The organism is Collinsella aerofaciens (genome assembly GCF_015670745.1).
Lineage (GTDB): Bacteria > Actinomycetota > Coriobacteriia > Coriobacteriales > Coriobacteriaceae > Collinsella > Collinsella aerofaciens_T.
In genome coordinates, this window is record NZ_JADPCH010000004.1 from 1 (window position 1) to 57,671 (window position 57,671).

Sequence of the window (57,671 nt, forward strand, 5' to 3'; positions counted from 1 at the left end):
CAAATGGTTCGATGTCTGCCCGGATGCGACACTCGTAAGTGCCCATCCTCGCAGTATCCGGTTCTCAAGGTGCACGCTTTGCGGCTCATCCGGTCCGACCGGGCCGCGCGGCAAGGAGATATATTGCCAGACCGGAGGGGCCCCGTGGGCGGGAATCTGGGCGTACACATTTCCTACACATTTTGTGATCCGACTAACGTTTGCCAGCCGTTACCTACCGCTCGCCGAGCATCTCTTCTATATAAGGCAGTCTCATGGTTAAAGCGGATACGTCCCCCTAGCTAAAGCACAGCCAGCATCGAGCAACTCATCACGCTCTTCCACCGAGAACCCCTCGGCGTAGACGCGCACCACTGGTTCGGTCCCGCTAGGACGGACCAGCAGCCACGTGTCATCCTCGAATGCCAAACGCAAGCCATCCATATGACTAACGTTTTGCGGCACCTTGCCACAAATCGACTTGGGGTTTACGCCCGGCAGCAGGGTTCGTAACGTTTCGGCATCTTCGGCCTCAAGGCGCAAATCCCGTCGACCGTAACTCGTCTTACCAAAACTGTCCTCGAGTTGGTCGACCAGAACGCCCAAAGGCGCGTCCGTCTTTGCCATAAGCTCACACAGAATCAGACAGGCGAGGATTCCATCGCGCTCGGGCATATGCGCGGCGATGCCGATACCACCGGCTTCTTCGCCGCCTATGAGGACGCCGCCCTTTTTCATCTCCGCCGCTATATATTTGAAACCGACTGGTTTGACGGTCACGCGGCAGCCAAGCGCCTCGGCAATGCGACGCACGAGCGTCGAGCATGAAAGATTGACGACGACGCGCCCCTCCAAATTACGAAATTGAACCAAGTCGCCCAAAACGAGCGCCATGATCTGATGCGGATGTATATATCTGCCGCGCTCGTCAACCGCACCGATACGGTCGGCGTCGCCGTCGGTCACCAGACCAGCGCAAGCTCCGTCATCGATAACCGTGCGCTCGCAAGCGTCCACCCAAGGCTCAACGGGGTCGGGGCAGATATCTTCTTGGTCAGACGCCTGCCCGGCGTGAATCTCGTGCACCTCAACGCCAAGCTCGCGCAGCAAGTCGGCTAGATAACCCTGGGCTGCGCCGCCCATGGGATCGACAACCACGCGCAGGTGCGCGTCGCGGATGGCTTCGGCATCGACAAACGATGCCACCGCCTGCATATAGTCAGGAATGATATCCGCGGTGCGATATTGCCCCTCGATCCCCATTGGCTCGGGAGCCATGGTCTCTTCGAGCTCTTCGATGACATCCTGGTTGGCGGTCGAGCCGTCACCCATGCGAATCTTGAGGCACAGATAACCCTGCGGATGATGGGACCCCGTCACCATGAGCGCGCCGCACGCCTCACCGTCATAAGCCGCCGCCCACGTAAGGGCAGGGGTCGGAACAGGTCGCGAAGCGAGCACGGCGTCCAGCCCGTGCGCTGCTAGCACGCCCGCCGCGAGCTCAGCGAACTCGCTCGCCAGGGGCCGGGTGTCGAACCCTATATATACCGTTTTGCCCGGATTGGTCTTTTGCCACAACTCGCCGACGGCATCGGCGATACGGGCAACGTTATCGGCAGTGAAGTCCTCATCGACGCGAGCGCGCCAACCGTCAGTTCCAAAATGAATTATCGCGCACACGCGCAGACACCTCACAGTGTTTGGATCATGGTACGCATGGGGTATACCCGCAACACGCACTCGGCAACCTGCCGGCACCAGCATTCACCATTTGGGCAAATGCTGCCGAGGACATGCAGGCAATAAAAAAAAACCGCCCCGTATGGAGCGGTTTTGCCCTTTATATATCGAGCGCCTCGGCCATCGCTGCCGTAGTGATTGCCGTGGTTCCGCAGCAACTGCCCACCATTGCGGCACCGGCATGTCTCCATTCGATGCATGCGCGCGCGAAAGCTTCGGGGTTCTCGTGCCATACGGGGCCATCCTGAGTCTGGACCGGATCGCCTACGTTGGGACGCACCGTGACGGGAGTAGTCGCCGATGCAACCATCCTGGGCACCGCCGCGTTCGCGGCCGCAAGCGAACAGCAATTAACACCAATCGAGTTTGCGCCGTGTTTTTCGGCGTACAAAACGGCTGCCTCGATGTTGAGGCCATCGCCCAGCAGGTCGCCTTTATCGTCAACGACAAAACTCACCAGAACAGGCATGCCGTCGGCGGCATCTCGGGCGCCGGCAAGCATGGGCTGCAGATTACGGATAGACGTCACCGTCTCGATCAGCAGACCGTCAACACCAGCATTGAGCAAGGCGTGCGCCTGTTCGCGCGCAATGCCGCGGATTTCACGATACTCGACAGAGTCCTCGGCAAACCACTCAATACCGATCGGGCCCATCGAGCCCAGCAGTAGCTGAGGGTGCGCCTGGCGGGCATCGTCGACGGCCCCGCGATTGACCTCCGCCACGGACGGCGCAATCTGGTCGTGCTTGAGGGCATAGCTCGATGCCTGAAAGGTATTGGTAATGAGCACCTGCGCGCCGGCGGCGACATACAAGCGATGGATACGAGAAACGGTCTGCGGCTCTGCCAGATTCCAAAACGCCGGTGGAATGTCGGCGGCATCGTACTCACTCAACAAAACACTGCCCATGGGGCCCTGCGCCAACAAGGTCTCGCTCGACAAGCGGCGCGTAAGTTCCTCGGCACCAAAGCGGTTGTAATAACTCGTATCCATATATATCCCGCTATTCCTCGACGCTGATTCCCTGCTTTTCGAGATAGGCGAGCCAGCGGCTCATCGTGTCCTCGGATAGCGCATGCTCCATCATGCAGGCCTCGGAATCGGCTCGCTCAAATTCGACACCGAGCTCCTGAACCAAAAACGTGCGGATGAGGCGATGACGGTACCAGATAGCCGTGCCAACCTCGCGGCCGCGATCGGTCAGGATCACCTTGCCGTAGTGCGATTGCTCGACAAGCTCGGATGCCTTGAGAGCCGAAACCGCTTTATTGACCGATGCCTTGGAGACGCCAAGGCGCTGCGCGATGTCGACCGATCGAACGCCGTTGGTTTCCCCCTCTTCGCTTTCAATGCGAACCATGCACTCCAAGTAGTCTTCGTTCGCCACCGTCAGATGTAGTTCGCGCGAGCTATTTGTCGTATCCATGATCTTCCGTCCCTTCTGCATTCAATGGCTGATTCTACCCCATCCAAGCGTCGCGGTATGCCGTGGCATACCGTGCTAGAGTTCTTGTTGCACACGACGACCAAGATTGGAGCGGTCTTTATGGAAAACACCACCACGAACCCCGATGTCCTCGAGCGCTTTTTGCGCTACGTCCAGATCAACACGCAGTCCGAGGATGCAAACTGCGACCAGGTACCCTCGAGCGCCGTTCAGTTTGACCTTGCCAACGTGCTGGCTGAAGAGCTGCGCGAGCTTGGTGCGGAAGATGCCCACGTGACCGAGCACGCCTATGTCTGCGCGCATATCCCCGCAAGTGCGGGCGCTGAGGACAAGCCCGCCCTGGGCCTGATCGCCCATCTCGACACCACCGAAGTTGCACCGGGTGCCGGCGTGAAACCGCACATCGTACACTACGAAGGCGGCGACCTGGTCTGCGGCACGGTTGACGGTAAGCCCGTTGCCATGAGTACCGCCAAGCTTCCCGCCCTGAACGACCTCGCAGGTGAGGACCTGGTCTGCAGCGATGGCACCACGCTGCTGGGCGCGGACGACAAGGCAGGCGTCGCCGAGATCATGTCGCTTGTCGCGCGTATCGCTCAGGACCCTTCTCTGCCCCATCCCGCACTCGGCATTTGCTTCTGCCCTGACGAGGAGATCGGCCACGGAGCCGAGCTGTTGGATATCGATACCTTTGGCTGCAAGTACGCCTACACGGTCGACGGCGGCCCCATCGGCGAGCTGGAGTGGGAGTGCTTTAACGCCGCCGAGGCGACCGTCCGCTTTGAGGGCCAGTCCATCCACCCAGGCGACGCCAAGGGCCGCATGGTCAACGCGGGCAATCTGTTCTGCGATTTCAATGCCCTGCTCCCCTACGAGCAGCGTCCGGAATACACCGAGGGCTACGAGGGCTTCTATCACCTTGAGGGCGTCTCGGCAACGGTCGACCATGCCACGGCGCGCTATATCGTTCGCGACCACGACGCGGCAAAGTTCCAGCAGAAGCTCGAGCTGATGGATGCCGCCGCAGCACTGCTCAACCAGCGCCTGGGTGAGGAACTCGTAACAGTCGAGATTAAGCACCAGTACCGCAACATGGCCGAGATCGTGCGTGACTACCCGGAGCTTATCGATATCGCCAAGGAAGCCTACCTTACCTGCGGCATTGAGCCCCAGGTGCTGCCGATTCGCGGTGGTACTGACGGTGCGCAGCTGTCGTTCCGCGGTCTGCCCTGCCCCAACCTTTCCACCGGCGGCTATTGCTACCACGGCGTCAACGAGTTCGTCCCGGTCAGTTCGCTCGTCAAGATGACCGACGTCCTGCAGGAGCTCGTCGCCCGCTTTGCATAAGCCTGGCTGCATAAGCCCAAAAGACGAATCGCCCCGTCCTCAACCGAAAACGGGGCGATTTTTTTTGCTGCAACGAGAACAGGTTGACGCACGCCAGCCTCTTAACGCAAGGAGTGTCCCAAACTGCCGGCACATAAGGAACGTCCCCAAGTGCCAAGTGGACTACCCAACTGCAAGTGACGACATCGCTGGTTGAATCAACGTCAGCGAGCGACGTCCAGAGCGAACAAGTTGGCATGAAAAAGGCAGGGCATTGACCTTCTGGTCATGCCCTGCCTTTTGAATGACAAATTGTCGCTCTGGGCGGCGCGCAGCGTCGAGCCGTTACGCGGGCTAGTAAGCCCGCGTAACTCTAATAGTTGGCCTCGTAGCCGTTACCGTCGCCGGTGGGCTCTTCGTAGTAGTCCGAATCGCTCGAATCGCCTGAGTCATCGGAATCGTCAGAGCTGACCGATGAAGTTGCGGTACCGTTTGCGTAGTCGTCAGACGTGTTGTTGTTCAGGTCGCCGATCGTAGAGCTGGAACCGTCGGAAAGACCCATGGTGTTGGGACCCTTGGGGTCCTTGCCGGCATCGACGCGCTCCATCATTTCCTTGAGCTCGTCCTCGTAGACAAAGACGTAGCTCACACCGTCGATCATGGTGCTGTCGTCGGCGTACGAGGGCAGGTTGGCCGAGTAGATACCGTCGACATCCATACCGCGCATGGCGTTGACCGTAGCCACGATATCCTGAACGCTCATATCGGTTACGAGCATATCGGACAGCGAATTAACCAGGCCAAAGATCTTCGTGGCATCGAAGTTATTGAGAATCTGGTTGGCAAGGGCGCCAAGCACCTGACGCTGGTGGCGCATGCGCGTGTAATCGCCGTCGGCATAGGTGTAGCGGCAGCGGGCATAGGTAAGGGCGGTGGCACCGTCCATATGCTGCTGGCCAGCGGTAATCTTAATATCCAGGTGCTCGGGGTCGTCAACATCATCGGTTGCGTTAATGTCGATACCGCCAACCGAATCAATCAGCGCCTGCATACCGTCGAAGCTGACCTCGGCATAGTGGGAAATCTGAACACCGCACAGCTCGTTGACCGCCTCGACCATGGCCTCGGCGCCGCCAACGGTATGGCAGGCGTTGATCTTCATGGTCTCGCCCTTGTACTCGACCTTGGTGTCGCGCGGAACGGAAATGAGCGTCGCCTGCTTTTGCGTGGGGTCGATGCGTGCCAGGATAATCGAGTCGGCACGATACGTATCCTCGCCCGAACGGCCGTCGGTGCCAAGAAGCAGCACGTAGAACGGATCCTTTGCCTCATCGGTGTCAACCAGAACCCGACGCAGATTGTCGGTAATGACATTAGAATCGCCGAGCTTGCCCATAATGGTGGCAAACCACAGGCCGGCAGCGGTAGTGGCACTCAGCAGCACGCCAAGCACGACAATGAGCGCGACGTGACGAATCGTGTGGCTACGACGACGTTGGCGAGCGCGCTCGGAATAGCGAGCCACGTTATCGCGACTGTAGATCTTGGCCTGCGCACCAGTTGAGGGTCTTCGGGCGGTGGTATCCGCGAGGGGCTTTTTATTAAACATAGGCAACCTGTATTAGTAGATGACGGGATCGGGAACGGTAGCACGCTCGACATGCGCGCCGAGCGCCTGCAGCTTTTCGACAAACTGCTCGTAGCCGCGCTTGATGTGATGAATAGCCGAAACCTCGGTCGTCCCGTCGGCGATCAAGCCCGCTACGACGAGGGCCGCTCCGCCACGCAGATCGGGCGAGGTAACCTGTGCACCCGAGAAGCCCTTGACGCCATGAATCATGGCATGATGGCTCTCGATACGAATGTCGGCACCCATGCGCACCAGCTCAGAGGCAAACATAAAGCGATTCTCGAAGATGTTCTCGGTGATAACGGAGCTACCATCGGCAAGGGCGGAGAGTACCATAATCTGCGCCTGCATGTCCGTCGGGAAGCCGGGGAACGGAAGCGTCTGGATGTCGACCGGCTTGATACGCTCGGCACGGTTTACATGGACGCCGTCGTCGGTACGCTCGCAATCGATGCCCATAAGCTCCATCTTCTTGAGCACCATGCCCAAGTGAATGGGGCAAAAGCCCGTGACATCGACACCGCGATCGTCGGCCATCAGCGCACCGGCAACGATAAAGGTACCGGCCTCGATGCGGTCGCCCACCACGCGATGGGTAACGGGATGGAGCTCTTCCACACCTTCGATAGTCACGACGGGCGTACCGGCGCCAACAATCTTGGCGCCCATCTCGTTGAGCATGTTGGCGAGATCGACGATCTCGGGCTCGCGGGCGGCATTGTCGATAACCGTGGTGCCCTTCGCGCGCACGGATGCCATAATGAGGTTCTCGGTCGCACCGACACTGGCGAACTCGAGCGTGACGGTGGTACCGCGCAGACCTTGGGGCGCATTAGCGTTGATGTAGCCGTGGGCGGTATCGAACTCAACGCCCAGGGCCTCAAGACCAAGAATGTGCATATCGATCTTGCGAGCACCCAGGTTGCAGCCGCCCGGCATGGCGATCTTGGCGCGATGGAAGCGACCCAGCAGGGGTCCCATCACGGCGGTGGAAGCACGCATCTTGGCAACGAGCTCGTAGGGGGCCTCCCAAGAATCGACCTGAGAGGTATCAATCTCGAGCGTGTGCTCGTCGAGAACATCGATCGTAGCGCCCATGCCCTTGAGCACCTTGCCCATCACGTGGACATCGGAAATATCGGGCACGTTCTGCAGCGTCGTCTTGCCCGGCGCCAGAAGCGTTGCCGCCATGAGTTTGAGTGCGGAGTTCTTGGCGCCCGAAACGGGCACGGAGCCTCCGATGGCGTGGCCACCCTCAACGCGGATAATATCCAAGGTCTACCCTTTCAAAAAGCATGCCCGGGATGGCTGAGCCATCCCGGGCATGATGTGTTCGCAAATGGTCGAACGCTAAATCGTTTGACTATTGGGCAAGCTTGAGCTTACACCATGCGATTTCATTATAGAGGTAGGCGCGGCGTGCATCATCCTCCGACAAATTACCCAGCTTCTCTTCAAAACCTTGAATATCAGCTTTAAGCTTGTCGGCATCGACGGTCGCCAAATCGCAAGCGCGCTCGGCGAGAACGGTCACGACATCGTCCGCAACCTGGGCATAGCCGCCGGCCACGGCAAACGTGTGGTCAACAGTGCCCATGGCCTTATCGGAAACGCGAACGTAACCGCGGTCGATCGTGCAGATCTCGCTGGAGTGAGCAGGCAGGACGCCAAACTCGCCATCCGTGGACGGAATCGACACAAACGCAGCGTCGCCCTCATAGGCGCAGCTCACGGGGCACACGATGCGGATACGCATAACCTACTTCTCCCCCATCTTGCGGGCGCGCTCGCGCACGTCCTCAATCGTGGAAGCATAGCGGAAAGCCTGCTCGGGCAGGTCATCGGCCTTGCCATCGACAATCTCGGCGAAAGAGCGGACGGTATCCTCGACGCGGACGTAGACACCGGGGTTGCCGGTGAACTTCTCGGCGACGTGGAAGGACTGCGAGAGGAACTGCTGAATCTTACGGGCACGGTTGACCGTAAGGCGCTGCTCCTCGGACAGCTCGTCCATACCCAGAATTGCAATGATGTCCTGAAGGTCGGAGTACTCCTGCAGGAGCTCCTGGACCTTGACGGCGACACGGTAGTGCTCCTCGCCGACGATCGAGGGATCGAGAGCGTCGGAGGAAGACGCGAGCGGGTCGATAGCCGGGAACAGGCCGAGCGACGAAATGCTACGCGAAAGAACCGTGGTGGCATCGAGGTGCGTAAACGTCGTGGCAGGCGCCGGGTCGGTCAGGTCGTCTGCGGGGACGTAGACAGCCTGGACGGAAGTAATGGAGCCCGTCTTGGTCGAGGTAATGCGCTCCTGGAGGTCGCCCATCTCGGTTGCCAGCGTGGGCTGGTAACCAACGGCGGACGGCATACGGCCCAGCAGTGCGGAAACCTCGGAACCTGCCTGGGAGAAGCGGAAGATGTTGTCGATGAACAGCAGAACGTCCTGGCCGCGATCGCGGAAGTACTCAGCGGTGGTAAGGCCGGCCAGACCGATGCGCAGACGCGCTCCGGGCGGCTCGTTCATCTGACCATAGACCAAGCAGGTCTTGTCGATAACGCCAGACTCGCTCATCTCGAGGAACAGGTCGGTGCCCTCGCGGGTACGCTCGCCGACGCCGGTGAACACCGAGGTGCCGCCGTGCTCCTGGGCGAGGTTGTTGATGAGCTCCTGAATCAGAACGGTCTTGCCGACGCCGGCGCCGCCGAACAGGCCTGTCTTGCCGCCACGGATGTAGGGCTCGAGCAGGTCGACGGCCTTGATGCCGGTCTCGAAGATCTCGGTCTTGGTGGTGAGCTCGTCGAAACGGGGCGCTGCATGGTGGATGGGGTAGAACTCCTCCACCTCGGGCATGGGCTTGCCGTCGACGGGCTTGCCCATGACGTTCCAAATACGGCCGAGCGTCTTGGGGCCAACGGGCATCTTCATGGGCTCACCGGTATCGGTGGCGATGAGGCCGCGCTGCAGGCCGTCGGTCGAGGACATGGCGACCGTGCGGACGACGCCGCCCGGAAGCTGGCTCTCGACCTCGAGGATCGTGCTCAGATGACCGATCGGGGTCTCGGCCTCGACCGTGAGCGCGTTGTAGATCGGGGGCACCGCACCGTCAAACTTGACGTCGACGACAGGACCGATGATTCGCACGATGCGACCATCACCGGCAGTCGTCTTCTTGGTGGCTTCCTCGACCGCAAGCTTTACGGTGTTATTAGCCATTACTGTTCCTCCAATGCTGAGGCTCCGCCGACGATCTCGTTAATCTCGGTCGTGATCGAAGCCTGGCGCACGCGACTATACGTGCGGGTAAGGGTCGAGATGATCGCGGTGGCGTTTTCCGTCGCGGAGTGCATGGCCTTGCGGCGTGCACCCTGCTCGGCAGCCGCCGAATCGATCAGGGCCTGGTAGATGACCGTCAGGATATAAGACGGCACAAGCTTGCCGAGAACATGCTCGGGAGAGGGCACGAACTCGAACGTGGACGAGATGCGCTTAGGGGCGTCGGTCTCGTTCTTACGCGGACCGTGGGCCATAGCGATCATCTCGGGGTCGAGCGGCAACAGATGCTCGACGCGAAGCTCCTGATCCACGCGGTTCTTGGCGTGGTGGTAGACAAGCTCGACACGGTCAAGCTCACCGGCACGATACGCATCGCAGATATGAGAGGAGATCATGCGGGCCTGATTGAAATCGGGCTCAGAGGAGTTGCCCTCAAAGTGCATGACGACGTTTTCGCGGTCACGGAAATACGTGGCCGGTTTGCGCCCACACGCGATGATCTCGCACTCGATGCCGTCGTTCGCCCAAGAAGCGGCGAGCTTTTCGGCCGTGCGCTCCACCGTCGTATTGAAACCGCCGGCAAGGCCGCGGTCCGAGGCAATAACGACAATCAGGCCATGCTTGACGCTCTCATGCTTCTGCAGCATGGGATCGGTGCCCGAACAGGAGGCGTCGCCGGCGACCGTCAACATGACGTCAGTCAGCGCCTCCTTATAGGGCTCGGCCTGCTTGGAGCGATCGAGAGCACGACGGATCTTGGCCGTAGAGACCATCTCCATCGTGCGCGTGATCTGCTTGGTCGTGGTAACCGAGGAGATTCGCTTCTTAATGTCGCGAAGGTTGGCCATGGGGCTTAGTTCTCCTCTGATCCAGAAACATCCGAATGGTGCTTGGCCATGAACTGCTGCTTGAAGTCGCCGATGACGCGCAAGAGCTCAGCCTTGGTGTCATCATCGATCTTCTTGGCGCGAACCTTGTCGAGCAGCGAGCCAAAGCCATTGTCCATGTACTCGATGAGCTCGGCACGGAAAGGCAGCACGTCGGCAATCTCCAGGTCATCCAGGAAGCCCTCGTTGCCAGCGAACAGCGTAACGATCTGCTCGCCAACCTCAAACGGCTTGTAGCGCGGCTGCTTAAGGAGCTCGGTCATGCGGGCACCATGGGTCAGCTGCTTCTGAGTAGCCTCGTCAAGGTCGGAGCCAAACTGCGTAAAGCCAGCGAGCTCCTGATAGGAAGCGAGGTCCAGACGGAGGTTGCCGGCGACCTGCTTCATGGCCTTGGTCTGCGCATCGCCACCGACGCGGGACACGGAAATGCCCACGTCGACTGCCGGGCGCTGGCCCTGGAAGAAGAGCTCGGACTGCAGGTAGATCTGACCATCGGTAATGGAAATGACGTTGGTCGGAATGTAGGCCGAGACGTCGCCGTCCTGGGTCTCGATGATCGGCAGAGCTGTCATGGAGCCGTAACCGTTCTTCTTGGACATCTTGACAGCACGCTCGAGCAGACGAGAGTGCAGGTAGAAGATGTCGCCAGGATAGGCCTCGCGTCCGGGCGGACGATGCAGCGTCAGCGACATCTGACGGTAGGCCACAGCCTGCTTGGACAGGTCATCGTAGATGACGAGCACGTGGCCGCCGGGGTTGGTCTCGCTGGCGGGCTTGCCGTCCTCGCCGTTGTACATGAAGAACTCGCCGATAGCGGCACCGGCCATAGGCGCGATGTACTGCATAGGGGCGGAATCGGCAGCGGTGGCCGAAACGATGATGGTGTAGTCGAGCGCACCGTGCTGAGCGAGGGTCTCGCGGATGTTGGCAACCGTGGAGGCCTTCTGGCCGATGGCGACATAGATGCAGACCATGCCCTTGCCGCGCTGGTTGAGGATAGCGTCGATGGCAATGGCGGTCTTACCGGTCTTACGGTCGCCGATGATGAGCTCTCGCTGACCGCGACCAATAGGCACCATGGAGTCGATGGCCAACAGGCCGGTCTGAACCGGCTCGCACACCGGGGTACGGTCGATGACGCCGGGGGCCTTGAACTCAATGGGACGACGGTGCGTGGCGACGATGTCGCCCAGGCCGTCGATGGGCTGGCCGAGCGGATTGACGACGCGGCCGAGCATGGCGCGGCTCACGGGGATATCCATAATGCGACCAGTGGTGCGGCACTCGTCGCCTTCCTTGATGGAGTCGACGGCACCAAACAGAACGGCGCCGACCTCGTCACGGTCAAGGTTCTGGGCAAGGCCGAAGACGGTCTCACCGGTATCGGAGCTCTTGAACTCCAGAAGCTCGCCTGCCATGGCGCTCTTGAGGCCGGAGACGCGCGCGATGCCGTCGCCTACCTCATCGACCGTTGAAACCTCATGCGTATCGACCGTCGCGGAGAGGCTCGTGAGCTGCTCCTGCAGTTTCTTGGCGATATCCTGGGCATTGAGGGTTTCGGACATTAGGCTTCACCTCCGTACGAATTAGCAGAGTTTGCGAGGGTCTCCTGCGCGATGCGCAGCTGCGTCTTGACGGAAATGTCACGACGCTCGCCGCGGGCCTCGAGCACCAAGCCGCCCACAATAGACGGGTCGACCTGCTCGATAAGGAATACTTTGCGGCCGAAGTCCTGCTCGCATTTCTTAGTGATGGTTTGACGCAGCTCGTCGTCGAGCGGGATCGCCGTGGTGACGGTCACGCCCACTACATCCTCGTCTTCCTCGGCAACATACTTAAAGGCAGCTGCCACCTTGGGAAGAAGGTCGAGCTGGTCGCGCTTGGACATGGTGTCGAGCACGGCGATGATCTCGGGGCTGGCAGAAGCCAGGCGCTCGATCATCTCGAGGTCCTCGAACACATGGTTCTCGGCCTTAGCGGCTTCCAGAAGGGAGCGCGCGTAGGTCTCGAGCACCTTGTCCTGATAGCGGCTAGTCGGCATTCAGGCTACCTGCTTCCTGGATGTAACGCTCGATGAGCTTCTTCTGCTCGGTCTCGTCCTCGAGTGCCTCGCCCACGATCTTGGTGGCGACGGCAACGGACAGGTCGGCGATGGAGCTCGCGGCACCGGCGTAGATGGACTTGCGCTCGTCCTCGACGGTCGTATGGGCCTTGGCGATGATCTCCTCGGCCTCCTTGTGAGCAGCCTCGATGATACGGGCGCGCTCGGACTCGGCGTCCTTACGGGCCTCGAGAACGATGTCGGCAGCCTGACGACGGGCGTCGGTGACGATCGAGTCGGACTCAGCGCGCTTGGCGATGGCCTCCTGCTTGGTCTTCTCGGCCTCGTCGAGGCTCTCCTCGATCTTCTTGCCGCGCTCCTCCATGGTTTTCATGATGCCCGGCAGGGCGACCTTGGCCAGCACGATCCAGATAATCAGGAAGGCGATAAGCGCCGGGATGAACTCCGCCATCTTAGGGATGAGGATGTCCGCACCGGCAGCGCCGTCCTCGGCGAACGCGGAAACCGGCATGAGCAGCGCGGCCGCGGACGCGGAGAGTGCGATCGCGCTCTTCTGGGATGAAAGATTCATACTTGACGCTCCGTGCTATTTAACGATCAGCGCGACAACGAAGCCGATCAGAGCCAGAGCCTCGCCGAAGGCGGAGCCCATGATGAAGACGGTGAACACGCGGCCCTGGACCTCAGGCTGACGGGCCATAGCACCCGTAGCACCCAGAGCAGACAGGCCGATAGCAAGACCAGCGCCGATAACACCGAGACCGTAACCGATAACTCCCACGATTCCTCCTTTGTCGTGCGTGTCTTATTTCACGCAGGATAACCTTTTTATAACTGCCGGGCTCCATGGGTACGGGCACCGGCGGTTTAACGAATTGCCTTACCTTTAAGGCGCGAACGGAAGACTACTCCTCCTCCGCGACCTCCTCTGCCTCGGAGACATACACGGCGGTAAGGACCGTGAAGACGTAAGCCTGGATGGCGCCGACCACAAGCTCGATCGCATAGATCAGGATGAGGATGGCAAGCCAGGCCAGCGAAGGCAGGGCGCCGACGGCATGCGCCGCGGAAACCTGCTGAAGCAACGGCTGCATGAACATGCTCGCCATGATGGCGAACGAGCCCATGACCACGTGTCCTGCGAACATGTTGCAGAACAGACGGACGGCGAGCGTGATGAGGCGCAGGAAGGTCGAGAAAAGCTCGACGACCCACACGAGCACGTTCATCGGGAAGCTCACGCCCTGCGGGGCGAGGCTCTTGATGTAGCCGATCACGCCGTGAGCCTTGCATCCGTAGTAGATGAAGTACACGAAGGCGAAGATGGCGAGCGCGGCAGTGGAGCCGATTGCGCCGGTGCCGGGCTTCATTCCCGGGATCAGGCCGATCATGTTATTGATCAGGATGAACAGGAAAAGCGAGCACAGGAACGGGAAGTGCTTCTTCCAGTTCTCACCCACGACGCCCTTGCCGATATCGTTCTCGACGTACTCGATGATGTACTCGAAACCGTTGACGAAGAAGCCCTTGGGAACCAGGGTCTGCTTCTTCTTGAACACGGCCAGGACGATCAGGAGCACGATCGTGGAGACGATCAGCCAAAACGAGTACTGCGTGATGCCGCAGCTTAGATCGCCCACGACAGGGGTGGAGCTGAACTCGCTGACCAGATGATTAATCTCATCAGGCAGCTTTTCAAAAATTTCCACGACTTACCTTTCGACCTCATGAGGATCTCGCAGCGCCTTGGCGACACGAACCGTGCAGGCGGCCATAAAGGCCACGAAGCCGATCGCCTCGCCCAGGAGGAACATGCGAAATGCCTCTCCGAACAACACAAACACAACCAAGGTAAAGACGAGCAGGGCGATCGCCGAGACCGCCAGACTCACCATACCCTTGAGCATGTCCGCATTCTGCTTATCGTCAAGAACCGGCTTGAGCGTAAAGACAAAGGGAAGGAAGGCAATTGCGCCCGCGATGGCGCCTGCAACGATAGCGAGCAGATCGGCTATCTGAAACACTGGCGTCCTCACTTTCCTTTTTAACGCTTCACAGAACAGTTCCCGCCAAACATTGGTGACTATTGTACGAGCCAATCGCTAAAGTACAACCGAAAAAGCATCGGTTAATACGCACCTGTTCGTTTTCTTAAGACCTTCTTTATGCCGCAGGTACGGTAATACGTTTTTCTCGAACCCTGCAGGGCAAAACGTCCGTTAACAGGAGTGCGCGCGGTCGCCTTTTGTTCGTCCGCGCGCACCGTTTCTTCGTATTTGCAGCCGCGGCCGTCTTAGCCCAGCGACTAGAGCGTGCCGTAGATGCGGTCACCGGCGTCGCCCAGGCCGGGAACGATGTAGGCCGCCTCGTTGAGATGGTCGTCGATGGCGCAGGTATAGATATGCACATCAGGGTCCTTCTCAGTCAGCGACTTGAGGCCCTCGGGGGCCGCGACGATGCACAGCATGCGGATGTCCTTGACACCGCGCTCGCGCAGGTAGCTAATGGCCATCTCGGCCGAACCGCCCGTGGCGAGCATGGGGTCGACGACCAGGCAGATGCGCTGGTCGATATCCTTGGGCATCTTGCAGTAATACTCGTGCGGCTCGTGGGTAACCTCGTCGCGCTCCATGCCGATGTGGCCCACGCGAGCGGAGGGCACCAGGTCGAGGATGCCGTCGACCATGCCAAGGCCCGCACGCAGGATGGGCACGATGGCGAGTTTCTTGCCAGCAAGCTGTTTGAACGTGGCAGTAGTGATGGGGGTCTCGACCTCGATGTCTTCCATAGGCAGGTCGCGCATGGCCTCGTAGCCGTCAAAAAGCGCGAGTTCGCGCACGAGCTGACGGAACTGGTTGGTGCCGGTGTTTTTGTCGCGCAGGATCGACAGCTTGTGCTGGACGAGCGGGTGATCGACAAGCGTCACACGGGACGCATCGTAGGTGACGGTCATGGATTGATTGCCCCTTTCGTTGCGGCCGCAAAACGGCCTTGCTGACAAGGCGTGCAGCAATGTTGCCGCCGCACGCCATGCATTAGTTTAGCGGTTTGTTGTATCGAGCAGCCCATCGCAGCCCTACTGTGAGGTGCTGAGCGAGCGCCTGACTGCATCACGCCAGCCCGCAAGGTTTTGCTCGCGGCGCCCGGCGGACATGTGGGGAAGGAAGGTCCTAACGATCTGGGCATTTTGCTCCAGCTCCTCCAGGTCTTCCCAATAGCCGACGGCAAGACCCGCCAAGTACGCGGCACCGATTGCCGTGGTCTCCACCGTCTCGCATTGCAGCACGGGGATATCCAGCAGGTCGGCCTGGAATTGCATGATGAACTCGTTGCGCGAGGCACCGCCATCGACAGACAGGCGCTCGATCGAAAGCCCCACGTCCTGCTCCATGGCGCGCAGCACGTCGTAGCTCTGATATGCCATGGATTCGCAGGCGGCACGTACGATGGTCGCACGGCTCGAGGCGCCGGTCAGACCGCACACGATACCGCGGGCATGCGGGTCCCACCAGGGAGCGCCCAAACCCGCAAAGGCGGGAACGAAGTAGCAGCCCTCGTTGTCGCTAATCGAAGCGGCGAGTTGTGCCGACTCGCTCACGCTCGAGATGATGCCCATGTTGTTGCGAAGCCAGTTCATCGTTGAGCCGGCGGCAAAAATAGAGCCCTCGAGCGCATAGCTGACTTTGCCGTCCGCAGCGATACCGATGGTGGAGACCAGGCCATTCTTGGATTCGACGATCTCGTCGCCGGTGTTCATGAGCATAAAGCAGCCCGTGCCATAGGTGTTTTTGGTCTGGCCGGGATAGAAGCAGCAGTGGCCGAACAGCGATGCCTGCTGGTCGCCCGCCACGCCCATGATGGGCGGCATGTTGGTCATGATGTCGCTCGCGACGCGGCCGTAGTCGCCCGAGCTCCAGCGAACCTCGGGCATCATGGAACGTGGAACGTCAAAGAGCGCCAGCAGGTCGTCGTCCCAATCGAGCGTATGGATATTAAAGAGTGCCGTGCGGCTGGCATTGGTGTAGTCGGTGGCAAAGACCTGGCCGCCGGTGAGGTTGTAGATGAGCCAGGTGTCGATGGTGCCAAACATGAGGTCGCCCGCCGCCGCGCTCTCGCGTGCGCCGTCGACGTTGTCGAGAATCCACTGCACCTTGGAGGCCGAGAAATACGGGTCAAGCGTAAGTCCCGTGCGGGAGCGCACCAGCTCCTCGCAACCCTGTTCAACCAACGCGTCGATCGCCGGCGCGGTACGACGGCACTGCCATACGATGGCGTTATAGATGGGCTGGCCGCTCACGCGGTCCCAGACCACCGTGGTCTCGCGCTGGTTGGAGATGCCGATGGCGGCGATGCGATCGGAATGGATGCCGCTCTTAAACTGAACCTCCATCATGACGGCAATCTGGCTGGCAAGGACCGTCATGGGGTCTTGCTCTACCCAACCGGGACGCGGAAAACTCGTTTTGACGCTGCGACGTGCCTGCGCGACGATGCATCCGTACTCGTCGACGATGGTCGCAAGTACCGAGGTGGTGCCGCAGTCGAGCGCCATGATGTAGGAACCGACAAAGTTAAACGAGGCATCTTCCATGCCCAGGCTGCCCAGATTCAACGACATCGCTTACAACTTTCTATTGCATCGGGTCGGACAGGACCCGCTCGATCTCTGATGCGGGAAGTGCGCCTTGGCGCAGGATCTTGAGCCCGCCGTGCTGGAACGACACGATGGTCGAGGCGTCGCGACACGGGGTCTCACCGGCGTCGACGGCAACATCGACCCCCTCCAGAATGCGACCCTCGACGGCGGCAAAGCTTGCCGGCGAGGGCGCGCCGTGCGTGTTGGCGCTCGTGCAGGCAAGGGGACTGCCGCAGGCGCGGATGAGCGCTTGGACCACGGGAGAGGCCGAAGCGCGCAGGGCCACCGTATCGTCGGCGGCACGCATAAAGGTCGGCACGCAGGGGGCTGCCTTGACCACGATAGTCAGGGCTCCCGGCCAGCATCGTCGCGCGAGCACGCGGGCATCTTCCGGGATGTCCACGCCATAGCGGTCGAGTGCTTCAACGCCATCGACCAGCCAAGCAACGGTTTGCGTGAGTTCACGTTGCTTGAGAGTGAAGATACGTCGATAGCCGGTGCCAAGCGCAGGGACTGCGGCACCGTTGACGGCAGCCTGCGGATCGCGCGGCCACGATGGGAATTCGCTTGTATCTTGGGGCACGGCGTCCGAGAAGGCGTTGACTGCCACGGCGACACCGTAGACGGTCTCGGTCGGGATCAAAGCCAGGCCGCCGCGGCCGAGCACCTCGGCCGTGCGCTCGACGGCAAGCCGATGCGGATCGCGCGTTCCCTCGTATACCCGATAGACCGTCTGCATGTGTATGCCAGCCCCTTACGCTCCGGTGCAAGTTTGTTTACTGTGGGGCATTCTCGCACGAAACATTCAACCTATTTGCCCAGAGCGCATGTTGGTTTGGTGAGCGGCTATAGTAGTCGGTGAAAGTGAGGGGTTATTGAAGGCATTTAGCGAGCAAGCGTAACGGTACGATCGGGAAACTCAATGCTCGCAACCAGTTTTCCGCCGAGACTCTCTGCGTACCTGCTCAGCGTGTCGAGCCTCATCGAGCCCAACTCCCCGCGCTCGAGCTCAGATACGCGTTTTTGAGAAACGCCCATCGACTGGGCAATCGACGCCTGCGTTAGATCCTTTAGCTTGCGAATCTGAGCAAGCTTATAGGCTTCGACGCGCTCGCGAGTCTTCTCCTGCTCGGCGGCAATAGAGTCGCGTGTTATCCCGCGGGATTCCATATACTCATGCAGTTCCACCTCGATCGAGCCCCCTTACGTGGCGACGGTATATTTGCTCGGCCCTTGGAATGTTGATCGCATACCAACCGTTCCATTTTGCCCTTGACGATCCCGCTCGCGACTTATCACCCGCCAATAGCAATACCGCCTGGCGCTTGGGGTCAAAGGCGAAGAGGATGCGAATCACCCGCCCACCACACGACGTCACTCTCAGCTCCTTTAAATGATGAAGCTTCGAGCCCTTTACGCGGTCAACCAGCGGACGACCAAGGCCGGGACCTTCCTTCTCGAGCACCAAAAGGTCTGCATAAATCTGCTTCAGCGTAGCTTCATCCTGCTCATCAAGCCAAGGTTCAATGTAATCAAGCACGATACGGTACCGATGCAGCTGATTTGACATACCTTTCTCCTTCTATAGTAGAAGTTTTACGGTATATTGCAAGGACAAACTTGCGCAAATGTCTATTTATTCAGCTTAAATACGCTGTTTGGGCTCGGTGACGATGGCTCGAACGATGCGGGGACGATCGGTGAGGTCGTGGACGATACGCACGTCCGAAAGGCCTGCTTGACGACAGAGCTCGGCCGCGGCGTCGAGCGCGCCCTCGTAGAGCTCGCAGGCAAACAGGCCGCCGGCACGCAGCATGTAGGGCGCCGCGTTGAGCAGGCGGCGGAAGATATCGAGACCGTCGGCACCGCCCTCGAGCGCCAGATCGGGCTCAAAGTCCTTGACCTCATGCGGCAGCGAGCGCATGACATCGGTGGGGATGTAGGGCGGGTTGGAGACGAGTACGTCAAAGGTGCCCCACTCTTCGCGGGGAATGGAACTCACCAGGTTGGTGAGGCTGAAGGCGACCTCGTCGGACGTGAGGCCAAGCGCATCGCGGTTTTTGGTAGCAAGGTCGATGGCGCGCGGCTCGATATCGGTAGCAGTGCAGGTAACGTGCCCGCGGCGCTCCCAGGCAAGGGAGAGCGAAATGCAGCCCGTGCCGCAGCCGACCTCGAGAACGCGGGCAGTGCGGGGCTCGGCTGGGGCAGATACGTTAGCCTCGGCGGCATCTTGCGCGGGAGTCGCCTGTTGGTCGTTGTCCTCAATGGCGATGCCGTATTCGTCGAGCTCGGGCTCGGGGGTTTCCATGGCCTCTGCTTCTGCCGCTTCGGCTTCTGCTGCCTGCGCGGCGGCTTCCTCGGCCTCGCGGTCGGCCAGTTCCTCGGCATAGGCGCGGCTACCCAGTACGTCGCCGCCTAGCACCGCCTCATCGGCAGCCGTCAGGTTAGCGGCGCGGCGCTCGGCGGTCGCCCGTTCGTCTGCCAGCGCGGCCTCGGCCTTGCGTGCCTCCTCGACCTCATCGTTCCAAGGCAGCTCAACACGCTGACGGGCGACAGCCTCGGGGCTCAGCACCTCGGCATCCAGATAATTGAGGACATCCTCGACGAGCATCTCGGTCTCGGGACGCGGAATGAGCACGCCGGGGGCGCACGCGACGTCAATCATGCGAAACTGCGTGCTGCCGGTGATGTACTGCAGCGGTTCACCTTTAGCGCGACGAACAACGGCCGCGTGCATGGTCTCGAGCTGAGCCGCGTTAAGCGTCTCGTCCATGCGCATATATAAGTCGATGCGTGCCAAACCCGTGGCAGCGCAGAGCAGCCACTCGGCAGAAAGACGGGGGTGTTCCTCGCCGCGCTCGGCCAGGTACTCCTTGGTCCACTCGAGACAACGCTTGATGGTCCAAATCTCGTTTGCCATGGGGCCCTCCCCTCTTAAGCGCCGGACGGCGCGCGAATGTCGGAGCAGATTGTACGCGAGGCCAGCGCTTGGCAAGGGACGATTGAAGGCGATTATCGAGAATCAGCCCAGATTTTTGCTTGGAACCTGCCTGAAGTGCTCATTCGTCGACGTCAAAATCTGCATTCGTCAAGCTTTTGGCAAGGTTGACCCAAAACTGACCAATATCTAACCAAGAACTTGCCAAATCACTTGACGTGCGACGCATCAAAAAATGCACTGCGACTTCTTGAACGATTTTTTGAGCATTATTTTCAATAGCAGATAAATGCCGCTAATTTCTTTGAGCAGGTAGCCGGCTTCATGGCCATCAAAGCCGATTGAATAACATCTCAAAGCAATGTGCCCAACCTAGTCATTTAAGAACGTCCCCAATGACTACCTCTAAGGCGCCGCAGGTTGAGCATACCGCATCCGGAGCAAGGCAGCGCCGCAGGTAGAGGACGGACAGCGAGCGGGTCGCATTTGAGACAAGGTGACGTGAAACGAAAGGGCGCTGACCTTCTGGTCGCGCCCTTGAAGTTGAACGTCAGATTGTCCAAATGCGGCCCGCGCAGCGTCGGCTGGTCCGCCGTTCGGTAGAACGGCGGAACCTACACAGCCTGTGCCAGCTTCTCGGCACGCTCGGCGGCGGCGAGTGCCTCGATGACGGTGCCGAGCTGATCGCCCAGGAGGACGCCGTTGTAGGTGGAGTTGAAGCCGATACGGTGATCGGTCACGCGGTCCTGGGGCTGGTTGTAAGTACGGATCTTCTCGGAACGGTTGCCGTGGCCGATCTGGCTCTGGCGCTCGGCACCGAGCTCGGCCTGCTGCTTCTCGAGCTCCATCTCGTACAGACGGGCGCGCAGCATCTGCATGCAGACCTCGCGGTTCTGGATCTGGGAACGCTGCTCCTGCGACTGCACCACGGTGTTGGTGGGCAGGTGGGTAATGCGCACGGCGGAGTAGGTGGTGTTAACGCACTGACCGCCAGGGCCGGAGGCGCAGTAGGTGTCGATGCGCAGGTCGGACTGGTTGATCTGAACGTCGATCTCCTCGGCCTCGGGAAGCACGGCGACGGTCGCCGTGGAGGTCTGAATGCGGCCCTGGGACTCGGTCTTGGGAACGCGCTGGACGCGGTGCACGCCGGACTCGAACTTCATGACGGAGTAGACGCGGTCGCCCTCGACCTTGAACTCGATGGACTTAAAGCCGCCTGCCTCGCTGGGGCTGGAATCGAGCACGGTGGTCTTCCAGCCGCGCGATTCGCAGAAGCGCTGGTACATCTTGTACAAGTCGCCGGCGAAGATGGCTGCCTCGTCGCCACCGGCGGCGGAGCGAATCTCGACGATGGTGTTCTTGTCGTCGTTGGGGTCACTCGGGATGAGCATGTACTTGATGTCTTCCTCGAGCTGGGGAAGCTTTTCCTCGTTCTCGGAGATGTCCATCTGGAGCATCTCCTTCTCGTCCGCATCGCTGGTGTCGCGGAGCATCTCCTTGGCGGCCTCGATGTCATCGAGCGCGCCGATGTACTCGCGCGAGGCGGCGATGAGGTCGGACTGGTGCGCGTACTCCTTGTTGAGACGCGTGAACTCCTTGATATCGGAGGCGACGGCCGGGTCAGAAAGCTTCTTCTCGAGCTCCTCGTAGGCCTTGATGATCTTTTCGAGCTTGTCGCGCATGGCGGGACTCCTTTATGTGCGTGAAGGCGAAAATCGGCAGAGTTGATGGGGCGCGCGGCGCCACTGCGGGGGTAAGCCCAGCTAGAACATGTCGATCTTCAGATACATGCGCATCCCTTCACGTATGGGGTACATAGTTGCGGTCTAACCCATATATGATAGCGTGCGCAGGCAAACCTGCATATAACCCGCACGGAATGCGACAAAGGGTCAGTCTCTTTCCTTGAATACAACTTCATCCGAACGCCTCCCGCATTCATCCGCACATATACGGATAAATTTGGGAATCCGATACCCTGAGGGCCGGATCGGCCGGCCCCGGGAGATCGGAGGACGCCATGTCCGGAAAGGGCGGGAAGGGCGCCGCGAGGGCGGTCCCGAGGACCCACGGCAGGCTCACCGGGTACGAGCGGAACACGGTCCAGAGGATGCTGAAGCGCAGGGTTCGCTCGGCCACTTCCTCGAGAGGTTCAAGGGCGTATCGACCCGCAGGCTCCACAGCTGCCTGATGTGGTTCAGATGGCTGCGCGAGGCCGCACGCGTCGGGAACAGGACGTCGCTCATGCGCGAGCAGCTCGACGACGGGCGCTACGAAAAGATCCGGAAGAAGATGATGGAGCCGGAGTACGAGTTCCATCTGGAGCCGGACGTGCAAACGGCGGGTTAACATAGCCTTTCACCAAAAAGGGCGAGCGGCCGCGCCCTGCGACCACCCGCCCTCAATCAAAGCCCTTCTCGGCCGCCGTAGCTACCGGTTCCGGCGCCGCAGGATAACGCCTGCGGCGATCAGCACCACCGCGCCGCCCGCGATGCCACCCAGGGCCATCGGCGACAAGCTGGTATCGCCCGTATACGGCAGACCCGGCTTCTCCTCCTTCGGCACCGGTGACTTGCTCGGCGGATTGGTGGGCGGCTCCGTCGGCGGGGTGGTCGGCGGCGTGTACGTGTTCTTGAACACCGGCGCCACGTCGCCATCATAGGTTACCGTCGCCACCAGATGGCCCGCACCGTCGTCCGTCACCGTCACCGTTACCCGGTGCTCGGCCGCGTCGTACGTCACGTTCTTCTGACCGTCGTCCACCTCGGAGATGCTGTAGGCGTACGTTCCGGGCTTGTCGTACGAGATCGCCTCGAAGCCCACCGTGCCGTCCGCCGCGTTCTTTGCAGTCTGCAGCACCTTGCCGTCGGCATCCTTCAGCTGGAAGGAGAACTGCCCTTCCTTAAGGTCTTCGCCGCTCAGCACCTTGGAGGCCCCCAGCTTCACCTCAGTCGCGGCCGGCGCGTAGCTGTTGCTGAATGCCACCGCATCCGCAGCCTTGCCGCCCTTGCTGTAGGCAACCTGCGTCTCCAGCGCGTGCGTCTCCGCATTCTCCGTCACCGTCACCGTCGCGGTAAAGACCGTCGTGTCGTAGGTGACGCCGTTCGCCGTCGCCCCTGCCCGCTCGGACACGGTGTAGACGTACGTCCCCACCTTGTCCAGCTGCAGCGGCGCGAAGCCGAACGTGCCGTCGGCACCGTTCTGCACCGTCTGCACCACGTTACCGTCGGCGTCCTTCAGGTCGAAGGAGAACTCACCCTCGGCCAGGTCGCGGCCAGTCAGGGCCTTCGTTCCGGTAATCGTCGCCGTCGTTGCCGTCGGCGTGTAGGTGTTGGTGAAGGTCAGATCCGCAGCCGTCTTGTTCGCCGTCGCGATCAGCTGGCCGCTGCCGTCGTCGGTCACGCTCACCGTCACATCCAACACCGCATCGCTGTAAGTGATGGTGGCATCTTGGCCCGCAACCTCCTTCACCTGGTACTCATGTGAACCAGTCGCAGTGTACGAGATGGCCTTGAAGGTAAACGCCTTACCCACGTTCGTGGTCCGGTCGATCACCTGCCCCGTGGCCACGTCAATCAGCGCGAACGTGAACTCGCCATCGGCGGGCGTCCGCGTGGTGGCCGGGTCGGCATTCTTAAGCACCTTGGTGCCAGAGATCTGGTAGGAGGTCTGGCCCGGCTGGTAGCTGTTCGCAAACGTCATGGTTCCGGGCGAGACGCCGTTCTCGGTACCCTCGCTCGGCTTCACCGTGGAGCTCTCTACCACCAGCTTGCCGTCGTTGTTGTCCTTCACCACGTAAGTCAGGGTGTACGTCTTGCCGGTGTAAGTCACGCCCGGCACGCCCGGCGCGTCGACCGTCGGCTGCACCTCGCGGACCGTGTAGGTAAAGGTGCCCGCATGGTCGAAGGTCAGCTTGTCGAAGGCAACCTTGCCGTCGGCATCGTTCTTCTGGGTCTGGATCACCGAGCCGTCAGACCCCATCAGCTCGAAGGCGAAGTCTCCCTCCTTTAGCTGATAGCTGCCGTCGTGCACGTTAACGCTCTTGGTGAGGGCGATCGCACCGGAGTCCGTCGCCTTTGCCTCGTAGGTGTTGGTGAAGGTAGGCTTCGTGACATTCGCGCCGTCGTAGGCGACGCTCGCCTGCAGCGTGCCGGCATTGTCCGCAACCGTCACCACGGCATGGTGCACCGCGGCGTCGTAGGTCACGCAGGCCAGATCGCCCTTCCGCTCAACTATGGTGTACTCGTGCGTACCCGGCTTCGCGTAGGAGAAGGCATCGAAGTTAACGCTTCCGTCCGCGCCGTTGGTCGCGGTCCGGACGGGCTCGGCCCCGGCAAGCTGCTCAGCCGTCAGGTTGCCCTCGTACACATCGAAGGTGAACTCGCCGCCCTTGAGTACGATCGGCGTGTTGTCGTCCTTCTTCACGTAGCTCTTCTGCGCACCGAGGGCCAGGCCGGTCGCGGCCGGCTGGTAGATGTTGGTGAAGGTCTCCGGGCCTGATGTGCTCGTCACGATCGCCTTCGCATTCAGTGCTCCGTTCCCGCCGTCTGTGACCGTCACCGTATAGGTGAGGGCATGATTGTCGTAAACCATGCCGGCCTCCGCGCCCGGCTGCTCCGCGATGGTGTAGGTAAAGTCCTTGCTCGCGGCGCCGTCCAGGTCGGAGAGCTCGAAGTCGCGCGTGAACTTCACCGTGCCATCGGCCTTGTTCGTCGCAGTGTCGAGCACGTTGCCGGCGGCATCCTTCAGGTCGAAGGTGTACTCGCCGCCCTTCAGCTTGGTGTCGTGCGTGAAGCCCGGCGCGACCGCAACGACCTTGGTCGCCGTCAGCTCCGCGGAGCCCTTTGCGGTATAGGTGTTCTTGAAGGTGGGGGCATCCGTCTTGCCGTCGTCGTAGGTGACGCTCGCCTCCAGCTTGCCGGCGTTGTCCACGACCGTCACCACGGCATGGTGCACCGTAGCGTCGTAGGTCACGTGGGACAGGTCGCCCTTCTGCTCCGCGACGGTGTATTTGTGCTCGCCGGCCTTGGTGTAGTCGATGGCCGGGAAGGTAACGGTGCCGTCCTCGCCGTTCTCAGCGGTCCGGATGGGTTGCTTGCCCTTCAGCTGCTCAGCCGTCAAATCGCCCTTGTACAGGTTGAAGGTGAACTCGCCGCCCTTGAGCGCAGCCGGCGTGCTGTCGGACTTCACATAGGTCTTCTTCGCCGCGAGCGCCACCGAGGTCTCGGCGGGCTGATACGTGTTCTCGAAGGTCGGGGCATCGTTCTTGCCGTCGTAAGTGACGGTCGCCTTCGCCTTGCCACCCTCCGCCTTCACCGAGACGTGAACCTTCACCGCCTTGGTGTCGTAGGTGATAGTCGGATCGGCACCGACGTTCTCCTCCTTGAGTATGTAGTCGTACTCGCCGATGGTCAGACCGGTGAGAGCAAAATTGATCTTGCCATCCTTGTCGTTCTGGGCGAGCTGGACGGGATTACCCGTGGACGCGTCGCCTTGGTACAGGCCGAAGTTGAACGCGCCTTCCGTCAGGTCCTTGCCCGTGAGGGTCTTCTTTGCCTCGATGGTTGCATCGGCCGTCGGCTTCGCGTTGGTGAAGGTCGGCACAGCCTCATCGCCGTCGTAGGTAGCGGTTGCGTCCAGCGTGCCGTTCTTGTTATCGGTGACGCTGACCTTGACCTTCACTTTCTGACCGTCGTAGACGATGGTCTGGTCGTTACCGGTAACTTCCTTGATGGTGTACTCGTAGTCACCGGACTCGGTGTAGTTGATGGGCTGGAAGGTAATGTTGCCGTTTTTGTCGTTTGTGCCGGTCTCAATGGGCGTGCCTTCCGTCTTGTCACCCTTGTACAGAGCGAACGAGAAGTCGTTCCCCGCGAGCGCACCGCCCGTAAAGCGTTTCTTCGCCGCCAGGGTCACGGAACCCTTCGCGGCATAGCTGTTGGTAAAGGTGACGAGGTTCACCTTGCCGTTCTTGACCTCAAGCGTCTCGCTCTTGTCATCGCCGTCCTTTTCCACCGCCACGCCTGTGACAGTCAGCTTGGCATTCTTGTCCTCAACCTTCACCGTGACGGTGTAGGTGGAATCGTCCATCGTCCAACCGGCGTTCTGCACACCAGTCGTATTAGGATCGTCATCTTCCCCGTGGGCCTCGGTGAGCGTAAACGTGTAGTCGCCTGCCTTGTTGAATTGCATGCCGGAGAAGCTGAGGGGCTGACCGTCCTTGCTGGTGATCTTCCCCTCCGTGGTCTTGGACTCCGAGGATGTGTCGCCCTTCAGGCCGTCAGCCTTCAGATCGCCGGCGGCAATCTTATCCTTCGTCTCCGACGTGGCAGTCAGCGTGAACGAGAACTTCTTGTCCGTGCTCTCGGTGCCGGAAATCTTCTTCGTTACCTGCGGGGTCAGCTCGTCGCTGGCGACCGTCTTGTAGCTGTTCTCGAACGGAATAGTCGCCGTGTTGTCCTCGAGCGAGGCGCCGGGGGCAAACTTACGGTAATCGACCCTCTTGCCATCACTGTTCAGAACCGTCGTCTCGACTTTCAGTGTGCCGTCGCCGTTGTCGGACACTGCGATCTTGACGGTATAGACCGTCTTGTCGTAGGTGTAGCCGGCGGGGACGGGCTTCGGCACGTTCTCTTCCACCCTGTATTGGTAGACGTTGGCGCGGCATTCATTGCTCACGTCGTCGTGTGTGAACTGCAAGCCCTTCGGCAGCAAGCTCACGGTCTTGGTGTCCCCGAGCTTCATCTCGGGAATCTTGAAGGTCTCCGCCCCGCCCGTGATGTCGAGCTTCTTCGCCGCGGCGTCGGCGGAGGTCAGGATGAACTTCGTGCCATCCTGACCCTCGGCCTGATAGTCCTCGGGCGTCACCGTAAAGCTGAATGTTCTGCTCGCATCACCGGTGCCGGTGAATTTCTTCTCAATCTGTAGACCGGCCTTCGCACCGTACTCAACCGTCTCGACCTTGTACTCGTTCTTGAACGGGACGATAGGCGTAGCGGGCTTCGCACCGCGACTCGAGACCGTCTGCACGTAGTTGGTCGTGGTATTAAGGCCCTTAATCGCCTCGGCCGTCAGCGCATCAACGTTGTCGCCCACGCCAACGAGCGCCGTCACGTCCGGGCCCTTCACGATGGTCGTCTTGGTGTAGAGCTGGCCTTTGTTGTCCGGATTCGGCTTCACCGCGATGAGCACGAAGGCATCACCGGGGTACTCGGTGTCATACGTGTATCCAGCAGCGTTGGCGTCATGTACCTCAGACACCTTGTACACGTACATCTTGTTGTAGCTCAGCTGCGTGAAGTTCATCTTCAGCTTACCGGACATCGTGGCGGTCTGCGTATCGTCACCGTCATCCTTGCCCACGGTGTTCGTGAACGACTTATCGGAATCAACCGGCTCCGGGGCCTTCGTGCCGTTATACGTCATCGCCTCGATGGTGAACGGGAACCTGCCATTCTCCAGCGGGGTACCAACCAGAGTCTTGGTCACATCGATGCCCGCGTAGGTACCGGAGGCCGCATAGGTGTTGGTAAACGCGGCAGCACCCGTCACCTGCCGGTCGGCATCCGTCGTCGCCTGCTTGTTGTCGTACGCAACCGACGCGGTCAGCTTACCGGTATGCGTGCCGTTCTCGATATCGGTCACTGTGTACGTCACTGTGGACGTATGGTCGTCATAGCTGATGCCGGTCTTGTCCGCGTCGGTCGGCCTCGTCTCGTTCACTTTGAACGTATACACGCCCGGCCTGGTAAACACAAGGTCGCCCGTGCCGAACGGGGTGGTGCGCATCGCGTCGCCGGGACCTGCGATCTCGACCTTAGTCGTCAAATCGCCAGTCTCATCGGAGTCGGCAGCCTTCTTCTGAGTAACGACCTTGTTTTTAACCGCTTTCATCGTGGCGTCATCCGCTGGCGTCAGCGTGAAATCGAACTTGTCATCCTGCTCCCACGCACGCCCAGCCAGCGTCTTCTGCACAGTAACCGGTGCCAACATCGTCTGGGCCACCGTGTAGGTGTTCTTGAACGGGATATATCCACCCGTGTCCGTCAGCTGCGTGCCGTCGGCCTTCCAATACGTGGCCGTGGAGGACAATTGGCCCTTGTCGTCGAGCGTGTTTTGCACCATCGCGTAGTACACGGTGGTGTCGTACGTCATGCCGCCCGTTGTCGAAGCATCGGAACCAGCTTGCTCCGTCACCTGGTACACGTAGGTGGTGTTCTGGTCGGCAGCGGTGAACGTGATCTGCGGGAAAGCCGCAATGCCGCCGCCATCGTTCTCCGCGGTCGTCACGCCGTCGGCGGGCATCGGCGCGTCGTTCGCACTGACCGTGTAGCTCAGGTCATTGAACTTGATGGGGGCAGCCCCCACCGCGCTGTTGGCCAGGCCGCCCAGCGCCTTCAGCTCGAAGGTGAACTTGCCCGCGGCAAGCGGGTTGTCGCCCGACTCGTCGGTATACGACTTCTGCGCGTTAAATGAGATTGTCTTGGTGTCGGTGCTGAACTTGTTGGTGAACACCGCGACCTTGTTATCGACTGGCACGGCCGGGTCGTGGTGGGCGCCATCATCGTCGCCGTTGCGAGCCATAGTGACAACCGGCTCGGACAGCGTACCCCTGCCCGTGTCGTCCACCTGCACCGTCACCGTGTACCCGGCGCTCGAGTAGCCGAAGCCGGGCAGCCAGGACGAGTCATGCTCGTCGGGCGTCCGCTCGGCCACCGTATAGGTGTACGTGCCGGGCTTCTTGTACGTAATCTGGCCGAAGTCGAACTCATCACCATTGTTGACGGTCTTGACCACCTGGACGTATCCGGGCACGCCGGATACGCCCTTGTAGCCCCCGGGCATGGGCGTGCCCTTGGCAGCGCGCAGATAGATGTCGAAGCTGTCGGCCTTAGTCCACTTGCGGCCTTGAAGCACCTTCTGCGCCCGAATGCCGGTGAGCGTCACCGAAGACTTCACGCTGTAGCTGTTGGTGAACACCAGCTTGTTGTCTTCGGCCAGCGTGCCGTCGGTATTTTGCTTCGCGATCTTACCGGTGATGATACCATCGCCTACGCCGGTCAGATTCTTGTCACCCTGCTTGCGGCCGGTCAGCTTATAGCCCGCGGGCATCTCGTCTGCGCCGGTCAGCTCCTGCACCGTGTACTCGTCGCCCTCGCCAAGTCCGTACACGCGAATCGTCTCGTCGGCCTTGATGGTTTGCGAATAGCCATTTGTCAGGTCGAACACGTTGCCGACCTGCTTCTCATCGACGGTACCCGCCTTCTCGAACACCGCAGCCTTGTACGTCTTCCCCTTTGGCACGGTGAACTTAAAGGTAAATCCCGCGTCCTTATTGCCCGTCAGGCCATCGGGCACCACGACCTTCTTCGTCACCTCGAGGCTCGCCTCGCGTTCGTTCGCCACGCGCACGCAGGTGGCGCCCGTGAACAGGGCGTTCAGGTTCATGGCGCCCAAGTCGGCGCGGGCGCCCTTCGCCGTGATTCCCTTGGGCTGCTCGTCCTGGGTGATACCCATACGTATCCAGCCCGTCTCGGTCTCCAGGCGGTAGGGTTTGCCCTCCTCGGTGGGCCCATACTGGTACATGCGTCCGTTAGCGCCGTACTTGAGGTGCACTGTGTCGTCTGCACCCACGGGTTCGACATCGGTCCACGTCAGGTTGCCTTTAACATTGGTCTCGCCATTCGAGGTCTGCCGCGTACCCTTGATCCACGTGAGCGTGTTGTCGATGTCGCCCTCTGCGCCAAACTGGTCCAGACTCTTCATGAGCGCGCCCGGGCCCACGAACGTCGAAACGCCGTCATCGTCCGTACCAGCATCGGCATGGACGCCGTCATCGTCCACAATCACCTTGGTGAGCGTGTCGTTAAGCAGGAAGCCCTTGGGCGCCGAGACCTCCTTTAGGAAGTAGGTGCCATTCTTGAGCGGCTTGTTGCCGTCGCTCGTACACGGGAATATGCCCGCCCCTTCGAGCCGGACCGGGTTGTCGACCGACCCCGTCGTCAGGGTGTCATAGGGGCCCTGATCGTCCTTGGGCACAACCTTGCCGTTCGCGTCCGTTGTCGCCTTGTACAAGCCGAACGTTGCGCCGTCTACGGGGTTGCCCTCGGTATCGGTTTTCTGCACGAACAGGCGATTCTGGATGTTCGTGACGAGCAGGCGCGTGGCGAACTGCCGCTTGAAGTTCGTGCCGTCTGCGATGTCGTCGCTGTACACGTGGACGGTGTTCTTAGGCGTCGCGTCGCCGATCGATCTCGCCGTTGTGTGGTAGATGGCCACCGTGTACTCGGCATCCTTGCGGGCCTCACCGCTCAGCAAGTAGTAGTACTTGGAGATGTCACCGGGCAGATTTTGAATCTCTACCTGGTACTGGCCGCTCGTGTTGAGCGTGAAGGCGTGCAGGTCCTTCTTCGCCGCCTCGATAGCGCCGGCCGTGCCCGGCTCCTTGGCGAGGGTGTATCCCGCTCCCGTCGATGGGTCGCCCGACACGGCGTACCAACTGCTCGGATCTTTGATGCTTGCGCTTTTATCGCGCTTGAGCACCACAGCGAACAGTATGCCGGAGTCCAGGCTGACAGCGTCGTTGGACTTCGTCAGGTCATCATTCGCCTTGTACACGATCGACGGCGCGGTGATGGTCTCCTTCGCGCCGGCGAACGCACCCGTCCGCCACACGGCGCTGCCCGCGTCCATACCGCCGCGGTTGATGATGACGCCGCCCGCGCCGTTCTTGTCGCTCGTGGGCTCGTACTCGAGGCGCATGCTGCCATCCGTCGTCGTGAGATTCGAGCGGTATCCCTTGGGCACGCTCGTCTCCTTCAGGAGGTAGTACTTATTGCTGTGATCCTTGTTGTAGAGATCGTCGAAGTTGATGACGCCGCTGCCATCGTCGTTCGTGAGCGTTAGGCAGCCGGCCTCGTCCGTGGTGCCGGAGCCGAGAAGCGCGCCCTCGGTTTTGAAGTCCTTATCGGTCTTATAGAGCTGGAACTCGGCACCCTGTACGAACTTGCCGTCCTGGTCGAACTTTATGATGTCGGACTCGGGCACCGTCACGAGGTTGAACTTGAGCTCCATGTTGGAGTAGAGGGCGCCGCGCTCCAGGTAGAAGAACTTGAGGGTGTGGTTGGTGCCGTCGGCGAAGGTGCTGCCGTACCACCTCGTGTCGCCGTCCTTGCCCGCATTCTGGTACTTGCTCAGCAGCGTGCCGTCGCTCTTGCCGTTCACCTTAATGTCGCCCGTTTTAAAGTTTATGTTCAGACTCGCGCGGTCGTGAATACCGCCGATATCACCCACGAGGACATCGTCGATGAACACCCAGACATCATCATCGCCGGCGAACTCGAAGGTCATGTCCTCATCTTTGTTCGTCTTGCCGCCGTCGGACTGCACGAATCGCGTGGACATTGAGAGACCGAAGTGATGGTTGACGGGCTTGCCACCGTTGTAGCTCGCGGTGTTGTCTGCCGTGATGCCATTTTGGACGAGCCGGTCGTTTTCCTCATTGAACACCTTGTCTGCCGCGTCGAACGGGAAGAACTGACCCTGGTGGGACGAATTGCCAACGCCCCCGGTGTCATAGATGTCGAAGGCATTCTTGTTAGCGTTGTAGGCTGCGTAGTTGTGGGTGCTGTCATAGACGTAGTAGCCGCCCTGAGCCTGGAGGAGGCCCGTCACGCCAAAATGGGACGTCTTGCCGGTCTGGGCAGAGGAATCGAACAGATAGCGGAGGGACTTGCCGCCCCAGGTATCGGAAAGCCGCGGGTAGCCGTCGAAAAGCGTGTTGCTGACGATGCCGGACTGCGGGTTCTCGCCGCCCGTCCAACGGTTGAGCGACTCACCACCCTGGCCGTCGTTAAACTGGAACCGGTGGTTTGCGTTGATGCCGCCGTTGCCGGAAACCGACAGGTGATCATCGGGATTCACCCAGTAATCAAACAGGTTGATTGTTGTCCCCGAAGGCGAAATCGTCGTAACCGTGTGGTCCGAAAACGCCGCTTCCGCACGGGTCGGCAGGAAGAAACTCGCCGTCAGCGCGACGGCGAGGGCCAAAACAATCACATATGGCGAGACCGGGCGCAGCCCACGACGACGGCCATAAGACATGACGGACCACCGCTCGCGCGGCCGGTGTTCACCAGGAAGTTCCCTGCTTAGACACCCCCCCCCGGTAGCATTATTCACGAGTCGAGACGTCGTCTCTCTGAGCTCCTGCATAATTTCCTCCCCAGTCACACGGCGACCTGCCCGGGTGCTCCCCGGGGGCCGAGGCAGTCTGGCACATGCCCGCAGTCGTTCAAGGAATACCAACCCCAGCATATGTCTCTTAAGATATCTTAGTCTTATTCTATGACAGTTTTTGTCTCATTACCGATGAAATCGGCTCAGTCCCTTTGTCGCATGCTAGAGTGTGTGGAGCAGGGCGATGAGGAAGCGGATGCCTTGGAGGTAGGCGCGACGGGTGATGCGCTCGTTGGTGCCGTGGACGCCGCGGTCGCATTCGTCATCGTCGACCACAAAGGCGGAGAAGCGGATGCACTCGTGGCAAATGCGCTGGTAGTTGGCGGCATCGGTTGCACCAATCACGGTCGAGGGCACGATGCTCATCGGCTCTTGGCCCACCGCAGACGATCCGTTTTCCTCCGTCGGCTTGGGATCACGGAAATAGCGGGCGGCGATGGCGCGGACGGCCTCGAGCCCCGGACCGCCCACGCGCGGGGACGGCGAGGGCTCGGAGCTGCCGGGGCCCAGCTCGACCTCGACTCGGCCGGCGAGCCCAGCGGTGGCAACGGCCTCGCGGCAGCAGGCCACGACATCGGCCACGCTCGTACCCTCGAGCATGCGGAAGTTGATATTGACCCACATATCTTGCGGCATTACGTTGGCACCGGTACTGCCGCCCTCGATTTGCGTGGGCGCACAGGTGGTGGTCACAAGCGGGTACAGCTTTTTGCTGGCAAGGCAGTCGCGCACGATGGCATCCTTGCTGGCAGCAATCTCGTCTGCGGTATAAAGCCCCAGCTCGACGAGCTGCGCGGCAAGCAGATCGGTCACACGCGCCGGCCACTCGATATCGCAAATCGCGGCAATAGCGCGGCTGAGCACTTCGAGCGACGTGCCACCGTAAGGGTTGGAAGAATGCCCGCCCTCGCTCTTCGTCCTGAGCACGATATCGGCATAGCCCTTCTCGGCAAGATCGGCATGCATAAGCCAACCCTCGCCTGCGCCGTACTCGGCAGCCTCAACGATACGATAGTCGCCCTCGTCAATCAGGTACTCAAGCTCAACGCCGCGCTCCTCGAGCGCTCGGCCGATGGCGCCTGCGCCGTACTGCGTAGTCTCCTCGTCCTGGCCAAAGGCCAGGAGCAGCGTGCGCTCGTGCTGCCAACCGTGTGCCAGCGCATACTCGACGGCCTCGAGAATGCCTGCGACCTGGTCCTTCATGTCGATCGCGCCGCGGCCCCAGATGTAGGTGTCGTCCACGTACCCGCTAAAGGGGGCGTGCGTCCAGTCGGCCTCGGTACCCGGCACCACGGGGACCACATCCATGTGGCCCATGAGCATAACGGGCTTAAGAGCTGGATCGCTGCCGGCAAGCGCCACCAGCAGCGAATGGTCAATAAGCTCGACCTCGCCCGCCGCAAATACGTGCGGCCAGGCCTGCTGCATATAGGCGCGCAGGTCGTCGAAGGGCCGCCAGTCCACCGTCTGGGCATCCATGCTCGAAATCGTCGGAAACGACAGCACGCGGCCCAGGCGCTCGCACGCGCCGACCTCGTCGATATCGGCAAAATCATCCTCGTGCGCAAAGAAGCGCCAAACCTCGGCCATGCCTTCCTCCAAAAACAACGTGGCAAAGAGGCGGTCCCTTTGCCACGTTCGCTTGCATTATTTGTCGTTGAGATAACGCGAGAGGAACTCGCGGGTGCGCTGGTGCTTAGGATTGCCAAAGAGCTCGGCCGGCGCGGCGTCCTCGAGCACCACGCCCTTGTCCATAAAGACCACGCGGTCGGACACGGTTCGGGCAAAGGCCATCTCGTGCGTGACGACGACCATGGTCATGCCGTCGGCCGCAAGCTTGCGCATGACCTCGAGCACCTCGCCCACGATCTCGGGGTCGAGTGCGGAAGTCGGCTCGTCGAACAGCATGATCTGCGGATTCATGCACAGGGCGCGGGCGATGGCCACGCGCTGCTTTTGGCCACCGGACAGGCGACCCACGGCGGCGTGCGCGAACTTTTCGAGCCCCACGCTCGTCAGATGCTCCATCGCGACCTTCTCGGCCTCGGCCTTGCTCATCTTTTTGAGCGTGACGGGCGCGAGCGTGCAGTTGTCGAGCACATCCATGTTGTTGAACAGGTTAAAGCCCTGGAACACCATGCCGATGTCCTCGCGCAGCTTGTTGATGTTGCAGCGCTCGGCCGTAAGGTCCTGGCCGTGGAACCAGATGTGGCCCGCGTCCGGGGTCTCGAGCAGGTTGAGGCAGCGCAGGAAGGTCGACTTGCCCGAGCCCGAGGCGCCGATAATGGTGACGACCTCGCCGGTGTTAACGGACAGGTCGATGCCCTTGAGCACCTCGAGCGAGCCGAAGCTCTTGCGCAGGCCCTCGACGCGGATGAGCGGCCCATTGGTCTGTGCGGCGGCCGCGGTGCCGGTAGTGGCGGTATCTGCCATGATGATTCTCCTCGTCTTGAGCCTAGTTGGAGCTGGGCAGCGTTGCCGGGGCATCGGCGCCAAGCTTTTTGCCAAAGGCTTCGAGCAGGCGGCTCGCCACGAGCGTCAGGATCAGGTAGACCACGAGCGCCACGCAGTAGACCTCCATCTGGCGGTAGTACACGCCGGCGACGGTGGTGGTGGCGTACATAAGGTCGAACACGCCGATGACCGAAAGCACCGACGAGTCCTTGATGTTGATGATATGCTCGTTGGTGAGCGCCGGAATCGCGTTTTTAATGCCCTGGGGGAACACGACCTTGCGCATAGCCTGCCACTGCGAAAGGCCCAGCGAGCGCGCCGCCTCGGCCTGGCCGGGATCGATGGACTCGATGCCGCCGCGCAGGACCTCCATCATGTAGGCGGTGGAGTTGAGCGAGATGGTAACGAGGCCGGCGGTGAAGGTGCTCCAAATCTGGTTGGCCTGAGCGGTCTCGAAGCCCATGCCGCGCAAAACGGTGAAGCCCGCGTAATAGATGAGCAGGCCCTGGACCATCATGGGCGTGCCGCGCACGATGGTGGAGTAGATGGTCGCAAAGCCGCGGCCGATACTCTTAAAGAAGCGCACCAGGTCGTTGTCCACGCGATCGAAGGTCTGAATGCGTAGGAACACGAAGAGCAGCGCCAGGAAGAATGCGATGACGGTGCCAAAGGTGGCAAGCGCGATGGTGATCTCGATACCGCGAATGAAGAAGTCCCCGCTCTTGTAGGTCATGTAGACCAGGCTCGACAAAAAGTCGCTGGGGTTGGAATCCGAGACAATGCTCACCTGCACCAGGTCGATAAACGACATGACGCAGCGGTCCACGAAAAAGATCGCCGCGATGGCGACCACGACATAGCTGCCCAGGCGCGCGCCGCGACGGAAGCGCTCGGAAGCAAACGGCGACGTTTCGCGATAGTCGTTCCAGTGCATGAGCTTGGTGACCAGCGCCGCCGCCGACACGACGAGCCAGGCCCAAAGAATCGCCCAAAGGCAATCTTGGAACACGCCCGTGGGGGCCAAGAAGCTCAGCGGCGTGGGGTTGCGCTGGCTAAACGCCAAGCCGAGCGCCGCAATAACGCTCGTGCCCAGGTAGACATAACGATGGTCGGCCTTGATAAAGGAGGCCAGACGATTGACGGTTTTCATACTGCCTCCCTATGCCGGCTGACGGTCGAGGCACGCGTCCCACATCTGGTCGCGCTCCTCCTGGCTGATGCCCTTGAGCGTCTTATCGATAAGCTTGAGCAGTTTGTCCGAGCCCTTGCGGCAGCCGACGTTTGCCGTGACCTCCTGTTTAAAGCCCTCGCCCTCGGCAAAATGGATGGGAACGATGCCCGGGTTCTGGGCCATATAGCCCTTCTCGTTCTCGGTGTTGTAGGTCACGGCGTCGCAGGTGCCCTGCAGCAGATTCGAGAATACCGTGGGCACCGAATCGACCGGGTTTTTGTGGACAACGCCCGGAATCTCGTCGATAACGGTGTCGAGCATGGTGTCCTTTTGGCCGAGCACCGTGGCACCGCTAAAGTCGCTGAGCTTGGTGGCGTTTTGGTAGGGCGAGCCCTCTTTTACGAACAGGCCAAAGTAGCCAATAAAGTACGGGTCGGAAAAGCCGACGGACTCCTCGCGCTCGGGCGTGGCGCTCATGCCGGCAATGATGAGGTCGATTTGGCCGTTGTTGAGCGAATCGATAAGGCCCGAAAAACCCTGCTTGACGGCGACGGGCTCGCCGCCGAGGGCCTTGCAGACGATCTTGGCGATTTGCACGTCGTAGCCATCGGCATAGGCGCCCTGCACGTTGTCGATGGGAATGGTGTACTCGCTGGCCTCGGAGACCTGCCAGTTGTACGGAGCGTAGGCCGCCTCCATGCCAATGCGGATCTTGTCCTTGCCGATCACGGAATCGGACAGGTCGTCGCGACCGCCGCCCGTCGTGGGCTGAACCACCTTGAGCGCGGACGGGCGCTGACAGCCGGCGAGCGCGCCGGCGACGACGGAAGCACTCGCAGCGAGAGCGCTACCCAAAAAGATGCGACGGCTGCACACCGGCTGGGTCTGCATGCCGCGCTGTTGGGGAGAATGCATAATCTGCCTTCCCTGTTGAATCGTATGCTGACGACTTAACAGGATACCGCTCAGCGCTACCTCCAGCAAATGCATATATAAATGCATATATGCAAGTTTACGAACTGAAAACGATTGGTAGTCGTAATGGACGTTCTTAAACGACTAGTCAAACAAGAACGTCCCCAACGACTAGGCATGAAAAAGGCAAGGCATAGACCTTCTGGTCATGCCTTGCCTTTTGAATGACAAATTGTCGCTCTGGGCGGCGCGCAGCGTCGACCGGCCCGCCGTTCGTCAGAACGGCGGAACCTCTAGAGCAAAGTGACGCTAAAGCTGCGGACGTCCGTCTCGCCCGGCGCCAGCGTAATGGTGTTGACCTTGTGCTCAAAGACGTCGTCCTCGGTGTCCATGGTGGTGTGGCCGGTCCAGGGCTCGAGCGCCACAAACGGGGCGTCGTTGGCGGCAGACCACACGCCGATGTACTTAAAGCCCTCAAAGTCGATCTTGACGCCGTGACCCGACTTGCGTCCGCGCAGGGTGAGCGTGGAGCCGGGGACGTCGGTGAACATGATGGCGTCGTTATCGAAGCTGCGGTGCGTGATGGGCAGCACGTCCGAGTTGTCGGGAGCCTTGTAGCTGCCCTCGAACGTCATGAGGCCATCGGGCGTGATGATGGGCGCCTCGTTGGTCCATGCCTCGGTAAATGCCAACTCGTAATCCTCGAACGCCTCGTCAACGGCGGCGGGGGCCGGCACGTTAAAGGCAGGGTGACCGCCCATCGAGAACGGCAGATCCACGTCGCCGGTGTTGGTGACGGCAAAGGTCTGGGTGAGCGTAGCGTCGCCGGTGAGTGCATAGGTCATGTTGAGCTTAAAGTGGAAGGGAAAGGCCTTGAGCGACTCGGGCGTATCGGTAATCTCGTACGTTACCGAGGAGCCGTCCTCCGAAACCTCGACCAGCTTGTGCTCGACAATGCGCGCGAGTCCGTGGCGCGGCATCTCGCAGGTACCGGCCGCAGACGTTGCCGTGTTGTTGCGCAGCGAGCCCACAATGGGGAACAGGATGGGCGCGTGCTTGCCCCAAAAGGCGGGGTCGCCCTGCCACAGATACTCGTTGCCGTTGAGAGCAAGGCTCGTGAGCTGGGCGCCCATGGAATCGATGGCCGCGGTGAGGCCGCCGCGCTTGATGGTAGTGACGGTAGACATGCTACTTCCTCCAAAAGTAAACAATAGTGTCGAGGGCTATTGTCCCACTCTTGGCGGCGGGACGGGACGGCAGGCGATTATTGAGTAGCCATAGCGGAATGAGCGGCGAGCGCCTACTGGGTATCCACGTAAAGGTCGAACCCGCCCTGCGGTGTAGTGTCGACCGTGTCGGGCGCCTGTGAGTTAAAGTTCACGGGGACCATGCGCTTTGAGGCGCGGAAGCGCGTGCCGTCGGTGGCGACGGGCGGTTCATCGACGGTGAGCTCGTAGTCTCCGGGCTTGAGCTCGATGCCGTCACCAGCGGAATTGACGTATTGATACTCGTCAATTGTCTGCCCTTTGAGCGTGCGCCCCACGATGTGGATGAGCATTTGGCTGTCGCCGCGCGCGGTGTCCCACGTCGCGCCGTCCTTGACCTCGACCGACACATGTACCGAGCGCGTGCGGCCGAGCGATTGCTCGACAGACATCTCGACCTTGGCGGCGTCTTTTCGCTGTTGTTCGACATGGCTCCAGACGTTTCCAATTACCGAGCAGGCGATAACACCGGCCATAAAGGCGATAAGGATGGGGCCGAGCGGCGAGCGGCGTCCTGCATCTTCCTCGCGAGACAGATTGGGGCGACGTGTGGGTGCGGGCGCCTGAGCGCCCTGCGAGGGCACGTCGAGAATGCTGAAGGATGCCGTGCTGTCGGGATCGATAGTGTGGCGCGGCTGCGGGGTCTTTGCCGGCGAGATCGACATGTCGGCTGGCTCGCCGAGCGTGGCCGTAGCGTCGGCCTTGGCCTCGTCTGCCTCGGCCTGGGCCCAAGCTTGTTCGAAGGTCAGGGGCTCGACGGGGTCGAGGGCGGCGTCCGAGTCGGCGGCGGCGTTGCCGGTCTCGTCCTCGTCGCTCGACACGTCACGCGGCGCGGGCTCGTCCCACCCCTCGTCCGGAGCCTCACCCTCGCTATACCACCATTCAAAGTTATCGATATCCATACGGGGCGCCCCTTAGGCCTCGCAAATAAACACTTGTTAGTTTTATACCCCCAGACGACACCGAAGCTCACCCGCGCCGGACACAAAAACCGTCACAACATTCGACGCTTTTCCTCGATTTCGAGATTTTCGCCGAATGTTGTGACGGTTTGGGTGACTGGCCGGCAGCGCAATGCGACAAAGGGACTGTCTCTTTGTCACATTCTGTTAGAGTTGCAGGGATTGAATCCCGCTTATTAATGCGACATTGGAGTGACAGCCTTGACCGCCGCAACCACGCCTAAAAGCAAGTCAACCGCCGCCGCGCTTTCACCTGCGCGCACCAATCTTTGCCTGGCGCTGCTCGTGTTGTTAGGTTTTTCGCTCGGCTGCTCGGAGTTCGTGGTCATCGGCATCGAGAGCGACCTGGCGACGGAGCTCGGCATATCGCTTGCCACCGCAGGCCAGCTCATCAGCGTGTTTGCGCTTGTCTACGCCATCGCCACGCCGGTGCTTGCGCTCAGCACGGGACGTTTTCGCCGCTACCAGCTGCTCGTGTGCTACAGCATCGTCTTTGTGCTCGGCAACCTGGTCATGGCGTTGGCGCCCAACTTCCAGGTGCTGTTTATCTCGCGCATCATCCTGGGCTCCGTCTCTGGCGCACTGCTCGCTGTGGGTGTGACGTACATCCCCGAGCTGCTGTCCCCGCAGCAAACTTCGTTTGCCATCTCGGTGGTATATGGTGCGTTTTCCGTGGCAATGGTCTTTGTCACTTCGATCGGCAAGTTTGTGGCCGACACACTCGATTGGCACGTGGCCATGTACGGCACGCTGGCCTTTGCCGTTCTGATCTGCGGAGCGCTCGTGATGTTTATGCCGCGCGCTGGGCAAACCGACGAACCTGCCACCTTTCGCGAGCAGGCGGGGCTGCTGCGCGAACCGAGCATCATCACCGGCATGCTCATCTTTTTGTTTGGCGTGGGCTCGGTCTATGTGTTCTACGGCTACGTGACGCCTTATCTTGAGCAGGTGCTGGGCATGGGCACGGTCGAAGCCAGTACCACGCTCATGGCCTACGGCGTGTTCTGCCTGATCTCGAACATCCTGGGCGGATGGATCGATGCTCGCTTTGGCATGAAGGCGCTACTCGTGACGTTTGTGCTGCAGGCTGCAGCGTTACTCGGACTGTTTGCTGTGGGCGGCACCATGCCGCTCGCGCTGGTCTTTGTCTTTAGCCTGGCGCTGCTCATGTACCTGTTCTCGGTGTCGTGCATCACGCACTTTATGGACGTGGCACGCAGCCGCCATCCCAAGTCGATGGTACTCGCAAGTTCGGTTGAGCCCATGGCGTTTAACGTCGGCATCTCGTTTGGCACCGCAGTGGGCGGCGCCGTGGTAAGCAGCGTTGGCATTGCATATGTAGGCGCAGTGGGTGCCGCGTTCTCGCTTGTGGCCTGGGTGCTTACGCTGGTGACGATTAAGTTGGCTCGCTGGGAACGCAAGAGGGCGATGGCGCAGGCGTAGATGCGATACTCGAGCTCGATGATGGCGATCGAAAGGAAACCGCATATGCAACGTGTACTGTTTATCTGCTATGGAAACATCTGCCGCTCGACGATGGCCGAGTCGGTGTTTACCGAGCTCGTGCGCCGCGCTGGGCGCGAGGCGGAGTTTGCCATCGATTCCGCGGCGACCTCGACCGAGGAGATCGGCAACCCGCCACACCACGGTACCGTTGCCAAGCTACGCGAGGTCGGGATTCCCGTCGTCGCACATCGCGCACGTCAGGTACGTCGCGCGGAGTATGGCGACTGGGACCACATTGTCTATATGGACGACGAGAACGCCCGCGCCCTGTACCGAATTTTTGGGAAGGACCCCGATGGCAAGATCTCGCGCCTGCTCGATTGGACCGATCGCCCCGGCGACGTGGCCGACCCCTGGTACACCGGCAATTTCGACGCCACCTACCGCGATGTACTCGCCGGTTGCACCGCCATGCTCGAGCAGCTGTAGGCGCTCGGGCGGCGCGGGCACACGGGCCACGCCATCGGCATAAAACGAGCGTGGATTTTCTCCCACTTTGAGCGTTCGAGTGCGCTCTAAACGGGAGAAAATCCACGCTCGTTATCTCGGTGGGAGAAAATCCACACTCATGAATGTGACAAAGGGACTGTCCCTTTGTCACATCCGGGACTGGCCCTAGACCGGCTTGACCTCCAGCTTTATCCCCTCGGCGCAGGAGTCGCCCAAAACATCCGAAAGGGCCCAGGTCGCATATAGCGGCAAATAGAGAACCGCTCCGTTGCGCTCAACGTTGCCTCTCGAGAAAACAATCCCGAGCCTTACGCCATATTCAGCCGTATCAAGCACATGACCGAGCGCAGCGTGCGCGTGGTAATAGGAGCCCGATTTAACCTCGATCGGAACAGCCGTCCCATCCGGTCCGTCGACCACAAAGTCCACTTCACCGCGCTTTTTTGTCTGATAGTAGTAAAGCTGGCGATTTTGGGCAGCCAGCTGCTGGGCCACCACGTTTTCGTAAATGCCGCCCAGATTGGGCTCCTTGCTATCAAGATACGCCGCTTGGGCGACTCCAACGGGGTAGCGCGCCATCAACATGCCCGTATCCGATTGGTATAGCTTGAACTGCGATGGCCGTGCCGTCTTGAGCAGGGGCGACTTTGGCTCGGTTACGATATCGGCTTTGAGAGCAACGCCGGCATCGACAAGCCAGACAAAATCTCGCTGGTACTTCTCATAATGCGCCTTGGGGTCAATGGAATTGAGCACGAAACGCTTGTGTTCGCCCTCGAGCATAATAGGGAGCTGATCGTAGATGCTCTGCACCTGCAGGGCTCGCCCGCTTGCATACTTGGAGATATCCCGCCGGTACTGTTCGTTGAGCTCTGACTGTAGCTGACGAACAGAGGCAAGGTCGCCCTGCGTGTCAAGGAAACGCTGCACGACCTCCGGCATTCCGCCGACAACGGTATAGGTCCTGAAGTTTGCCATCATCGCGTCATGAATGTAATCAGGAATGGGCCTCTCGCTGATACACGCGTCACGTATCGTTTGGCGAGCCCCCTCGCTCACCCCGGTTGCCCAGCAAAACTCCTCAAAATCGAGCGGGAACATCCTAAGCTCGTGGACATACCCCACGGGATAGGACCTGACGCCCTTGAACTGGGTCCCGAGCATTGACCCCGAAAACGCCCAGCGGCACCTCCCGTCCTCAACAAGGAACTTTGCCATCGTCATGATGTCGGGGGCCTCTTGGACCTCATCGATAAACACGAGCGTTTTGCCTGGTGCAATCGACTTTCCCGAAAGAAGCGTCACCCTGCTGATGAAATCATCGGCATCCCGCGCCTCGAGAAGAGCATCTTTTGCCTGGCGATTTTCCATGAGGTTAAGCTCGATGTAGGTTGCATGGCTGGCTTTGCCAAATGCGCGAATCGAATAGCTTTTGCCGATCTGGCGAGAACCCGTGATGAATAAGGCCTTTTGCTCGGCAGACTTCAGCCAACGCTCCAGCTCTGCCGCTATTTTCCTGCGCAGCATAGGCTCTCCCCTCAGTGTCATCAAATGAAATGCAAAGTTTTATGCGCTTAATTATCGATGAAATGTAGGATTTTTAGAACCTAAAATCGGATGAAATGCAGAGATTTAGGATTATAAGCAAAAAGAAGGGGCAGCCCCGGCGAATGTGACAAAGGGGCTGTCCCTTTGCCACATTGCGCTCGACTACTCGTCAACGATCTCGGCAAGCCAGACGTTCAGCGTATCGACCTCGGGGCAGCAGAACTTTGCCGTACCAGGCTCGTTGCCAGGCACGGTTCCGCCATAGCGCAGGATATCGATATAGGGAAAGCCCACATGGCAGGCCATGGCACACATCTTGCCGCGGTCGCGGTCAAAGTCGAAGACGTCGCCCGGTTTGTGACCATGGTGGCAGCGGCACGCACCCAGCTGGTCCACGCAGCTCACGCGGATACGCGGACGCTTGCCACGCGGCGCGCCGAGCGGCTTGCCCCCGCCCGCAGGCTTGGCGCCGCCCTCGCCAGCATTACTCATGGTCAATCACGTCCAGGCAGGCCTCGATGGGAAGGCCAGCCGACTTATCCTCTTGGTCGGCATTGCGCTCGATAAGCTCAGCCACCACGCGCATGGCATCGGACGTCGCGCGCTGCAGACTCCAACCTGCCATAACGCGGCCGACGAGCACCGCCGAGAACGTGTCGCCCGTGCCCGGGAAATAGACCGGGATCAGGTCGAAGGGAATCGTGAAGTACTCCCCCGCCACATGGTCGTAACCGATGACGACATTCGCACCGTCGACCACAGCGCTCGTAATGACCACCGACTTGGCGCCCAGGGCACGCACGGCATCCACAAGAGTGCGGCCCTCATCGGGCGTGATTTGCTCGGCAATGGGCGTATCGGTGAGCAGGCACGCCTCGGTGTAGTTTGGCACCGCATAGTCGGCGCACTCGAGCAGGCTGCGCATGAGACCGATCGTGGACTCGGGCACGCCGGCGTAGAGCTTGCCGTTGTCGCCCATGATGGGGTCGACGAACACCTTGGTACCCTTTTGCGCGCGACGGTGGCAGAAGTCCGAAATGATGCGCGTCTCTTCCTCGGTCACGATAAAGCCGGTAGAGATGGCGTCGAACTCAAAGCCGAGCTCCTCCCAGATGGCGAGGCTCTGGCGCACGTACTCGGTGGTGTCGTGGATGTAGAACTTGGGATAGTTGAGCGTATCGGACACAAGTGCCGTCGGCAGGTTGTGGATGCGGTAGCCCATGTGCGACAGCACCGGCAGCATGGCGGAAAGCGCGACCTTGCCGTAGCCGCACATATCGTTGATCAGCAGCAGCTGAGTGTTCTTCATGAGGGTCTCCCTTGGTTCGGGCACGGCGCAGCAGCGCCACAGTGCGACTAAGTGTAGCGCAGGGGACGTTGTGAGCGGAGTCGAGCAGCGCGAAGGGTAAATTGTTGCGGAAAGGTTACGGAAAATGATCCCTTTTCCTCCGTCCCCAAGGGATTGCATGCACCGAAACGGACCGTGGCGGAATCACAGGTTGAGGACGGACAGCGAAAACGTTCCTAAGCGAGCAAGGTGGCGTGAAAGAGGAGGGCATAGGCCTTGTGGCCATGCCCGACGATTGAACGCCAGATTGCCGCTTAGGAGCGTTTGCAGCGTCGAGCGGTTACGGCGTTTGGCAAAACGCCGTAACTTAATAAGTTTGGTACCTTGACATTCATTTCTCATGCTCCTAGATTGGTTAGGCACAAAACAATTCCACTACCTAACTAAAGAAAGGAGCAACACTAATTCATGTGCGATGAACCTCTTAACCTTTGTTCGCACGAGCCCGGCGGCGAACCGTCACAGCCGGCGGATGCACCCGAAGCGGTTAGCTCAGAAGACAAGCTTGCCAAGCGCATCCTCAATGGCCTGGGCTTTTGCGGCCATTACATGCATTTTCATGGCGGAGGCGTGTCCGGCAAGGCGCCCATCATCTGCCTGCTGGCCAAGCAACCCGGCGGCGAGATGTCGCAGCAGGAACTCGGCATGCACTTTGACCTCAAGCCGGGGTCGCTTTCCGAGATCCTGTCCAAACTCGAGCTCAACGGCCTCATCGAGCGCAGCCGTAACCCCAAGGATCGACGGCAGCTCACCATTCGCCTGACCGAAACCGGCCGGGAAAACGCCCGCATCGACCAGGCAGCCCGCATTCGCTTTAGAGAGCAGGCCTTTGGTGCCCTCACCCACGACGAGCGCGAACAACTCGCCGAGATGCTCGAAAAAATCCGCGTAACCTGGGAGGAACTGGATGATTAAAACCCTCATGGGAAGCATCCGCGATTACAAGAAGGTCACGATCGCCACGCCGCTGCTGGTGCTTGGCGAGGTGCTCTGCGAAATGATGATCCCGTTTATCACCGCCGACATGATCGACGCCATCAAAGACGGTGCCACCGTCGCCCAGATGCTTCCCACCGCAGGCTTTTTGGTGCTCATCGCACTGACGTCGCTCGCTTTTGGTGCCGCTGCCGGCGTCACCTGCAGTCATGCGAGCTGCGGCTTCGCCAAGAACCTGCGTCACGACCTGTTCTACAAGATCCAGACGTTCAGCTTTGCCAACATCGATGAGTTCTCGAGCTCCTCGCTCGTCACCCGCCTCACCACCGACATCAACAACGTGCAGCAGGCCTTTATGATGCTCATCCGCATCGCCGTGCGCGCGCCGCTGGTGTTGGTCTTTGCCTTTGCCATGGCCTACGCCATGGGCGGCAGCGTCGCCATGGTCTACCTGGTCATCATTCCGCTGCTGGGCTTTGGCCTGTTCTTTATCATCTATAAGGTGCGCCCGATCTTTGCCCGCGTGTTCCGCAAGTACGACGCGCTCAACGAGTCCGTCGAGGAAAACGTCACCGGCATGCGCGTGGTCAAGAGTTACGTGCGCCAGGACTACGAGAAAGAGAAGTTCGCCACCGCCGCGCGCGACGTCCAGATGGACTTCACCCGCGCCGAAAAGCTGCTCGCCTTCAATAACCCCATGATGAACATCTGCGTCAACGGCGCGTTCGTCGTCATCATCTACCTGGGCTCCGAGCTCATCATCACGAGCCAGGGCACCTTGTTCGACGTGGGCCAGCTCTCCTCCATCTTTACCTATGGCTTCCAGATCCTTATGAGCCTGATGCAGCTGTCGATGATCTTTGTCATGGTGACCATGGCCGACGAATCGGCGCACCGCATTACCGAGGTGCTGGCCGCCGAGCCCACGATCGCCGATCCCGCCGAGCCCGTGCTCGAGGTTGCCGACGGTTCCATCGACTTTGACCACGTGAGCTTTAAGTATTCCGCGCATGCGAAGCGCCAGGCGCTCGACGATATCGACCTGCACATTAAGAGCGGCGAGACCATCGGTATCATCGGCGGTACCGGCTCGGCCAAGTCCACGCTTGTAAACCTCATCGCCCGTCTGTACGACGCCACCGAAGGCACCGTGCGCGTGGGCGGCATGGACGTACGCGACTACGACCTGGACGCGCTGCGCCACCAAGTGGCCATGGTGCTACAGAAAAACGTGCTGTTTAGCGGCACCATTGCCGAGAACCTGCGCTGGGGCGACCCGAACGCCACCGACGAGGAAGTCCGCGAGGCGGCACATCTGGCCTGCGCCGATGAGTTTGTCGACGGCTTCCCCAAGGGCTATGACACCTGGATCGAACAGGGCGGCTCCAATGTCTCGGGCGGTCAGAAGCAGCGCCTGTGCATTGCGCGCGCCCTGCTGCGTCGCCCCAAGATCTTGATCCTGGACGACTCCACCAGCGCCGTCGACACCAAGACCGACGCCAAGATTCGCGCAGGGCTGGCAAGCTATCTGCCCAACACGACCAAGCTCATCATCGCCCAGCGCATTAGCTCCGTGCAGGACGCAGACCGCATCATCGTCATGGAGGGCGGCCGTATCGCGCAGATCGGTAACCACGACGAGCTGCTCAAGACGAGCGAGATCTACCGCGAGACCTTCACCTCGCAGAACAAGATGTCTGCCGAGGGCGAAGAGGCCGTCGAAGCCGACACCGAGGCATCCGCAACACAAGCTCAGACCCAGGAAGGAGGCGAGGCACATGAGTAAGGCAACGACCGCCGAGCGCGCGCTCAACCGCAAGGGTGGCACCATGTCGCGCCTCATCAAGACGCTCTTTGGCTTCTACCCCGTGCTTTTGCCCCTCGTCGTCGTCGGCGTGGTGCTCTGCGCCATCATCAACTCCATCGGCGCGACCTTCCTTCAGAGCGCCCTGCAGATTATTAGCGAATCGTGGCAGTCGGGCGATTGGGAAGCTGCACAGCCCAAGATCGCACAGCTCGTGACCACCCTCGCCTGCATCTACGGCGTCGGCATCCTGTCCTCGCTGTTCTGGAACCGCGCCATGGCCATCGTCACGCAGGGCTCGCTCGAGAAGCTGCGCGAGAAGATGTTCAACCGCATGCAGGACCTGCCGATCCGCTACTTCGACACGCACCAGCGCGGCGACATCATGAGCCACTACACCAACGACATCGACACGCTGCGCCAGATGATCAGCCAGTCGCTGCCCAACCTGCTCATGACGACCATCGTCATCGTCACGGTGTTCTTTATCATGCTGTACTACAGCGTTTGGATGTGCCTGGTCATTGTGGCAGGCGTCGCCTTTATGACCTTTATGACCAAGCTGCTCGGCTCCAACTCCGCGCGCTTCTTTATTGCGCAGCAGACCGAGCTCGGCGTTGTCGAGGGCCATATCGAGGAAGTCATGAACGGCCAGAAGGTCGTCAAGGCATTCTGCCACGAGTCTGCCGCCGAGGCCGATTTTGACGAGCGCAACGAAAAGCTCTTCGAGGTCTCGCAGAAGGCCAACATGTACGCCAACATCCTCATGCCTATCCTTATGAACCTGGGAAACCTGCTCTACGTGCTGGTTGCACTGGCAGGCGGCATTTTCCTGGCGCTGGGCGTGCCCAACCTGAGCATCTCGGGCATGGCACTGTCCATCGCCGTCGTGGTGCCGTTCCTCAACATGACCAAGCAGTTCTGCGGACAGATCGGCCAGATCTCGCAGCAGATCAACGCCGTGGTCATGGGCCTCGCCGGCGCCGACCGTATCTTTGAGCTCATCGACGAGGAGCCCGAGGCCGACGAGGGCTACGTGACGCTTGTCAACGCGCAGGTCAACCCCGACACTTGGCAGCTCGAGGAGGCCGACCACCACACCGGCATGTGGGCGTGGAAGCATCCGCACCGCGCGACCGGCGAAATTGAGTACGTGCCGCTGCGTGGCGATCTGGTCATGGACAACGTCGACTTTGGCTACACGCCCGACCACGAGGTGTTGCACGGCGTGTCCGTGTTTGCCAAGCCGGGCCAGAAGGTCGCGTTTGTCGGCGCCACCGGTGCCGGCAAGACGACCATCACCAACCTCATCAACCGCTTCTACGACATCGCCGACGGCAAGATCCGCTACGACGGCATCAACGTCAACAAGATCCGCAAGGCCGACCTGCGCCGCTCGCTGGGCGTCGTGCTACAGGACGTGAACCTGTTCACCGGCACTGTGATGGATAACATCCGCTACGGCAACCTGGACGCTACCGACGAGGAGTGCATCGCGGCGGCCAAGCTCGCGGGCGCGGATGACTTTATCACCCGCCTGCCCGACGGCTACGACACCATGCTCACCGGCAACGGCGCGCAGCTGTCGCAGGGCCAGCGTCAGCTGATTTCGATCGCACGCGCCGCCGTCGCCGATCCGCCGGCAATGATTCTGGACGAGGCCACGTCGAGCATCGATACCCGCACCGAGGCTATCGTGCAGGCCGGCATGGACAAGCTCATGGAAGGCCGCACGACGTTTGTCATCGCGCACCGCCTCTCCACCGTACGCAACTCCGACGCAATCATCTGTCTGGACCACGGCCGCATCATCGAGCGCGGCAACCACGACGAGCTGATCGCCAAGCGCGGGTATTACTACCAGCTCTATACCGGAGCGTTTGAGCTGGAGTAGTTCGGCTCGCCGAGATGGCCGATTTGTCGCTCATTCGTCGGGCATGACCCTAAGGTCAATGCCCTCCTCTTTCGGGGCAAATCGACTCATCTCAACGACCCAAATACAATGCACCGCAACGAATAAAGCCTCCGCAGCCACACGAGCTGCGGAGGCTTTTTCATGCCGGCCGGAAACCGTATCCCACTTTTCGGGCCCAAAATGGGATGCCGTTTCCCGCTGGACCCCCTCCGGGAAACGGCATCCCATTTCAAGGGGGTAAACCGGGATGTGATTTCCCCTAACGGCACCTTTGGGAAGCCGCATCCCACTCTAGACGCACAAAACGGGATGAGCTTTCCCATGGTGATCCAAGACCAGAAGCATGTCCGATAGCGCGGCCAGGTCAAGAACAACAAGGCAAGCGTCACGCCAATTTGGACGAGCGTCTGCTGCAGTTTGAGGCTGCTGGCCCATATGGTAGAGTTAACCACCCATGAATTTCAGCACACTGCGTGCTACCTGTTCTTTTGTCATTTAGGGGAGTGAACTTGTGAACACTTCTGTCGCCAAGAAGGCCGGCCAGGCGGTGCGCCTGCTCATGATGGTGCTCACGGCAGTTCTCATCTTCTTCTTCATCAATGTTATGCTGCTCGTCTCCGATATCCAGGGCACGGCGCGTGTGGTCAACTACGCCGGTCTGGTGCGCGGTACCACGCAGCGAATCGTTAAGCTCGAGGATGCGGGCCAGCCTCAAGATGACCTGCTCAAAGCCGTGGATTCATACATCAACGGTTTGCGTTACGGAAGTGACGACCTCAACCTCGTCCGTCTCGACGACGATGAGTATCAGGCAAAAATGACCGAGCTTGCAAATTATTTTGATGAGCTTTGCACCGAGATCATCCGCGTGCGCGAAGTCGGCTATGAGAACACCGACATCATCTCCATGAGCGAGGAGTTCTTTGGCATTTGCGACGATGCTACGCGACTCGCAGAGGACTACTCTCAGGAGAAGGCGTCGGCGCTCAACTATCTCGAGGGCCTGGTGATCATCGACATCATGGGCTTGGTGGCGACCTTTGCGGTCGAACTTGTTCGCGCGGTGCGAACTGCCGCGCTCAATCGCGAACTGCAGAACAAAGTCTATCTCGACGAAGCCACGGGGCTGCCCAACAAGAACAAGTGCGAGGAGATCTTGGGGCAGGAGCAGCCTGTCTCCGCGGAGGAGCCCGTTGCGGTGTGCGTCTTCGACCTTAACAATCTGCATATGGTCAATAACAACTTCGGCCATGAGAAGGGCGATGAATACATTCGCTCTTTTGCCCAACAACTGGGAAGTGTGGCGTCGGAGACGTGCTTTGTGGGTCGCGACGGCGGCGATGAGTTTATCGCGGTGCTGCGGGATGCCGACCGAGCCGCTGTGGAATCTTGTCTCGCTCGGATTCGCGCGAACGTGAACGAGTATTCCGAAGTCCACCCCGATATGCCCATCAGCTACGCGGTGGGCTATGCGCTTTCCAGCGATTTTGACGAGCCGCCTACCATGCGCGAACTCTTTTCCCAGGCCGACAAGAACATGTACGTCGATAAGAACCGCGTAAAGACAGCCGAGGCAGCCGGGCCGCAACGCGAGGACCGCTAAACCCGTAGCAAAGGGTAGCTAATTTGGGACGGGACTCTTTTGGCTACTTGAGGAGTTGGGCCATGACGTTGACGAATTTTTGTACTTGGAGGGTGGGCTCGAGCGGATAGTGCAAAAAGACCGGCACCTCTCGCCCGCACAGGAACGGCACGCCCACAAAGGCCGGGTGCACCCCCGACCATGCGCCGCAGGTGAGCACCGCGTCGCCCTTTTCCTCTGCCTCGTTAAAGAGCGCAAAGTCAAAGCTGTCCACGTCGATCACGTCTACGCCGCCGTCGGCCAACAGATCGATACGCAGGCTGTCCATAGCGTCGTTGCCGTGGCGGAGCACGCGCAGACGCATACCCTCCAAGTCGGCGACCGTAATGCGATTCTTGCGCGCCAGCGGGCTCGTGCGCGGCAGGTCGATATAAAACGGCACGTTGACAATGCGGAGCTTTTGGCAGGCGTCACCCCAGCGCGGGGTCGAAAAACTCGACTGCACCACATCGACCTCACGACCGAGGCTGCGCATGACGGTCTCGCGCTCGTCATAGAGGTCGCTTACCGGCACGATCTCAAATCGCAGCGACGGTTCCAGCTCGTGTACGCCCGACCACATCGACAGCGTTTGGCGCCCCGGGCACATCATCGACACACCCAGACGCACGGCACCGCCATCGCCCGCCGCGCGTCGGGCGCGGCGCAGCGCGTCCTCGGACTGCCGCATGATCGAGCGCGCGTCGTCCACCAGCAGAGCGCCCGCCGGCGTCACCTTAACACCCGAATGCGAGCGCTCGAACAACGTGATGCCAAACTCGGCCTCGAAACCCGACACCTGTTTGACGAGCGCCGGGGTCGACACGCGCAATTTTGCCGCCGCACGTGAGAAGCTTCCCAGCTCCGCGGCGGCCGATATGGCCTCGAGTCGTCGATCGTACACGTCAATCTCCCGTTTTCGCGCCTGTGAACGCATGGCGCCACAGGGGGTCGTTTTGGCAGGTCACGCGCTCGATTGAGATAAACTGCATCGCACAGTATAAACCTACGGTTAACGCCATTCTAACAAATATGCAATTCACCTGCGCAAATGCAAAGCATACGATAGCCAGCGAAAACCACGTGGGTCGGTTAATGGGAGCGACCCACCGGGAGGCACAAGAAGGGAAGTTCCTATGAGCAATTGGCTTAAGCTCGAGGGCGATGTCTGCGCCGTGACCGGCGCGCTCGGCGGTATGGGCGTCGAGATTTGCCGCGAGTTCGCCCGCAACGGCGCCAACGTCGTCCTGCTCGACCTGGACGAGGAGAAGGTCAAGGCCGCAGCCGCCGACCTCGCCGCCGAGTTTGGCATCCACGCCGAGGGCTACAAGATGAACGCCACCGACGAGGCCGAGGTTCAGGCCGCCGTCGATGCCACCATCGCCGACTTCGGCCGCGTCGACGTCCTTGTCAACACCGCCGGCATCCTGCGCTTCGCCGCCATGGAGGACCTGCCGCTGAGCGACTGGGAGCAGGTGCTCAACGTCAACCTCACCGGTTACTTCATCACCTCGCAGCGCTTTGGTCGCGAGATGATCAAGGCCGGCCAGGGTCGCCTGGTGCACATCTCGACCGTTGCCAGCCACTCCCCCGAGACGTTCTCGGGCGTGTACAGCTCCACCAAGGCGGGCGTCAACATGATGTCCAAGATGCTGGCTGCCGAATGGGGCCCCTACGGCGTCCGCTCCAACTGCGTCGAGCCTTGCTTCGTTAAGACCCCGATGTCGGCCAACTTCTACGCCGACCCCGAGGTCGAAAAGAGCCGCAGCCGCCTGATCGCCACGCGCCGCATCGGCGAGGTCAGCGATATCGCCAACGCCGTCATGTTCCTGGCGTCCAAGCGCTCGGACTTTACCACCGGCGACGCCATCAAGGTCGACGGCGGCTTCTCCAACATGATGGGCGACCTCACCGCCAAGCCCGGCGGCCGTCGCGCCTATGCCGACAACTACCTTAAGAACAAGGGTGTCGAGCTCTGGTCCGATGAGTCCGGCGTCGCCAAGCCGACTGACCAGTAAACCAACCCGACAGGGAGGACCCGCAGACATGCCTGTTCCTCCCCCGTATCGATTAGAAAGAGTCCAATGGCTTCCACCAACTCCAACAAGGGTCGCGCCGTCGTGCTTTCCGCCGCGTGCGTCACCATGTTCTTCATCAGCTCCATCGCGCTGTATTCCGTCGTGAGCAAGAACCTGCTCGCCGTCTACCCCGAGTGGTCCAGCGCTCTTACCTGGGCCTTCCCGGTCTTTCAGACCATCATGGCCGTGACGGGCATCTTCGCCGGCCGCATCTCCGATAAGATCGGCCCGCGCAACGTCGTGATCGCCGCCGCCGTGTGCTACGGCCTGGGCTGGTTCATGTCCGGTACCGTCACCGAGCCGTGGCAGTTCTACCTGTGGTTCTCGCTCGTCGCCGCCATCGGCAACGGCCTGGGCTACAACCCGGCGCTCACCACCGGCCAAAAGTGGTTCATCGACAAGAAGGGTCTCGCCTCCGGCATCACCCTGGCCGCTTCGACCGCCGGCCCCGCCGTGCTGTCCCCGGTGCTCGCCTCGCTGCTCATCCCGAGCCTGGGCATCTTTGGCGCCCTTAAGGCGCTCGGCGTCATTTTCTTTGTGACAATCGCCGCCTCCGCCCTGTTCCTGAAGGCCCCCGAGGCCGGCTGGCTGCCCGAGGGCTTCGAGGCCCCCAAGGGTGGCGCACATGCCGGCACCTTCGGCGACCTCACCCCGGGCGAGATGGTCAAGACCCCGCGCTTCTGGGTCCTCATCGTCACCTTCGCCTTTGCCGCCACCGCGGGCACCCTGCTCGTGGGCAAGGTTGCCTCCATCGCCGCCGTCCAGCTCTTCGCCGACCCCACGAGCGCCGCGGCCGTCGCCCTCGGCGGCGTGGTCGTCTCCGTCAACACCTGCGCCAACCTGGTCGGCCGTCTGTCCTTTGGCCAGATCATCGACAAGCTCGGCGCCTATAAGTCGCTGCTCATCAGCCTTGTCGTCACCATCGTCGCACTCGTCATCATGTCGATGAGCTTTACGCAGAGCATGTTCTTTGTGGCGCTCGCCCTGCTCGGCTTTAGCTTTGGCGCTCTGCTCGTCATCTACCCGCCGCTCACCGGTGGCGCCTTTGGCACCAGCAACATCGGCGTCAACTACGGCATCATGTTTTTGGGTTATGCCGCTTCCACCTGGATCAGCCAGCCCATCACCGCCGTGTTGTATCACGCCGAGGCCGGCAGCGCCGCCTACCAGCAGTCCTTCTACGGCGCCATTGTGATCGCCGCCATCGCCGTCGTGCTCACCGTCTACATGATGGTCTCCGACAGCAAGAAGAAGTCCGCCTAGTTTTACCGATGCGACAAAGGGACAGCCCCTTTGTCGCATCCCACCGGTCACCAGTATTAAGGAGTCGAAATGTCTGAGCTCAACCCCGTCCGCATTGCCGTTATCGGCGCCGGCGCCATGGGCCGCAACCACATCCGCTTTGTCACCGAGGAACCCGAGGCCGAACTCGTCGCCATCGCCGACGCCTTTGAGGGCGCTCGCGCCACGGCCGAGGCCGCCGGCGTGCCGTTTTACACCGATCCCGCCCAGATGATGGACGAGGTCAAACCCGAGGCCGTCATTATCGCCACCCCCAACGACTTGCACCTGGGCGTTGCCCGCGAGGCTGTGAAGCGCAATATCGTGCCGTTGATCGAAAAGCCGATCTCCAACGATCTCGAGGATGCCCAGGCCTTCGCCGCCGAGGCCGAGACCGCCGGCGTGCCCGTGCTCGTAGGTCAGCACCGTCGCCACAACCCCTTCGTCAACAAGGCCAAGGAGATCATCGAGTCCGGCGAGCTGGGCAAGCTCACCGTGTCGAGCTTCCACTACATGATCTATAAGAATGACGAGTATTTCGATGTCGAGTGGCGCCGCAAGAAGGGTGCCGGCCCGATCCTGGTCAACCTGGTTCACGACGTCGACCTGCTCCGCTATCTGCTGGGCGAGCCTGTTGCCGTCCAGGGTATGCAGTCCAGCGCCGCCCGCGGTTTTGAGACCGAGGACTCCGCCGTGGTCAACGTCCGTTTTGCCGATGGCGCGCTCGCAAGCATGACCATCTCCGACGCCACCGCCAGCCCCTGGAACTGGGAGGCAACCGCTCGCGAGGATCCGCAGTACCGCCCCTTCGACGCCGACGCCTACTTTATCGGCGGCACCAAGGGCGCCTTGTCGCTGCCCCGCCTGCACCAGTTCTCCTACGACGGCGCCTCCAACTGGCACAAGCCGCTGCAGATGGAGATTCCGGCCGTGGACCCGGCGCTGCCGCACAAGATGCAGCTCAAGCACTTTGTGAAGGTCGTCCGCCGCGAGGTCGAGCCCGTCGTGACCCCCGCCGATAACGTCAAGACGCTCACGCTGCTTAACGCTATCAAGGAGGCCGCCGAGACCGGCCAGCTCGTCGAGCTGTAATGCCTTAAGAGCGACCGCGGCAGAAACCCCATGCCGAACCCTTCGGTCCGTCACCAACAAGCCCCTCTTCTTTGCCCCGCGAGCAGCCTCCTGCCCGCGGGGCATTTTGCTACCTTGCCGACGATTTTTCTGGGGCGGGGGCTATTTTGCACCTCGGCTTGATTCGTTCGCCACGAAATGGGCCTATCTACTACGTTTAACCGACCGCCCTCAACCATGCCGAATTTCCTAAAATCAAAAGCGCAGGTAGACGGCTTGCGCATTCTCGGAAAACCGGGGGATGGTCGACCCATACGGTTCAAACGTAGTAGATAGGTCGTTTTCGTGGCGCGGGCCCAAAACAGTCTTTTGAAACGGGTGGTATCCTTGGTAGCCCTGTGCTGCAAACGCACCTTAAACGCAAGGAGTCCCATGGATCTTATCGCCCAGCTCGCCCACGAGCTCAACCTTAAGGCCGCCAACATCGAGGCAGCCGTCAAGCTCATCGACGAGGGCAACACCATCCCCTTTATCTCGCGCTACCGCAAGGAAGCCACAGGCGGAATGGACGACGTCGCCCTGCGCGCACTCGACGAGCGCCTGTCCTACCTGCGCAATCTTGAACAGCGCAAAGAGGACGTCATTCTGCTCATCGACGCCCAGGGCAAACTTACGCCCGAGCTCGAACAGCAAATTCGCGAGGCCACGCAGCTCCAGCGTGTCGAGGACCTCTACAAGCCCTACCGCAAAAAGCGCATGACCCGCGCACAGAAGGCCCGCGAGGCAGGCCTGGAGCCACTTGCCAACATGGTCATCATGCAGGCCTCGGCCAAGGGCAGCGCGCTCGACGCCGCCGCGGCATACGTCAACGAGGAAGCCGGCTTCGACACGCCCGAGAAGGCGCTCGCCGGCGCGGCGGACATCGTGGCCGAGACGGTGGCCGAGGACCCCGAGAACGTCGCCGACCTGCGTGCCTTTACGCAAAACACCGCAGACATCGTCGTCGAGGCCACCGACCCCACCGAGAAGACCCCCTACGAGCCGTACTACAGCTATGATGAGCCGCTGCGCCGTATACCCAACCACCGCGTGCTGGCTATCGACCGCGGTGAGCGCGAGGGCAAGCTCCGCGTGCGCGTGAACGTCGACGGCGCCGCCGCCACGGCACGCCTCGGCAGCCGTTGGCCCCGACGCCAGGGCGTCTTCGCGCCCGTCTTTGACGCCGCCATCGCCGACGGCTACAAGCGCCTCATGGCCCCCTCGCTGGAGCGCGAGGCCCGCGCCAAACTCACCGTCCGTGCGCAGACCGAGGCCATCAATGTCTTTGCCAAGAATCTCGAGGGCCTGCTCTCGGCACGCCCCGTGCGCGGCGCCCGCGTGCTCGCGCTCGATCCGGGCTACCGCACCGGCTGCAAGGTCGCCGTCATGGACGAGACCGGCAAGCTGCTCGACCACGGCGTGGTCTATCCCACCAAGCCGCGCCACGACGTCGCCGGCACCAAGCGCGAGCTCGCCCGCCTCGTCAAAAAGGACAGCGTCAACACCATCGTCATCGGCAACGGCACCGCCAGCCGCGAGACCGAGGAAGTCGTCTCGGAGTTCATCGCCGAGCAGGCGCCTGAGCTGCGATACACCATCGTCAACGAGGCCGGCGCATCGGTGTACTCCGCCTCCGAGCTCGCCAGCCAGGAGTATCCCGATCTGGACGTCACCGTGCGTGGCGCCATGAGCCTGGGCCGCCGTCTACAGGACCCGCTGGCAGAGCTCGTCAAGATCCCGCCCCAGTCCATCGGCGTTGGCCAGTACCAGCACGACCTTGACCAGGTCGAGCTTTCGCACACCCTGGGCCATGTGGTGGAGGACGTCGTCAACCGCGTGGGCGTCGACGTGAATACCGCGAGCGCGAGCCTGCTGGGATACGTATCGGGCATCACGCCGAGCGTGGCCAAAAACATCGTGGCCTACCGCGAGGAAAACGGCGCCTTTACCGATCGCCGCCAGCTTAAGAAGGTCCCCAAGCTGGGACCCAAGGCATATCTCAACGCCGCGGGCTTTTTGCGCATTAGCGGCGGCAAGAACCCACTCGACGCGACAAGCGTCCACCCCGAGAGCTACGAGGTGGCCACGTCCGTCCTGAAGCGCGCCGGCGTTGGGGCCAGCGAGCTCAGCCGCGGCGGCGTGCCCGACATCGAGCGCCGCCTGGGCAGCATCTCGGCGCTGGCAAGCGACCTGGACTGCGGCACCCTCACGCTCATCGACATTGTCAACGAGCTCAAGAAGCCCGGTCGCGACCCGCGCGACGATGCGCCCGAGGTGGTCTTTAGCCGCTCAGCGCTTTCCATCGACGACCTGGAACCCGGCATGGAACTCAAGGGCACGGTGCGCAACGTTGTGGACTTTGGCGCCTTCGTCGACGTGGGAGTGCACCAGGACGGCCTCGTACATATCTCTAAGCTGGCCAACCGCTTTGTCAAGCACCCCAGCGACGTCGTGCGCGTCGGTGACACGGTCAAGGTGTGGGTCGAAAAGGTCGATCGCGACCGCAAGAAGATCTCGCTCGCCATGGTGCAGGGCAAGTAAACCGCCAAAGCAAAGGTACCCCCTGTAGCGATGTGCAAAATCGCGAGTATTCTGCAAATTCCACCGTTCCGGATGCCCCTCAGAGACGAAAAAGCAAAAAACAGCCCCCGTTTTAGCGTCGTCAGAGCCAAAACGGGGGCCGTTCCATGCTTCGGTTAACTGATAAAGACCTTTACCTTGCTGAATACTCTCAATTTTGCACGGCGCAGGCGGGGGTACCTTTGCCCACGGCAGGATATGGAAGCCAATCGCCAACTTGCTGGCAAGCTCGTGCCGGCAGCCCCGGCCTTTCCTTTGCCTAGCGCGACCCTCGCGGAGCGCGTGAGCGATAGGGAAAGGAAAGGCCGGGGCGAACAGCCCACGGTACAGTCGGTGTTCGCGCTACGGCAGGATATGGAAACCGAGCGCCGCGATATCCTTGGCAAAACCGCGCACGGTATCGAGCGAGACCTCGTACGGGTCGCGACCAATGTTCTTGCGCTTGGCCAGGATGCTGTTGGGCACCGTAATGATCTGGCAACCGCAGGCCTCGGCCTGGTAAATGTTGATGAGCTCGCGCGTGGACGCCCACAGGACCTCGCAGTTGGGCTTTGCGGCGGCCTTCTTGAC

The 57,671-nt window shown here is 60.8% G+C and carries 44 protein-coding genes (1 of these 44 running past the window's edge); 11 read left to right on the forward strand and 33 right to left on the reverse strand.

Annotated features, from left to right (window positions below; all coding sequences use genetic code 11):
• Window positions 1-258: 258 nt before the first annotated feature.
• The 3 genes from I4W07_RS02325 to I4W07_RS02335 form a co-directional block, all read right to left on the reverse strand.
• Entirely contained in the window at window positions 259-1,659 is a 1,401-nt protein-coding gene (locus I4W07_RS02325) for a phosphoglucomutase/phosphomannomutase family protein (RefSeq protein WP_271739737.1), read from the reverse strand.
• Window positions 1,660-1,819: 160 nt separating this feature from the next.
• The gene (locus I4W07_RS02330) at window positions 1,820-2,713 is read right to left on the reverse strand and encodes a homocysteine S-methyltransferase family protein (RefSeq protein WP_196025492.1); all 894 of its coding nucleotides are present in this window, start codon (window positions 2,711-2,713) and stop codon (window positions 1,820-1,822) included.
• 10 nt (window positions 2,714-2,723) lie between these two features.
• Window positions 2,724-3,146 carry a metal-dependent transcriptional regulator gene (locus I4W07_RS02335; RefSeq protein ID WP_040359600.1) on the reverse strand — a complete coding sequence of 141 codons (423 nt, stop codon included), beginning with the start codon at window positions 3,144-3,146 and terminating at the stop codon, window positions 2,724-2,726.
• A gap of 120 nt (window positions 3,147-3,266) precedes the next feature.
• Here I4W07_RS02335 and pepT point away from each other — a divergent pair, with 120 nt between their 5' ends.
• Window positions 3,267-4,514 (forward strand): peptidase T, encoded by a 1,248-nt coding sequence (gene pepT, locus I4W07_RS02340; RefSeq protein ID WP_196025493.1) that lies wholly within the window; start codon window positions 3,267-3,269, stop codon window positions 4,512-4,514.
• Between the two features lie 352 nt (window positions 4,515-4,866).
• Here the strand turns inward: pepT and I4W07_RS02345 are convergent, their stop codons facing one another.
• From I4W07_RS02345 to I4W07_RS02465, 25 genes are all read right to left on the reverse strand, one after another.
• Complete coding sequence (locus tag I4W07_RS02345) at window positions 4,867-6,102, reverse strand: LCP family protein (RefSeq protein WP_196025494.1); 1,236 nt, start codon at window positions 6,100-6,102, stop codon at window positions 4,867-4,869.
• A gap of 12 nt (window positions 6,103-6,114) precedes the next feature.
• Window positions 6,115-7,398 (reverse strand): UDP-N-acetylglucosamine 1-carboxyvinyltransferase, encoded by a 1,284-nt coding sequence (gene murA, locus I4W07_RS02350; RefSeq protein ID WP_196025495.1) that lies wholly within the window; start codon window positions 7,396-7,398, stop codon window positions 6,115-6,117.
• Between the two features lie 88 nt (window positions 7,399-7,486).
• Window positions 7,487-7,879 carry an ATP synthase F1 subunit epsilon gene (gene atpC / locus I4W07_RS02355; RefSeq protein ID WP_006235718.1) on the reverse strand — a complete coding sequence of 131 codons (393 nt, stop codon included), beginning with the start codon at window positions 7,877-7,879 and terminating at the stop codon, window positions 7,487-7,489.
• A 3-nt stretch (window positions 7,880-7,882) separates the two neighbouring features.
• Window positions 7,883-9,337, reverse strand: coding sequence for a F0F1 ATP synthase subunit beta (gene atpD / locus I4W07_RS02360; RefSeq protein ID WP_006235717.1), 1,455 nt, complete (start codon window positions 9,335-9,337; stop codon window positions 7,883-7,885).
• Window positions 9,337-10,245, reverse strand: coding sequence for an ATP synthase F1 subunit gamma (gene atpG, locus I4W07_RS02365; RefSeq protein ID WP_055310126.1), 909 nt, complete (start codon window positions 10,243-10,245; stop codon window positions 9,337-9,339). Before atpG ends, atpD begins: the two co-directional genes overlap by 1 nt.
• 5 nt (window positions 10,246-10,250) lie before the next feature.
• Window positions 10,251-11,849 (reverse strand): F0F1 ATP synthase subunit alpha, encoded by a 1,599-nt coding sequence (gene atpA, locus I4W07_RS02370; protein WP_035138794.1) that lies wholly within the window; start codon window positions 11,847-11,849, stop codon window positions 10,251-10,253.
• A complete protein-coding gene (locus I4W07_RS02375) occupies window positions 11,849-12,325 on the reverse strand; it encodes a F0F1 ATP synthase subunit delta (RefSeq protein ID WP_006235713.1) in 477 nt (158 codons plus the stop codon). Before I4W07_RS02375 ends, atpA begins: the two co-directional genes overlap by 1 nt.
• Window positions 12,315-12,917: a F0F1 ATP synthase subunit B gene (atpF, locus tag I4W07_RS02380; RefSeq protein WP_117716380.1), complete on the reverse strand. Its 603-nt coding sequence runs from the start codon at window positions 12,915-12,917 to the stop codon at window positions 12,315-12,317. The genes I4W07_RS02375 and atpF overlap by 11 nt, the downstream gene beginning before the upstream one ends.
• A gap of 15 nt (window positions 12,918-12,932) precedes the next feature.
• On the reverse strand, window positions 12,933-13,127 hold the full coding sequence (locus I4W07_RS02385; RefSeq protein WP_022094262.1) for an ATP synthase subunit c family protein: 195 nt from the start codon (window positions 13,125-13,127) through the stop codon (window positions 12,933-12,935).
• A 124-nt stretch (window positions 13,128-13,251) separates the two neighbouring features.
• On the reverse strand, window positions 13,252-14,055 hold the full coding sequence (gene atpB / locus I4W07_RS02390) for a F0F1 ATP synthase subunit A (RefSeq protein ID WP_022094263.1): 804 nt from the start codon (window positions 14,053-14,055) through the stop codon (window positions 13,252-13,254).
• A 3-nt stretch (window positions 14,056-14,058) separates the two neighbouring features.
• On the reverse strand, window positions 14,059-14,370 hold the full coding sequence (locus I4W07_RS02395; protein WP_022094264.1) for a hypothetical protein: 312 nt from the start codon (window positions 14,368-14,370) through the stop codon (window positions 14,059-14,061).
• Window positions 14,371-14,651: 281 nt separating this feature from the next.
• Complete coding sequence (upp, locus tag I4W07_RS02400) at window positions 14,652-15,299, reverse strand: uracil phosphoribosyltransferase (protein ID WP_196025496.1); 648 nt, start codon at window positions 15,297-15,299, stop codon at window positions 14,652-14,654.
• Window positions 15,300-15,422: 123 nt separating this feature from the next.
• Window positions 15,423-16,964 carry a glycerol kinase GlpK gene (gene glpK, locus I4W07_RS02405; RefSeq protein WP_196025497.1) on the reverse strand — a complete coding sequence of 514 codons (1,542 nt, stop codon included), beginning with the start codon at window positions 16,962-16,964 and terminating at the stop codon, window positions 15,423-15,425.
• A gap of 13 nt (window positions 16,965-16,977) precedes the next feature.
• A complete protein-coding gene (locus I4W07_RS02410; RefSeq protein WP_196025498.1) occupies window positions 16,978-17,721 on the reverse strand; it encodes an L-threonylcarbamoyladenylate synthase in 744 nt (247 codons plus the stop codon).
• Window positions 17,722-17,867: 146 nt separating this feature from the next.
• Window positions 17,868-18,170, reverse strand: a complete 303-nt coding sequence (locus tag I4W07_RS02415; RefSeq protein WP_196025499.1) for a helix-turn-helix domain-containing protein — start codon at window positions 18,168-18,170, stop codon at window positions 17,868-17,870.
• A complete protein-coding gene (locus I4W07_RS02420; protein ID WP_196025500.1) occupies window positions 18,157-18,552 on the reverse strand; it encodes a type II toxin-antitoxin system RelE/ParE family toxin in 396 nt (131 codons plus the stop codon). Before I4W07_RS02420 ends, I4W07_RS02415 begins: the two co-directional genes overlap by 14 nt.
• A 75-nt stretch (window positions 18,553-18,627) precedes the next feature.
• Window positions 18,628-19,902 carry a N5-glutamine methyltransferase family protein gene (locus tag I4W07_RS02425; RefSeq protein ID WP_196025501.1) on the reverse strand — a complete coding sequence of 425 codons (1,275 nt, stop codon included), beginning with the start codon at window positions 19,900-19,902 and terminating at the stop codon, window positions 18,628-18,630.
• A gap of 632 nt (window positions 19,903-20,534) precedes the next feature.
• Window positions 20,535-21,602: a peptide chain release factor 1 gene (gene prfA, locus I4W07_RS02430; RefSeq protein ID WP_138375237.1), complete on the reverse strand. Its 1,068-nt coding sequence runs from the start codon at window positions 21,600-21,602 to the stop codon at window positions 20,535-20,537.
• A gap of 748 nt (window positions 21,603-22,350) precedes the next feature.
• Window positions 22,351-32,022: a Spy0128 family protein gene (locus tag I4W07_RS02435; RefSeq protein WP_196025502.1), complete on the reverse strand. Its 9,672-nt coding sequence runs from the start codon at window positions 32,020-32,022 to the stop codon at window positions 22,351-22,353.
• A gap of 297 nt (window positions 32,023-32,319) precedes the next feature.
• A complete protein-coding gene (locus I4W07_RS02440; RefSeq protein WP_196025503.1) occupies window positions 32,320-33,747 on the reverse strand; it encodes a M20/M25/M40 family metallo-hydrolase in 1,428 nt (475 codons plus the stop codon).
• Window positions 33,748-33,804: 57 nt separating this feature from the next.
• Window positions 33,805-34,590, reverse strand: a complete 786-nt coding sequence (locus tag I4W07_RS02445) for an amino acid ABC transporter ATP-binding protein (RefSeq protein ID WP_196025504.1) — start codon at window positions 34,588-34,590, stop codon at window positions 33,805-33,807.
• 22 nt (window positions 34,591-34,612) lie between these two features.
• Window positions 34,613-35,761, reverse strand: a complete 1,149-nt coding sequence (locus tag I4W07_RS02450; RefSeq protein ID WP_196025505.1) for an amino acid ABC transporter permease — start codon at window positions 35,759-35,761, stop codon at window positions 34,613-34,615.
• 9 nt (window positions 35,762-35,770) lie between these two features.
• Window positions 35,771-36,697 (reverse strand): transporter substrate-binding domain-containing protein, encoded by a 927-nt coding sequence (locus I4W07_RS02455; protein WP_196025506.1) that lies wholly within the window; start codon window positions 36,695-36,697, stop codon window positions 35,771-35,773.
• Between the two features lie 293 nt (window positions 36,698-36,990).
• Window positions 36,991-37,884, reverse strand: coding sequence for an aldose 1-epimerase family protein (locus tag I4W07_RS02460; protein ID WP_196025507.1), 894 nt, complete (start codon window positions 37,882-37,884; stop codon window positions 36,991-36,993).
• Between the two features lie 113 nt (window positions 37,885-37,997).
• Window positions 37,998-38,864, reverse strand: a complete 867-nt coding sequence (locus I4W07_RS02465; protein ID WP_196025508.1) for a hypothetical protein — start codon at window positions 38,862-38,864, stop codon at window positions 37,998-38,000.
• A 261-nt stretch (window positions 38,865-39,125) separates the two neighbouring features.
• Between I4W07_RS02465 and I4W07_RS02470 the strand changes: the two genes are divergently transcribed.
• Window positions 39,126-40,367, forward strand: coding sequence for an MFS transporter (locus tag I4W07_RS02470; protein ID WP_230317434.1), 1,242 nt, complete (start codon window positions 39,126-39,128; stop codon window positions 40,365-40,367).
• A gap of 45 nt (window positions 40,368-40,412) precedes the next feature.
• Complete coding sequence (locus I4W07_RS02475; protein ID WP_035138777.1) at window positions 40,413-40,859, forward strand: low molecular weight protein-tyrosine-phosphatase; 447 nt, start codon at window positions 40,413-40,415, stop codon at window positions 40,857-40,859.
• A 186-nt stretch (window positions 40,860-41,045) separates the two neighbouring features.
• Here the strand turns inward: I4W07_RS02475 and I4W07_RS02480 are convergent, their stop codons facing one another.
• The 3 genes from I4W07_RS02480 to I4W07_RS02490 form a co-directional block, all read right to left on the reverse strand.
• Window positions 41,046-42,407: an ATP-binding protein gene (locus I4W07_RS02480; RefSeq protein WP_195445316.1), complete on the reverse strand. Its 1,362-nt coding sequence runs from the start codon at window positions 42,405-42,407 to the stop codon at window positions 41,046-41,048.
• A 183-nt stretch (window positions 42,408-42,590) separates the two neighbouring features.
• A complete protein-coding gene (locus I4W07_RS02485; protein WP_084591874.1) occupies window positions 42,591-42,920 on the reverse strand; it encodes a TIGR04076 family protein in 330 nt (109 codons plus the stop codon).
• Entirely contained in the window at window positions 42,913-43,737 is an 825-nt protein-coding gene (locus tag I4W07_RS02490; RefSeq protein ID WP_035138774.1) for a PfkB family carbohydrate kinase, read from the reverse strand. Before I4W07_RS02490 ends, I4W07_RS02485 begins: the two co-directional genes overlap by 8 nt.
• A gap of 447 nt (window positions 43,738-44,184) precedes the next feature.
• Here I4W07_RS02490 and I4W07_RS02495 point away from each other — a divergent pair, with 447 nt between their 5' ends.
• From I4W07_RS02495 to I4W07_RS09300, 4 genes are all read left to right on the forward strand, one after another.
• Entirely contained in the window at window positions 44,185-44,691 is a 507-nt protein-coding gene (locus I4W07_RS02495) for a MarR family winged helix-turn-helix transcriptional regulator (protein WP_196025509.1), read from the forward strand.
• The gene (locus I4W07_RS02500) at window positions 44,684-46,498 is read left to right on the forward strand and encodes an ABC transporter ATP-binding protein (RefSeq protein ID WP_196025510.1); all 1,815 of its coding nucleotides are present in this window, start codon (window positions 44,684-44,686) and stop codon (window positions 46,496-46,498) included. The genes I4W07_RS02495 and I4W07_RS02500 overlap by 8 nt, the downstream gene beginning before the upstream one ends.
• Window positions 46,491-48,410, forward strand: a complete 1,920-nt coding sequence (locus tag I4W07_RS02505) for an ABC transporter ATP-binding protein (RefSeq protein ID WP_138375128.1) — start codon at window positions 46,491-46,493, stop codon at window positions 48,408-48,410. The genes I4W07_RS02500 and I4W07_RS02505 overlap by 8 nt, the downstream gene beginning before the upstream one ends.
• A 532-nt stretch (window positions 48,411-48,942) precedes the next feature.
• The gene (locus tag I4W07_RS09300; protein ID WP_271739740.1) at window positions 48,943-50,034 is read left to right on the forward strand and encodes a GGDEF domain-containing protein; all 1,092 of its coding nucleotides are present in this window, start codon (window positions 48,943-48,945) and stop codon (window positions 50,032-50,034) included.
• A 43-nt stretch (window positions 50,035-50,077) separates the two neighbouring features.
• Here the strand turns inward: I4W07_RS09300 and I4W07_RS02515 are convergent, their stop codons facing one another.
• Window positions 50,078-50,956, reverse strand: a complete 879-nt coding sequence (locus I4W07_RS02515; protein WP_271739741.1) for a LysR family transcriptional regulator — start codon at window positions 50,954-50,956, stop codon at window positions 50,078-50,080.
• Between the two features lie 232 nt (window positions 50,957-51,188).
• On the opposite strand from I4W07_RS02515, the gene I4W07_RS02520 reads away from it, so the two are divergent.
• From I4W07_RS02520 to I4W07_RS02535, 4 genes are all read left to right on the forward strand, one after another.
• Window positions 51,189-52,070 carry an SDR family NAD(P)-dependent oxidoreductase gene (locus tag I4W07_RS02520; RefSeq protein ID WP_118934451.1) on the forward strand — a complete coding sequence of 294 codons (882 nt, stop codon included), beginning with the start codon at window positions 51,189-51,191 and terminating at the stop codon, window positions 52,068-52,070.
• Between the two features lie 66 nt (window positions 52,071-52,136).
• Window positions 52,137-53,393, forward strand: coding sequence for an MFS transporter (locus I4W07_RS02525; protein WP_117646283.1), 1,257 nt, complete (start codon window positions 52,137-52,139; stop codon window positions 53,391-53,393).
• A 69-nt stretch (window positions 53,394-53,462) separates the two neighbouring features.
• Entirely contained in the window at window positions 53,463-54,503 is a 1,041-nt protein-coding gene (locus tag I4W07_RS02530) for a Gfo/Idh/MocA family protein (RefSeq protein WP_196025512.1), read from the forward strand.
• A gap of 411 nt (window positions 54,504-54,914) precedes the next feature.
• The gene (locus I4W07_RS02535; RefSeq protein ID WP_196025513.1) at window positions 54,915-57,062 is read left to right on the forward strand and encodes a Tex family protein; all 2,148 of its coding nucleotides are present in this window, start codon (window positions 54,915-54,917) and stop codon (window positions 57,060-57,062) included.
• A gap of 381 nt (window positions 57,063-57,443) precedes the next feature.
• On the opposite strand, the gene I4W07_RS02540 is transcribed toward I4W07_RS02535, so the two are convergent.
• A protein-coding gene (locus I4W07_RS02540; protein WP_196025514.1) for a transaldolase crosses the window boundary here: on the reverse strand, window positions 57,444-57,671 show its final stretch. 477 nt of this gene lie beyond the right edge of the window; only the last 228 of its 705 coding nucleotides appear in the window; the start codon falls outside the window, past its right edge; its stop codon occupies window positions 57,444-57,446.

Excerpts from the sequence above, each read along its gene's own strand:
- I4W07_RS02330 (WP_196025492.1), bottom strand. The coding sequence starts at position 2,713 with ATGGATACGAGTTATTACAACCGCTTTGGTGCCGAGGAACTTACGCGC.
- I4W07_RS02335 (WP_040359600.1), bottom strand. The coding sequence starts at position 3,146 with ATGGATACGACAAATAGCTCGCGCGAACTACATCTGACGGTGGCGAAC.
- pepT (WP_196025493.1), top strand. The coding sequence starts at position 3,267 with ATGGAAAACACCACCACGAACCCCGATGTCCTCGAGCGCTTTTTGCGC.
- I4W07_RS02345 (WP_196025494.1), bottom strand. The coding sequence starts at position 6,102 with ATGTTTAATAAAAAGCCCCTCGCGGATACCACCGCCCGAAGACCCTCA.
- atpC (WP_006235718.1), bottom strand. The coding sequence starts at position 7,879 with ATGCGTATCCGCATCGTGTGCCCCGTGAGCTGCGCCTATGAGGGCGAC.
- atpD (WP_006235717.1), bottom strand. The coding sequence starts at position 9,337 with ATGGCTAATAACACCGTAAAGCTTGCGGTCGAGGAAGCCACCAAGAAG.
- atpG (WP_055310126.1), bottom strand. The coding sequence starts at position 10,245 with ATGGCCAACCTTCGCGACATTAAGAAGCGAATCTCCTCGGTTACCACG.
- atpA (WP_035138794.1), bottom strand. The coding sequence starts at position 11,849 with ATGTCCGAAACCCTCAATGCCCAGGATATCGCCAAGAAACTGCAGGAG.
- I4W07_RS02375 (WP_006235713.1), bottom strand. The coding sequence starts at position 12,325 with ATGCCGACTAGCCGCTATCAGGACAAGGTGCTCGAGACCTACGCGCGC.
- atpF (WP_117716380.1), bottom strand. The coding sequence starts at position 12,917 with ATGAATCTTTCATCCCAGAAGAGCGCGATCGCACTCTCCGCGTCCGCG.
- upp (WP_196025496.1), bottom strand. The coding sequence starts at position 15,299 with ATGACCGTCACCTACGATGCGTCCCGTGTGACGCTTGTCGATCACCCG.
- glpK (WP_196025497.1), bottom strand. The coding sequence starts at position 16,964 with ATGTCGTTGAATCTGGGCAGCCTGGGCATGGAAGATGCCTCGTTTAAC.
- I4W07_RS02410 (WP_196025498.1), bottom strand. The coding sequence starts at position 17,721 with ATGCAGACGGTCTATCGGGTATACGAGGGAACGCGCGATCCGCATCGG.
- I4W07_RS02420 (WP_196025500.1), bottom strand. The coding sequence starts at position 18,552 with ATGTCAAATCAGCTGCATCGGTACCGTATCGTGCTTGATTACATTGAA.
- I4W07_RS02425 (WP_196025501.1), bottom strand. The coding sequence starts at position 19,902 with ATGGCAAACGAGATTTGGACCATCAAGCGTTGTCTCGAGTGGACCAAG.
- prfA (WP_138375237.1), bottom strand. The coding sequence starts at position 21,602 with ATGCGCGACAAGCTCGAAAAGATCATCAAGGCCTACGAGGAGCTCGAG.
- I4W07_RS02435 (WP_196025502.1), bottom strand. The coding sequence starts at position 32,022 with ATGTCTTATGGCCGTCGTCGTGGGCTGCGCCCGGTCTCGCCATATGTG.
- I4W07_RS02440 (WP_196025503.1), bottom strand. The coding sequence starts at position 33,747 with ATGGCCGAGGTTTGGCGCTTCTTTGCGCACGAGGATGATTTTGCCGAT.
- I4W07_RS02445 (WP_196025504.1), bottom strand. The coding sequence starts at position 34,590 with ATGGCAGATACCGCCACTACCGGCACCGCGGCCGCCGCACAGACCAAT.
- I4W07_RS02450 (WP_196025505.1), bottom strand. The coding sequence starts at position 35,761 with ATGAAAACCGTCAATCGTCTGGCCTCCTTTATCAAGGCCGACCATCGT.
- I4W07_RS02455 (WP_196025506.1), bottom strand. The coding sequence starts at position 36,697 with ATGCATTCTCCCCAACAGCGCGGCATGCAGACCCAGCCGGTGTGCAGC.
- I4W07_RS02460 (WP_196025507.1), bottom strand. The coding sequence starts at position 37,884 with ATGTCTACCGTCACTACCATCAAGCGCGGCGGCCTCACCGCGGCCATC.
- I4W07_RS02465 (WP_196025508.1), bottom strand. The coding sequence starts at position 38,864 with ATGGATATCGATAACTTTGAATGGTGGTATAGCGAGGGTGAGGCTCCG.
- I4W07_RS02475 (WP_035138777.1), top strand. The coding sequence starts at position 40,413 with ATGCAACGTGTACTGTTTATCTGCTATGGAAACATCTGCCGCTCGACG.
- I4W07_RS02480 (WP_195445316.1), bottom strand. The coding sequence starts at position 42,407 with ATGCTGCGCAGGAAAATAGCGGCAGAGCTGGAGCGTTGGCTGAAGTCT.
- I4W07_RS02485 (WP_084591874.1), bottom strand. The coding sequence starts at position 42,920 with ATGAGTAATGCTGGCGAGGGCGGCGCCAAGCCTGCGGGCGGGGGCAAG.
- I4W07_RS02490 (WP_035138774.1), bottom strand. The coding sequence starts at position 43,737 with ATGAAGAACACTCAGCTGCTGCTGATCAACGATATGTGCGGCTACGGC.
- I4W07_RS02495 (WP_196025509.1), top strand. The coding sequence starts at position 44,185 with ATGTGCGATGAACCTCTTAACCTTTGTTCGCACGAGCCCGGCGGCGAA.
- I4W07_RS02500 (WP_196025510.1), top strand. The coding sequence starts at position 44,684 with ATGATTAAAACCCTCATGGGAAGCATCCGCGATTACAAGAAGGTCACG.
- I4W07_RS02505 (WP_138375128.1), top strand. The coding sequence starts at position 46,491 with ATGAGTAAGGCAACGACCGCCGAGCGCGCGCTCAACCGCAAGGGTGGC.
- I4W07_RS02520 (WP_118934451.1), top strand. The coding sequence starts at position 51,189 with ATGAGCAATTGGCTTAAGCTCGAGGGCGATGTCTGCGCCGTGACCGGC.
- I4W07_RS02525 (WP_117646283.1), top strand. The coding sequence starts at position 52,137 with ATGGCTTCCACCAACTCCAACAAGGGTCGCGCCGTCGTGCTTTCCGCC.
- I4W07_RS02530 (WP_196025512.1), top strand. The coding sequence starts at position 53,463 with ATGTCTGAGCTCAACCCCGTCCGCATTGCCGTTATCGGCGCCGGCGCC.
- I4W07_RS02535 (WP_196025513.1), top strand. The coding sequence starts at position 54,915 with ATGGATCTTATCGCCCAGCTCGCCCACGAGCTCAACCTTAAGGCCGCC.